Origin of the sequence: Fibrobacter sp. UWB2 (assembly GCF_002210425.1) — a bacterium.
In the GTDB taxonomy this organism is placed as follows: domain Bacteria; phylum Fibrobacterota; class Fibrobacteria; order Fibrobacterales; family Fibrobacteraceae; genus Fibrobacter; species Fibrobacter elongatus.
In genome coordinates this window covers 115344-173014 of sequence record NZ_MWQK01000002.1, presented here as the reverse complement: position 1 = coordinate 173014, position 57671 = coordinate 115344, and the positions used below count along the sequence as shown (strand labels likewise).

General features: G+C 50.7%; 47 protein-coding genes and 2 tRNA genes (2 of these 49 cut by a window edge). 19 read left to right on the top strand and 30 right to left on the bottom strand.

The annotated features are described in order from the left end of the window. The 5 genes from B7982_RS04115 to mqnE form a co-directional block, all read left to right on the top strand. Positions 1-205, top strand: the 3' portion of a protein-coding gene (locus B7982_RS04115) for a tRNA (guanosine(46)-N(7))-methyltransferase TrmB (protein ID WP_015732262.1). It extends 548 nt beyond the left edge of the window; the window shows 205 of its 753 coding nt (coding positions 549-753); its start codon lies off the left edge, out of view; it ends in the stop codon at positions 203-205. A gap of 12 nt (positions 206-217) precedes the next feature. After that, complete coding sequence (gene recN, locus B7982_RS04110; protein ID WP_088659669.1) at positions 218-1867, top strand: DNA repair protein RecN; 1650 nt, start codon at positions 218-220, stop codon at positions 1865-1867. Continuing rightward, positions 1864-3024 (top strand): CDP-diacylglycerol--glycerol-3-phosphate 3-phosphatidyltransferase, encoded by a 1161-nt coding sequence (gene pgsA / locus B7982_RS04105; protein ID WP_088659668.1) that lies wholly within the window; start codon positions 1864-1866, stop codon positions 3022-3024. Before recN ends, pgsA begins: the two co-directional genes overlap by 4 nt. Positions 3025-3139: 115 nt before the next feature. Further along, a tRNA-Met gene (locus B7982_RS04100) sits at positions 3140-3213 on the top strand. Between the two features lie 50 nt (positions 3214-3263). Beyond that, positions 3264-4304, top strand: a complete 1041-nt coding sequence (gene mqnE, locus B7982_RS04095; RefSeq protein WP_088659667.1) for an aminofutalosine synthase MqnE — start codon at positions 3264-3266, stop codon at positions 4302-4304. Positions 4305-4334: 30 nt separating this feature from the next. Here the strand turns inward: mqnE and rfbD are convergent, their stop codons facing one another. Next, positions 4335-5255, bottom strand: a complete 921-nt coding sequence (gene rfbD / locus B7982_RS04090) for a dTDP-4-dehydrorhamnose reductase (RefSeq protein ID WP_088659666.1) — start codon at positions 5253-5255, stop codon at positions 4335-4337. Positions 5256-5313: 58 nt separating this feature from the next. Here rfbD and B7982_RS04085 point away from each other — a divergent pair, with 58 nt between their 5' ends. The 5 genes from B7982_RS04085 to tsaA all read left to right on the top strand — a co-directional run bounded on the left by B7982_RS04085 (position 5314) and on the right by tsaA (position 12086). Then, positions 5314-6102, top strand: a complete 789-nt coding sequence (locus B7982_RS04085; RefSeq protein WP_088659665.1) for a hypothetical protein — start codon at positions 5314-5316, stop codon at positions 6100-6102. Between the two features lie 94 nt (positions 6103-6196). Beyond that, the gene (locus tag B7982_RS04080; RefSeq protein WP_088659664.1) at positions 6197-7240 is read left to right on the top strand and encodes a histidine phosphatase family protein; all 1044 of its coding nucleotides are present in this window, start codon (positions 6197-6199) and stop codon (positions 7238-7240) included. Between the two features lie 188 nt (positions 7241-7428). Further along, positions 7429-8496, top strand: coding sequence for a hypothetical protein (locus B7982_RS04075; RefSeq protein ID WP_088659663.1), 1068 nt, complete (start codon positions 7429-7431; stop codon positions 8494-8496). Between the two features lie 202 nt (positions 8497-8698). After that, positions 8699-11260, top strand: coding sequence for a 1,4-beta-glucanase (locus B7982_RS04070; protein ID WP_088659662.1), 2562 nt, complete (start codon positions 8699-8701; stop codon positions 11258-11260). A 148-nt stretch (positions 11261-11408) separates the two neighbouring features. Continuing rightward, complete coding sequence (gene tsaA / locus B7982_RS04065; protein ID WP_088659661.1) at positions 11409-12086, top strand: tRNA (N6-threonylcarbamoyladenosine(37)-N6)-methyltransferase TrmO; 678 nt, start codon at positions 11409-11411, stop codon at positions 12084-12086. Positions 12087-12130: 44 nt separating this feature from the next. Here the strand turns inward: tsaA and B7982_RS04060 are convergent, their stop codons facing one another. Continuing rightward, positions 12131-13363, bottom strand: a complete 1233-nt coding sequence (locus B7982_RS04060) for a sialate O-acetylesterase (RefSeq protein ID WP_088659660.1) — start codon at positions 13361-13363, stop codon at positions 12131-12133. Between the two features lie 152 nt (positions 13364-13515). Between B7982_RS04060 and B7982_RS04055 the strand changes: the two genes are divergently transcribed. Further along, positions 13516-14073 carry a hypothetical protein gene (locus tag B7982_RS04055; protein ID WP_088659659.1) on the top strand — a complete coding sequence of 186 codons (558 nt, stop codon included), beginning with the start codon at positions 13516-13518 and terminating at the stop codon, positions 14071-14073. Here the strand turns inward: B7982_RS04055 and B7982_RS04050 are convergent. From B7982_RS04050 to B7982_RS03975, 16 genes are all read right to left on the bottom strand, one after another. After that, complete coding sequence (locus tag B7982_RS04050; protein ID WP_088659658.1) at positions 14070-16136, bottom strand: transglutaminase family protein; 2067 nt, start codon at positions 16134-16136, stop codon at positions 14070-14072. The genes B7982_RS04055 and B7982_RS04050 overlap by 4 nt on opposite strands. Next, complete coding sequence (locus tag B7982_RS04045) at positions 16133-17446, bottom strand: DUF58 domain-containing protein (protein ID WP_088659657.1); 1314 nt, start codon at positions 17444-17446, stop codon at positions 16133-16135. Before B7982_RS04045 ends, B7982_RS04050 begins: the two co-directional genes overlap by 4 nt. Then, positions 17446-18384 carry a MoxR family ATPase gene (locus tag B7982_RS04040; RefSeq protein ID WP_158212957.1) on the bottom strand — a complete coding sequence of 313 codons (939 nt, stop codon included), beginning with the start codon at positions 18382-18384 and terminating at the stop codon, positions 17446-17448. Before B7982_RS04040 ends, B7982_RS04045 begins: the two co-directional genes overlap by 1 nt. 19 nt (positions 18385-18403) lie before the next feature. Beyond that, a complete protein-coding gene (locus B7982_RS04035) occupies positions 18404-19936 on the bottom strand; it encodes a hypothetical protein (protein ID WP_233138361.1) in 1533 nt (510 codons plus the stop codon). Between the two features lie 347 nt (positions 19937-20283). Further along, a complete protein-coding gene (gene ftsZ / locus B7982_RS04030; protein ID WP_088659654.1) occupies positions 20284-21951 on the bottom strand; it encodes a cell division protein FtsZ in 1668 nt (555 codons plus the stop codon). 32 nt (positions 21952-21983) lie between these two features. After that, positions 21984-23225 carry a cell division protein FtsA gene (ftsA, locus tag B7982_RS04025; protein ID WP_088659653.1) on the bottom strand — a complete coding sequence of 414 codons (1242 nt, stop codon included), beginning with the start codon at positions 23223-23225 and terminating at the stop codon, positions 21984-21986. Next, a complete protein-coding gene (locus tag B7982_RS04020; protein WP_088660003.1) occupies positions 23218-24039 on the bottom strand; it encodes a cell division protein FtsQ/DivIB in 822 nt (273 codons plus the stop codon). The genes ftsA and B7982_RS04020 overlap by 8 nt, the downstream gene beginning before the upstream one ends. 17 nt (positions 24040-24056) lie before the next feature. Then, positions 24057-25439 (bottom strand): UDP-N-acetylmuramate--L-alanine ligase, encoded by a 1383-nt coding sequence (gene murC / locus B7982_RS04015; RefSeq protein ID WP_088659652.1) that lies wholly within the window; start codon positions 25437-25439, stop codon positions 24057-24059. Next, positions 25439-26509, bottom strand: a complete 1071-nt coding sequence (gene murG / locus B7982_RS04010) for an undecaprenyldiphospho-muramoylpentapeptide beta-N-acetylglucosaminyltransferase (RefSeq protein WP_088659651.1) — start codon at positions 26507-26509, stop codon at positions 25439-25441. Before murG ends, murC begins: the two co-directional genes overlap by 1 nt. After that, entirely contained in the window at positions 26506-27654 is a 1149-nt protein-coding gene (locus B7982_RS04005) for a putative peptidoglycan glycosyltransferase FtsW (RefSeq protein WP_233138360.1), read from the bottom strand. Before B7982_RS04005 ends, murG begins: the two co-directional genes overlap by 4 nt. Positions 27655-27701: 47 nt before the next feature. Beyond that, positions 27702-29087: a UDP-N-acetylmuramoyl-tripeptide--D-alanyl-D-alanine ligase gene (gene murF, locus B7982_RS04000; RefSeq protein WP_088659649.1), complete on the bottom strand. Its 1386-nt coding sequence runs from the start codon at positions 29085-29087 to the stop codon at positions 27702-27704. Beyond that, on the bottom strand, positions 29074-30477 hold the full coding sequence (locus B7982_RS03995) for a UDP-N-acetylmuramoyl-L-alanyl-D-glutamate--2,6-diaminopimelate ligase (protein WP_233138359.1): 1404 nt from the start codon (positions 30475-30477) through the stop codon (positions 29074-29076). Before B7982_RS03995 ends, murF begins: the two co-directional genes overlap by 14 nt. Before the next feature lie 17 nt (positions 30478-30494). After that, the gene (locus B7982_RS03990) at positions 30495-32381 is read right to left on the bottom strand and encodes a penicillin-binding protein (protein ID WP_088659647.1); all 1887 of its coding nucleotides are present in this window, start codon (positions 32379-32381) and stop codon (positions 30495-30497) included. Then, positions 32374-32691, bottom strand: a complete 318-nt coding sequence (locus B7982_RS03985) for a hypothetical protein (protein ID WP_088659646.1) — start codon at positions 32689-32691, stop codon at positions 32374-32376. The genes B7982_RS03990 and B7982_RS03985 overlap by 8 nt, the downstream gene beginning before the upstream one ends. Then, a complete protein-coding gene (rsmH, locus tag B7982_RS03980; RefSeq protein ID WP_088659645.1) occupies positions 32688-33701 on the bottom strand; it encodes a 16S rRNA (cytosine(1402)-N(4))-methyltransferase RsmH in 1014 nt (337 codons plus the stop codon). The genes B7982_RS03985 and rsmH overlap by 4 nt, the downstream gene beginning before the upstream one ends. Continuing rightward, positions 33691-34164, bottom strand: coding sequence for a division/cell wall cluster transcriptional repressor MraZ (locus B7982_RS03975; RefSeq protein WP_088629876.1), 474 nt, complete (start codon positions 34162-34164; stop codon positions 33691-33693). The genes rsmH and B7982_RS03975 overlap by 11 nt, the downstream gene beginning before the upstream one ends. A gap of 234 nt (positions 34165-34398) precedes the next feature. Between B7982_RS03975 and fliB the strand changes: the two genes are divergently transcribed. Next, on the top strand, positions 34399-35436 hold the full coding sequence (gene fliB / locus B7982_RS03970) for a flagellin lysine-N-methylase (protein WP_088659644.1): 1038 nt from the start codon (positions 34399-34401) through the stop codon (positions 35434-35436). A 145-nt stretch (positions 35437-35581) separates the two neighbouring features. Then, positions 35582-36124 carry a TlpA disulfide reductase family protein gene (locus B7982_RS03965; protein ID WP_088660002.1) on the top strand — a complete coding sequence of 181 codons (543 nt, stop codon included), beginning with the start codon at positions 35582-35584 and terminating at the stop codon, positions 36122-36124. 239 nt (positions 36125-36363) lie between these two features. On the opposite strand, the gene B7982_RS03960 is transcribed toward B7982_RS03965, so the two are convergent. Then, positions 36364-36437 (bottom strand) — tRNA-Arg (locus tag B7982_RS03960). A gap of 185 nt (positions 36438-36622) precedes the next feature. Here B7982_RS03960 and metF point away from each other — a divergent pair. Then, positions 36623-37513, top strand: coding sequence for a methylenetetrahydrofolate reductase [NAD(P)H] (gene metF / locus B7982_RS03955; protein ID WP_074209865.1), 891 nt, complete (start codon positions 36623-36625; stop codon positions 37511-37513). Between the two features lie 122 nt (positions 37514-37635). Here the strand turns inward: metF and B7982_RS03950 are convergent, their stop codons facing one another. Beyond that, on the bottom strand, positions 37636-39936 hold the full coding sequence (locus B7982_RS03950) for an OmpA family protein (RefSeq protein ID WP_088659643.1): 2301 nt from the start codon (positions 39934-39936) through the stop codon (positions 37636-37638). A 15-nt stretch (positions 39937-39951) separates the two neighbouring features. Then, positions 39952-43809: a hypothetical protein gene (locus tag B7982_RS03940; protein ID WP_233138358.1), complete on the bottom strand. Its 3858-nt coding sequence runs from the start codon at positions 43807-43809 to the stop codon at positions 39952-39954. Between the two features lie 273 nt (positions 43810-44082). On the opposite strand from B7982_RS03940, the gene B7982_RS03935 reads away from it, so the two are divergent. Then, on the top strand, positions 44083-44607 hold the full coding sequence (locus B7982_RS03935; RefSeq protein ID WP_015731752.1) for a hypothetical protein: 525 nt from the start codon (positions 44083-44085) through the stop codon (positions 44605-44607). A gap of 115 nt (positions 44608-44722) precedes the next feature. Beyond that, positions 44723-45829 (top strand): 3-phosphoserine/phosphohydroxythreonine transaminase, encoded by a 1107-nt coding sequence (gene serC, locus B7982_RS03930; RefSeq protein ID WP_088659641.1) that lies wholly within the window; start codon positions 44723-44725, stop codon positions 45827-45829. An 826-nt stretch (positions 45830-46655) separates the two neighbouring features. Here serC and B7982_RS03920 read toward each other — a convergent pair. The 8 genes from B7982_RS03920 to B7982_RS03885 all read right to left on the bottom strand — a co-directional run bounded on the left by B7982_RS03920 (position 46656) and on the right by B7982_RS03885 (position 53122). Beyond that, on the bottom strand, positions 46656-46991 hold the full coding sequence (locus tag B7982_RS03920; RefSeq protein ID WP_088659639.1) for a GerW family sporulation protein: 336 nt from the start codon (positions 46989-46991) through the stop codon (positions 46656-46658). A gap of 22 nt (positions 46992-47013) precedes the next feature. After that, positions 47014-47868, bottom strand: a complete 855-nt coding sequence (locus B7982_RS03915; protein WP_233138357.1) for a hypothetical protein — start codon at positions 47866-47868, stop codon at positions 47014-47016. 21 nt (positions 47869-47889) lie between these two features. Next, complete coding sequence (locus tag B7982_RS03910; protein ID WP_088659637.1) at positions 47890-48720, bottom strand: hypothetical protein; 831 nt, start codon at positions 48718-48720, stop codon at positions 47890-47892. Continuing rightward, positions 48721-49578, bottom strand: a complete 858-nt coding sequence (gene asd / locus B7982_RS03905; RefSeq protein WP_088659636.1) for an archaetidylserine decarboxylase — start codon at positions 49576-49578, stop codon at positions 48721-48723. Positions 49579-49723: 145 nt separating this feature from the next. Next, complete coding sequence (locus B7982_RS03900; protein WP_088659635.1) at positions 49724-50560, bottom strand: hypothetical protein; 837 nt, start codon at positions 50558-50560, stop codon at positions 49724-49726. Positions 50561-50587: 27 nt separating this feature from the next. Next, complete coding sequence (gene dtd / locus B7982_RS03895; protein WP_088659634.1) at positions 50588-51025, bottom strand: D-aminoacyl-tRNA deacylase; 438 nt, start codon at positions 51023-51025, stop codon at positions 50588-50590. Between the two features lie 4 nt (positions 51026-51029). After that, positions 51030-52112: an asparaginase gene (locus B7982_RS03890; protein ID WP_088659633.1), complete on the bottom strand. Its 1083-nt coding sequence runs from the start codon at positions 52110-52112 to the stop codon at positions 51030-51032. Further along, entirely contained in the window at positions 52109-53122 is a 1014-nt protein-coding gene (locus tag B7982_RS03885) for a hypothetical protein (RefSeq protein WP_088659632.1), read from the bottom strand. Before B7982_RS03885 ends, B7982_RS03890 begins: the two co-directional genes overlap by 4 nt. Before the next feature lie 130 nt (positions 53123-53252). Between B7982_RS03885 and B7982_RS03880 the strand changes: the two genes are divergently transcribed. Next, positions 53253-54083: a DUF4423 domain-containing protein gene (locus B7982_RS03880; RefSeq protein ID WP_015731755.1), complete on the top strand. Its 831-nt coding sequence runs from the start codon at positions 53253-53255 to the stop codon at positions 54081-54083. 1 nt (position 54084) lies between these two features. Then, on the top strand, positions 54085-55620 hold the full coding sequence (locus tag B7982_RS03875; protein WP_088659631.1) for a hypothetical protein: 1536 nt from the start codon (positions 54085-54087) through the stop codon (positions 55618-55620). 323 nt (positions 55621-55943) lie between these two features. On the opposite strand, the gene B7982_RS03870 is transcribed toward B7982_RS03875, so the two are convergent. After that, positions 55944-57293 (bottom strand): MATE family efflux transporter, encoded by a 1350-nt coding sequence (locus tag B7982_RS03870; protein ID WP_088659630.1) that lies wholly within the window; start codon positions 57291-57293, stop codon positions 55944-55946. A 141-nt stretch (positions 57294-57434) separates the two neighbouring features. On the opposite strand from B7982_RS03870, the gene ychF reads away from it, so the two are divergent. Further along, a protein-coding gene (gene ychF, locus B7982_RS03865) for a redox-regulated ATPase YchF (RefSeq protein ID WP_088659629.1) crosses the window boundary here: on the top strand, positions 57435-57671 show its 5' end (the start). It continues 861 nt past the right edge of the window; 237 of the gene's 1098 nt are visible here — the first part of the coding sequence; it begins with the start codon at positions 57435-57437; its stop codon lies off the right edge, out of view.

Sequence of the window (57671 nt, the reverse complement as noted above, 5' to 3'; positions counted from 1 at the left end):
GCCGGGCAAGCGCATTTTCTACTGGGGTACCGACCACAAGGAATACAACGAAATCGCTCTTGAAACATTCGATGCCTACCCGACTTGCAAGGTGCTTGTCCGCAATACGGCTGAACCCACCGAAGGCATCACGACCGGTTTCGAACGCAAGTACCGCAAAGAAGGCAGACCTATTTATAGAAGTATTATTGAATTTGAGAAGTAGTTCTAATTAATCATGTTAAAGCAACTCACAATAAATAGCTTTACACTCATTGCCGAAGCAAGCGTCCCGTTCCATGAAGGTTTTACTGCAATCACGGGTGAAACTGGCGCCGGCAAGTCCGTCTTGATGAAAGCGCTCCGCATGGTCTGCGGAGACAAGTCGCAAGCGTCGATGGTCCGCACAGGCGAAGAAAAAGCGGTCATCGAAGGAACATTCGACATTTCGAATGAACCCGAGGTCAAACAAATTCTTGCAAAGTTGGAACTCGATGACGACGATGAACTCATCATCCGCCGCGAGATTCTTGAGAACGGCAAGGGACGTGCCCGCGTAAACGGCTCCGTCGTTAGCCTCTCGGATTTGCAGGAGCTTGGCGAATCGCTTATCCAGATGCACGGGCAGAGCGAACAGCTGTTATTGCGCGACATCCGCACGCATGCAAAAATGCTCGATGAATACGCGGGCAACAACGAACTGCTGATAAACTATTCAAAAAGCTACAACGCCTGGAACAACGTTTTGGCCGAGATTCAAAAGACCGAAGCACACGCAAAAGATCTTGCGCAGCAAAAGGACTTTTTGAAATTCCAGTACGACGAACTTTCAAAGGCGGCACTCCGCGATGGCGAAGAAGAAGAGCTTGAAGAAAAGGTCAACGTAGCAAGCAAGAGCGAAGCGGAACACAACCTGCTGAATGAAATTCAGGGTTTGATCGGTTGCGACAATGGCATCTTGGAACAGGTCCAGAACCTTCAGTACAAGTTGCGTAGTCTTGCGCAAAAGATTCCGCATTACGAAGAAGACTTGAATGCACTCGTCGAAGTGGCTGACCCGTTCGAAGGAATCTGCAAGGACTTGCAGAGGCTCCGCCCTTCAAAGTCCATGAGCCCCGTCGAAATCGACCGAGCCAATTCTCGAATTGCAACAATTCAAAAACTCAAGCGCAAGTACCGCACCGATGTAGCAGGGCTTATTGCGCTCACCGAACAACGTAAGCAGGAACTCGACAGTCTCGAGAATCTCGATGCTGACCTCGATGAGCTCAAGCGCAAAGCAGATGCCCACAAAGCAGAGACCTACCGCTTGGCGGCAAGTCTCACCGAGAAGCGTAAAGATGCAGCCCAGCGCTTTGACTCGGCCGTGCAAGAAATCTTGCACAGCCTCGGCATGCCGAAAGCCAAATTCTTTACGAGCATCACGGAACAGGACCCGACACCAAACGGCGCCGACCGCATCGAATTCTTGCTCGCCCCGAACCCGGGCGAAGGCGAAAAGTCGTTGCAAAAGGCAGTCTCTGGCGGTGAACTCAGCCGTGTGCTGCTCGCCATCAAGAGCGTCATGGCAGAACTCGACAAGGTTCCGCTCCTGATTTTCGATGAAGTGGATTCCGGAATTTCGGGCGAAACGGGCAATAGCATTGGCGAAGCACTGCGCAATTTAGGCAAGCACCACCAGGTGCTCACCATCACCCACTTGCATCAAGTCGCAAGCCGAGCCCAAAATCAGCTCGCCGTGAGCAAGAAAGAGGTTGACGGAAGGACATTTACGTCCATTATTGACCTCGACAAGAACGGACGTATCGAAGAAATTGCTAGAATGTTAGGCGGGACCTCTGAAACGGTCCGCACCCATGCAAAGCAGCTGTTGGAGAATAATTTATGACAGAACCAGAAAATACTTCTGATGTTCGTTTAAGGTCACGCATTTGGAGCATCATGCGTGCTCTCATCTTTGTCTGTGTCATAATCTTCATCTGGAAAGACTGGACCACGATGGCATGCTCCTTTGTGGGTATTGCGCTTGTCATGGGTTGGGTCAACTTGTTCCAGCTCAAGAGCCAGGAAATTGAAAAGCCTTATTACCGACTTTGGCTCAACACTATCGATGGGTTCTTGCAGTTCATCGTGATGACAAGCATTTTCTTCCGCGACTTAATCCAGAACGAAAGCGCTGAAAAAATTCTCGGCGTCGGTTGCGCCGTCTTGCTTGGACGACTGATTGCCCACACGCTATTCTCTCTCGGAGTGCTTCGCGAAGGGAAGCAACTCCCCCGCAAGCGCCGCTGGAGCAAACTTGCAAATCTTTCTGTCACAATTACGATGGGCGTGTACTTATTAAACTTGGAAAATTACCAACAAATTATGATGGTCATTTCCATTTTGCTCATTGCCGCCTCCACCGCCGCATACGCTTACTGGTACTACCGCGACCCCGCACACCGTAAGCCGCTTTCGATTGCAAGCCAGCTCACCATGAGCCGCATTGTACTCACGCCGTTTTTCCTTTGGGTGTTCTTCTACGATAACGATTTGGATTACAGCAACAACAACATCGTCTTTAAAGTGCTTTCGCTCGTGATGGTGCTCGGCTTTATGCTCACGGACTTTCTGGACGGCAAGCTCGCCCGCGCGATGGGCGAAGTCAGCACGCTCGGCAAGTACCTCGACCCATTCAGCGACAAGATTTCGAACATGACGATTTTCATGTGCTTTATCGCTACAGGCTATGCGCCCGTGTGGATGGTCGCTCTGATTTACTTCCGCGAATCTAGTGTGGAAACGCTCAGAACGCTCGCCGCAAGCGAAGGCCTCGTGATGCCCGCACGTCGCAGCGGCAAGTGGAAAACGGCTTTGCAGGGCATCGGCATTGTCGCGATTCTCCTTGGCGCTATCGATCCGGTTCGCGCATTGATTCCAGGATTTGAAAGCATCTGGCACCAATTCCCGATTGTCGTGATGGGCATTATCACTACGATTACAATCATCAGCGGAATTGATTATTTCTACGCGAGCAAGCACATTTTGAAAAAATTCGTCTAGTGCGAATTCGCTCAAAAACCGCGATAAAAGCATAAAAAAAGCTTACTCCGGCAAATACTCTGCTTTTCACTCTTGCCAAATCCATTATAATTTTCTATATATGGGACAACCTCGACGCGGGGTGGAGCAGTTGGTAGCTCGTCGGGCTCATAACCCGAAGGTCGCAGCGTTCAAGTCCTGCCCCCGCTACTAAAAAGACTTAGATTCACTCTAGGTCTTTTCTTTTTTATATTTGTAGCATGTCTCGCATTTCAGAACAAGAAGCTCTCGATTTATTTTTGAACGCACCGCTCGATGAACTTTGCGCACGCGCCAACGCCGAAAAAGAAGCGCGCCACGGCAAGTCCGTTTACTGGGTGAACAACCGCCAAATCAACTACACGAACGTGTGCGTGCTGCACTGCAAATTCTGCGCCTTCAGCCGCATCAAAAAAGATAGCCCGACCGCTTACGACTGGAATTACGAAACCATCCGCGACAAGGCAGCCGAAGCGATCAGCAAAGGCGCCCGCGAATTGCACATTGTCGGAGGTCTCCATCCCGACCATCCGTTCGATTACTACATCGAGATGTTGCGCAAGCTCCGCAAGGAATTTCCGTCCGCCAACTTGAAGGCTTTTACCGCCGTTGAAATTTGCCACTTCGCAAAAATTTCTGGCCAGACGCCCGAACAGATTATGGCAACGCTCAAGGACGCAGGCCTTGATGCCCTCCCCGGTGGCGGTGCCGAGATTTTAGTACAAAGTGTACGCGACAAGATTTGCCCAGGCAAGGAAACTGGCGAAGAATGGCTCGACGTCCATCGCGCCGCCCACAAGCTCGGCATTCCGACAAACGCCACAATGCTCTTTGGGCACATCGAAAAGATTGAAGACCGCATCGCGCACATGAAGATGCTCCGCGACTTGCAAGACGAGGCGCCGGGATTCTTCGCGTTCATCCCGCTCGTGTACCACCCGGAACACAACGCGCTCCACCAGATTGTCCCGAACATCACAAGCGAAGAAGACATCCTCCGCACGGTCGCTGTTTCTCGTTTGTTCTTGGACAACTTCCCGCACATCAAGGCTTACTGGATCCAGATGGGCATCGAGACCGCCATGAAGGCTCTCCACGCCGGTGCATCGGATTTGGACGGTACGATTATCGAAGAGAAGATCACACATGCCGCAGGCGCCACGGTTCCCGAGGGCATGAGCCCGGAACGCATGCAAGACCTCATCAAAAAAGAAGGTCTCGTTCCGGTGGAACGAGACGCCTTGTACGAAAGATTTTCTTAAGAGAGTGCGCACTCAATAAGTGCGCCGTTCTTAAGCGATTACGCCGATTTCCTTGAGGTAACGGCCGAGAGCATCCTGCCATGTGGGGAGCGGCTTAAACCCAGCTTCCACGAGCTTGCTCTTGTCCAAGCGGCTGTTGAACGGACGTGCGGCCTTGGAAAGTCCGTATTCCGCCGTCGTCACCGGCAACACCTTAGTCGGGAGCCCCGCCTGCTTGTAGATTTCCTTCGTGAATTCGTACCAGCTGATGAATCCGCCTTCGTTTGTGGCGTGATAGTAGCCGTACTTGTCCGTTTCAATCATATCGACGAGGAGACGGCTCAAATCGAGCGTGTAAGTCGGCGTACCAATCTGGTCGTAAACGACGCGGACCGTATCGTGAGTTTCGCCCACCTTGAGCATCGTCTTGATAAAGTTCTTGCCATTGAGGCCGAACACCCAGGCGATACGCACAATGAAATACTTTTCAAGAGTTCCGCTCACGGCAAGTTCGCCCTTAAGCTTGGATTCGCCATAGACGTTGAGCGGCTTGTAATCCTTGCAGTCCGGCTTCCACGGTGACGTACCCTGGCCATCAAACACGTAGTCCGTGCTGATGTAGACCATCTTTGCATCAATTTCTTTAGCAACGCGAGCGATGTTTTCCGTACCTTCGGCGTTAATAGCAAAGACCTTTGCCTTCTTGTCTTCGTCTTCAGCAAGGTCCACTGCCGTCCAGGCGGCGCAATGCACAATCACGTCCGGTTTCACACTCTTGATCGTTTCTGCAACTGCAGATGCATTCGTAATATCCATCGGAACATAAGGCATCGTGGTCACAGCACTTCCATCGGCCACACCGGAATAAACCGGAGCGATATCGCTACCGACACCTTCGTAGCCGCGCTTTGCAAGTTCATTCATCACATCGTGACCCAGCTGGCCACCGACACCAGTTACCAAAACTTTCATAATAAAACCTCTGTGTGTGAATATAGCAATTAGCCACTATTTTCTATCTTTGGGCTCGATGTTTGAAGCGTTAAATTTCCATTTTTCGGCATACGACTGGCTGCTCGTCTTTATGGTTACCGCCCTCGGCACCCTGAGCGCCTACCTCAAGGACCCGCAACTCAAGGCAGTCACGGCGACCATTCCCATCCCCTGCGGTTTTGCCTACATTGCCGTCGGACTCCCGATGGGCACCGAAAATGCAGTCTCTGGCTTCATGTGTATGTTGTACGTACACATCGTACGCATTCTCCACTACAAAGTAAAAGTTCCTATTGTACCGTCAATTATCGCCGGGCTTGCCTTCTTTGTCGCGCTCGGAACATTTTTGCACGCCCGCATCCCCGAAGGCGAGGCGTACTTTATCGGCGCCTGCGTTTTTGACTTTGTCATCGGCGTAATTTTCTTCCAGAAGCAAAAGTACAAGTCCGGAGTGCGCTACAAAACCCCGCTCCCGGTTTACATCAAGGCGCCCGCCATCGCAGGCGTCGTTTCCGGCCTCATGTTCATCAAGCGCCTGATGGGCGGTTTTTGCACCAGCTTCCCGATGATGAATTCCATCGTAAGCTACGAGAGCCGTTACTCGCTAGGCGATCAATGCAGGCAGCTTCCGCTCTTTCTCATCGCAGGTCCGTTCATGTTCATCACCATGCGCTATGTGGAAATCGGTTTCGGGCTCAACCACTGGATTGTACTCCTCATTGGATACATCATTTTTGCGCTCATTTACTGGCCTCTCAACAAAGAACTCAAGCGCCGTAACGAAATCAACTATAATTCCGACAAGCCCGTCGAAGTAAAAGCGTAAAAAGCGCATAATTCACGGGTTTTGGAAAAATTTACTTGAAGAAATCCCTCAACATAAATAGATTTAGAGGGATAAAAACAAGGAATTTCACGCAATGCATAAAATTTCCCGTATTTCTTTAGCTTTTACCGGCGCAATCCTCTCCGCCTCGCTTTTGGCAGCCTGTGGCGAGGACGTTTCACCGACTTTCAGCAACTTCGCAAGCCAAAGTTCTAGCGACCAGGCTCAACCATCAACGATTTCTAGTTCCTCGACCGAGCAGCTCCCGGCAAGCTCTGCCGATGTAAACTCCAGTTCCGCCACAGCTCCGGTCATTGAATCCAGCTCTTCCGTAGAAGTTCCGCCGACATTGTCAAGCTCTTCCGGAACTGCAGCCGAAACTGACCCTACTTGCGTCGAAACGCCTGTTGCCACAATCGCCCTCGACTCCATTGGCCTTGCCGACATCGCCGACGTATTCAAGAGCGTCCGTTGCAACGAAAAGGCAGTGTTCATCATCCGCCACGGCGAACGCGATGACGCCCAGACCGGCCGCGAAACACCCCTCACCTACTGGGAAAACGAACCGGATACCGTCAATGGAGAACCCGCTGACGGCGTAAGGCAGGCACGCGCCGTGGGTCAAAAGCTCATCAGCACCGAAGAATTCGTGTACTCGCACACGAACTACGTCCGTACCGAACAGACCTGCTTCAACATCAACTTCGGCCGCGGCCAAGCCACGTTCCCGCACGACACGACGACCCTTTATTCCATCAGCTGGTACAAGAAGGACAAGGAACGTTACGACTTCTATGATGACTCCACCAAGAACGTCCGTCTCGTGATTGCAGGTTGGGCATACGACAATCTCTATGCCGACGCTTTCTACGACCTCAAGGAAAAATCCGAAGAAATCGTCAAGAAGGACATCGCCCCGGGCTACGCCGCCATGAACAAGTACCGCGTCATCTGCACCCACGATGACTTCGTGCTCCCATTCAGCGTATTCGCCTCCAACGGCACCGTGAACTACAGATTCCACGACCCAGCTTCCAGACACTGGCCGTACTTCTTGACCGGCGTCGCTGTCATCATCGACAACAAGGACCAGATCAGATACGTTCCGTTCAGAGGTCTTGGCATCGGCGCAGAATAAAGATCCTGGATTTCTCGCGTCGCTCGGAATGACGCATCGCATTCAATTTCACCCTCGACTTGGTCGAGGGCTTTTTTTTGATATAAAACACAGAAAAACAGTTTAGAATAGTCGAAATTAAAAAATACTGATATTTTTTATAAAAATACATTACATTAGATAAAAGACATCATCCAGGAGGTCCCCTTATGAAGACGTCTTTTAAAATCTACACAGTCTTATGCGCAGCTGTAGCCTGTACAATTTCGCTCACCTCTTGCGGTAGCGATAGCGGCAGCAACGCCACTGACAACACCACAATCAGTAGCAGCAACAGCAACAAAGCAAGCAACAATGAAAGCCGTCAAAAAATCACTTACGACACCCTTGCTTTGAGCATCGATAAAGAAGCAAAGGTCCTTAACGTTTCTAACGACGGAGCCGAAGAAGAGTACTGCGTCGCCGAGGGCGATAACTTTAAATGGAAAACCATCAAGAAAAAGACTAATTCCGGCAAGATAAAATACGAATTCACCGGAGATACGCTAATCCTCTACGAATGGCTACAGGAGTCAAAAGCCTACCAGCAACACGGTGCAATGCTCGTCGGAGGCAAGGGCGGAAACATCTACGGTACATGGACCATAATACCATGCACGTACGACAGCGAAGAAGAAGAGACTTATTGCGACGAGGACGAAGAAGAAGGCTTGATACAATCGAGCTTTACAATTTCAGAGGATAAATTCGCCCGTAAATTAGCAGGCATTTATCTCAATAAATCATTAAATTACCCAACCTCGAATTTCAGACGACTTTTCAACCATTACCTTTCCAAAGGTCCCGGCGGCGACCTTCCTACAGCAAATGAGCTGTTCCACGAATCAGTTTATGACGATGAGAACTCCACATTTGACGGTATCACCATAAAAGAACTTTCCGCTAGCGGCGAAACATTTATTTCAGGCGGAAAGACCATTATCGTAAACGTCTTGAATTTCGAAGATAACTTCCAGAACTGGAAAGCCTCGGTGACAATTTCCGTAGACGGCAAGACCTGCCAAAACGATTACGAAAGCTATTACGACATGACAGAAAGTCTCTGCGACGCCAAGTATTCGGAAAACTACAGCCTAGGCACGAAAACCGACAAGGACGGAAACGAGTTCAAATACGTGAGTCAGTTTAGGAAAAACAACCATAAAGAATTCTTAGAATGCCTCGAACCCCTTACCGACCCGATTATCGAGTCCATAGGCAAAGACAAGTCCTATTAACTTTTCAACACACACAAATCCCCCAAAATAAAAAAAATCGGGGGATTTTTTTTATTTAGCGCATTTTTCACCTGCGCTCGAAAATGTTCTCAAAAATTTTCTCAAATTAAGGTTTATGTAAGAACCTCTTTTTCAAATATTTATATATATTAACTATAGTTGTAAGGGTTTTAATTGTTCTCAAAATTTCAACGGAGACGATATGTTTGGTAAAATTTCAATGATCGGCATCGCCGCACTCGCCCTCGCCACAAGCGCAAGCGCCGAAAAGTACGAATGGGGCAACGTCCGCTTCGATGGTGGCGGATTCGTTTCTGCCGTGATGTTCCACCCCAAGGCCGAGAATTTGCTTTACGCCCGCACTGACGTGGGCGGTATCTATCGCTTCGATTTTCAAAATAAGACTTGGATTCCGCTGATGGACTTCATCTCGGAAAACGACAAGGGCCTTTACGGTACCGAAGCCTTTGCTCTCGACCCCAACGATCCCAAGCGCATTTACGTGCTCGCAGGTACCGGCTATTTCAGCAAGGGCCGCACGGCCGTGCTCCGCAGTGAAGACTTCGGCGCCACCTGGGACACTAGCTATGTGGAAATGCTCGCCCACGGTAACGGCATGGGCCGCCAGACCGGCGAAAAGCTCGCCGTGGACCCCAACAAGGGAAACATCATCTTCTGCGGTAGCCGCACCAAGGGACTTTACAAGAGTACCGACTACGGCAAGACCTGGACAAGCGCCTACAAGGTCGCCCTTTCTACCGCCACAGAATCCAGCCTGAACGGCGTGAACGGCATCAGCTTTGTGATGTTCGACGAATCGCAGGGCAAGAACGCCGACGGCTCCACCAAGACCATCTACATCGGCATTTCCGAAACCAAGGATAATTTGCAAGTCAGCCACGACGGCGGCGCTACCTGGGAAGCCATCAAGGGCGTCCCCACTGGACTCATGCCGCACCGTGCAAAGATTGTCGACGGCGACATGTACGTGACATTTGCTGACGGCCCCGGTCCGTATAACATCGCAAGTGGTGGTTTTTACAAGTACAATATCGCTGGAGGCACGTGGACCGACCTTACCCCGAGCGATTCCGTGGAACACGAAGGCAGCACCACCAAGAGCTACGAAAAGGACAAGAGCTCTTACGGCGGCGTCGCCATTGACCCCAAAGACAAGAACCACATTGTGATTTCGACGCTGGGCAAGTACACCGGCCGCCATGTGACCAAAGACGAAAAGGAAAACTACGGCGACCGCATCTATGCCACCACTGACGGCGGCAAGACCTGGAATCACGGACAGCATTACAACGACATTCCGAACATTGACGCCAACGGCACCGACTGGATCCCGGGCAATGCCATCCACTGGGCAGGTTCCCTCGAAATCAACCCGTTCAACAACAAGCAGGCCTGGGTCACTAGCGGTAACGGCATCTTCATGACCGAAGACGTCTCCGCAAAGGTTCCCCTTTGGAAGTTCATGTCCAAGGGTATCGAAGAAACTGTGCCCCTCGACATCGTGAGCATTCCGGGAGGCCCGCTGGTCACCGCTATTGGCGACTACGACGGCGCCGTTTATACAGACATCAAGCAGAGCGCACAGCGCCACAAGCCAACCATCGGCACCACCGAAAGCATGGGTTACGCCCCGCTCACCGGAAGCTTGGTTCGCACAGGTGTGATTACCGTTTACGGCAAGTACGATTCTCAGAATTTCAACGTGATGTACCGCAGCGATGACATGGGCAAGACATGGGACAGCGTAAAAACAACCCTCAAAGGCCCGAAGGGCTTGGTGGTACTTTCCGCTGACGGCAAAATCATGCTGCACCGCCCAGACCAGGGCGCAACAGTTTACCGCTCCGATGACAATGGCGCCTCTTGGACTGCTGTTGAAACCGGCACCCAGACAAACTATTCCCGCATTGTTGCTGACCCGGTGGACCCCAAAACGTTCTACGTCATGGGCGGCATGGGATCGCTTTACAGATCTACTGACGGCGGCAAGACTTTTGCAGAAACTGAAGCCCGTTTGCAGAACGAACAGGCTGGCGAATACTACAACGGTGGCGGCCTTATCCGCACCGTTCCCAAGAGAGAAGGACATCTGTGGGTTCCGATGGACCAGTCACAAGTTTGGCAACCGAAGGGCTTCACGGAATACGGCCTTGCTTACACAGAAGACGGAGGCAAGAGCTGGAACCGCTGCGAAGGCGCTTCTACCGCAATCGCCGTGGGCATCGGCAAGGCCAAAGAAGGCAGCGACTACGAAACGATTTTCATCTGGGGTGCTGCAAAGTCCGGCGACCCGATCGGAATCTACCGCAGTACAGACAAATGCAAGACCTTTGAACGCGTGAACGACGACATGCACCAGTTCGGCGGTCCGGGTAACGGAAACTTCGTGCAGGGCGACATGAACAACTTCGGCGTCGTCTACATGAGCACCGTGGGCCGTGGCACCATCGTGGGCGCTCCGGAAGGCACTGAATTTGTCGAAGTGACCCCGACCGGACTCAACACAGCTAAGATCAGCTTAGGCAAGGTAACGCTCACGCAGCAGAACAGAACCTTGCAGGTGAACGTCCCGAGCGAAAGCAAGCTCGAAGTTATCGCACTGAACGGCAAGACGCTCCTCACCGCAGACGTGAACGGCAACAGAAGCGTAAGCCTCAAGAAGCTCCCGACCGGCAAGTACATCGCAAAGGTTGTCGGTACTAACGGTAAGTTGCTCCTGAAAAAGGCTATTGCGATTAAATAAGTTTCAATAATCATCAATCCCACACTTAAAAAGGCTAGAGTCCAAAGCGAACGCTTGCAAACTCTGGCCTTTCTTTTTTGCTATGTTATAAAGGAGATGCCCGCTCAGTGGCGGGCATGACAAAGTATTTAAAGCTTGGCAATTTCCGATGCAAGAACTGACGTTTAAAATCATTGCGCGTATCAAGAGCGATTTTCGCGAGAAGTTTGGCATTCCGCGACAGAGCGGGCTTGTACAGAACTTGCGTTCGACCATACGCTTTGAGCCGGAATTTCGCAATGCGGATGCACTCCGCGGTCTTGAGGGTTTTAGCCACTTGTGGATTATGTGGATTTTCTCGGAGAATATTCGCAGCACGTGGAGCCCGACCGTGCGACCGCCAAGACTCGGCGGGAATAAGCGTCTCGGCGTTTTTGCCACGCGTTCAAGTTTCCGCCCGAACCCGGTCGCGCTCTCTTGCGTGAAGATTGAAACCATCAACCTCGACGGTACTGAAGGCCCGGAAATTGTCGTAAGCGGCGCAGACCTCATGGATGGCACCCCGATTGTAGACATCAAGCCTTACCTCCCTTACACGGATGCGCACCCCGAAGCGATTGGCGGTTTTGCAGACGCCGTGAAGCAGAACAAAGTACACGTCAAAAATCCTGAAGTACTAACAAAGCTGAGTGCAGACAAACGCACCGCACTTATCGAAGTCTTGGAACAGGACCCGCGCCCTGCTTACCAGAACGATCCCGAGCGCGTTTACGGATTCAATTTCGCCGAATTCGAAGTCAAGTTCAAAGTCGCAGGCGACGAGTTGGAAGTTGTGAGCATAAAGTAAAAGAGCCCCGTGCGAACACGGAGCCCTTTGCGTGAGGAGAGTTTTTATTTAGATAAATCTATTCGTTTTGTGATATAGGACGACGCCGTCACGACACTCATCATATAAATTCCCGCCGGGACCTTCTTACGAGAAATCAAGACGTTACTCGTTCCTGCAGACAACATACGATTCACATTCGCCACTTCCGTCCCTAGCACAGAATAAAGGCGGATGCTCACGATACCCGAGTGGGCCATCGATACAGGCATCTGCAAAAAGTCTCCCTCAAAATGCACCTTGCCCACACTGACCGCGTAAATCGCATTCGGTATAACGATTCCACCCGTCGTAGAGCTAGAGGATTCAACACTCGACGAACTTTCCTCAACAGACGAGCTTGATTCTACAGAAGAACTCGATGGCGTTTCGCTACTGCTCGATTCGGCGACAGGCTTGATCTTATCACCAAGAACCTCAATCATCTTTTCGGCATAGCGCTTGCCAAAATCGCGGTATTCCTGCGAGGTAAAGTGGACATTCTGTCCATCGCCAAGAGCCTGATTAAATCCTTCGGATGAAACTACATAAAAGTTTTTTGACTGTTGCGGGAGTTTAGCGATATTGTTGTTCGCGCCCTTGCTAGAGCCGCTACGCAACACTTCGCCCGCAAGGAACGGCACATCATTGCCAAGACCCAAATCCTTAATAATGTTATCGTAAACCTTTTTGACCTTGGAGGGCCATTGACCGTCACCAGCATCCGTTTCACCCTGGTGGAAGATGATCCCCTTGATGACACCATCTTCTTGAGCCTTCTTAGCCATTTCAATCAAGCGACCGTAAGGATTTCCACCATATTCATTAATGCGCTGCGTCATCCAGCTCTGCTGGGACCTAGCATAATTGGCATAGCCATCCTTGTCGAACAGTTGGATACTGCACCCGGCAACAGCCACGACGATAACACCCACCTTAATTTTAGAATCCGTCTTTTCGACCATCGTGCGGCCAAAATAGTCCGTAGGTCCAAGTTTTGCGCCCTGACAATGCGCCAACGGAGGCACTGCCGTAGCCCATTTTCCCTTGGTTTTCCCTGAACAAGAACCATTATTTGCCGCCCAGAGCACCTGGAAACGTTCGTCAACGGTCTTATCCTGACTACCGACGTCCCCCTGGCCCTCCATATTGGACTGGCCAAAAGCAAGATAAATGTGGAAATTTGGGTCTGGGGCAGCATGAGCCGACACGGCAAGCCCCAAACCGAAAAACAAGCCCACGAAACGCGAGACTTTCATCTAACACTCCTTGGGGCACTGAAAATGCCCCCCAACAACTATCCTTAATATATTTCCAATCAAATAGCTTATGTTAAATCTTTGGAAAATCGCGTTGTAGTGTTCTGCAACATCAATTTTTTTATTTATATTCCAACTAAAAGAGGATTTTTATGACAATCAAAATTTTAGCTCCCCTTGCTATTGCGGCATCCTTGTTCACAGCCTGTAGCGAAACCACCACTCCCCCGCCGACCAAGGCCGATCAGTGCGCCGCAGGGCTTTCTACCGACTGTCTCATTGGCACGTGGAGCATCAATGGCCCGACCGTAGCAAAGACTGTCGGCAACGACGTTGTCTATGTCATCGATCAAAGTCACGACTTGAGCGCCAGCCCGGCAACACTCAAGTTCTACATCGATCCCCAAAAGAAGACCAACATGTTCGAATTCACAAATTCGTCGTTGAGCAGGGCCGACTGCATAACGCCAACCGGCAAGACCTATGGAACTTGGGATATTCTCGGAACGTCCATTCACCTTTACGCCAAGATTGGTAATGAATGCATGGAAAAGAGCGATGTAACGCTCCCGGCAGTAGTCGCAGTCGAAGCCGGCAAGGTCTCCATGACGCTTCAGGGACTCTTCTTTATGGAACCGGAAATGAAGCAAGCCGACCTCGTCGACAAGCAGAACACGACCGAAGTATACACCTTCGTTTCGGCTGACTAACTTGCCTTCCAGCGGTTGCGTTCGTATTCACGCAACTGCTTTAAAGCGATAGACAAATTTTGTTCAAAGTGCGAGTCCTTGGGGCTCGCCTTTTTTGTTGTTTGCTCAGTCGTTCGCATAGTATTTAAAGCCTGTTCCACTCGTTTGGCAAAAGCGGATACCGTCTCGCCGAGAGCACGAACAAAGCCTAAGCGGGCAAGTCGTTTTTCCGCATCATCAAGGAGCGCAATCCATTGGGCGGCATTTTTTGAGACCTTTTGTTGGCCAATTTGGCGACGGCGCCCACGGAACTTCAGTAACGCAAAAACAAGGAGCAAAGCGGCAAGTACGATATAGAGCACAGGGCTAGAAACGATGCGCTCCGAAGCGGTTTGCCAGCTATCGACAACACGACGCCACTGACCATCCTTGAGCAAATGCATCACGTAAGAGAAGCGGCCCTTCACACCTTCAAGCTTTATCGAAAGCCAAGAGGATTTTGCAAAAGTCATTTCGGTCAAAGGCGGAGTCGGGTCAAAAATGTACCATTTATGGTCAATGTAGACTTCGACCCAGGCATGGCTATGACGGCGACGGAAAGTTACATACGGGCGACCAGGAACGTACTCGGGGTGAGCAAAGCCGGTCACATAGCGAGCTGGGATTCCCTGATGACGCAAGATGAGTGTTGCAAGCGTGGCGTAGTACTCGCAGTAACCTTCCTTTGTTTTCCAGAAAAGAGCAATGGGGTCGGTTTTAGAATTTGGAGTTCGACCGGGAACGATATACGAATATTTGAAATTACGGATAAAATAGGATTCTATAGTCTTTAGATTTTGAACCGCAAATTGCGAGGGGTCAAGAGTTCTGTTTGCGAGATTCGTCGAATCTGAATCGAGATGCACGGACGGGAGCGACATCGCAGTGGCAATTGTATCTAGAAGCGATTTTTCTTTGCTCGGGATTTGCAAAAAAGAGCTATCAGATGCCATCGAAAATGCCGCCGATGACGTGTCCGCCGATGAATGCGCCGCAATCGCAAGAGTCTCCGCAGAATCAGGCACGTAATAATACCAATCGCTACGAGTTCCGTTCGCTCCCGCAAAAATGTTCGTCGAATAGTAATCCAGGGAGTCCGCATTTTTGCTCGCCACGCCCACAACATTCGCAGGCGCAAACATAAAGCCGAAATTGTTCAGTGTCGCTTGCACCCAAACATCTTTGACGTTTGGCGCTGCCGCCGCGGAATCTTCGGATTCAAAAACGGCATAATCTACGCGATAACGCGCTGGATAAAGTTTCTTTTCGGCCTTCGTAGGGAGTTTCCAAATGCCAGCCACATACTTTTCATAGGCGGCAGCACGCAGATACGTGGGTGCAAGCGTATCCCAAACACGGAGGACAATTTCGCTATTATACTTGGAATTGTAATTACTGGAGAAGGAGCCCAAAGCAGCCACGGGATCAAATCCCATCACGCGATTTTTCACGTAATACTCTTCGGCCCAACGGCCACTGTAATAGCGATTGCTCTTCCAATATTTAAATCCGAGATACGACGAGCCGCACAGACTCGCATAAAGTAAAACGAAAAGCAGCCGCTTGTAAAGAGCAACGTGCGGACGGCCAAACGCATATACAGCAAGCAATAGCGCCACAACGGCACTGATGACGCTTGCGCGAGGCGCTTGGAACAGCCCCATGAAAAGTGCGGCAACGCCATTGAACACAACAAAGACTTCGTAACCGCCATTTCCGAGACTCCGTTTTTGAAGCCACGCCAAATAAAGTAAGTACCAAGCCGGAATAAAGACCAAGTACGGCGAGACGCCCATTTCAACGCTCGGCGTGAGCACCCACCACAACGCACAAGGAACAATCGCACCGTATGCGAAAACTTTTCTGTAACGCGGGATTTTTCTTTGGCCCATCGCGGACTTCGAAAGCAAATATTGCTTAACGTGAATCGCAACAAACAGGGCCGCAAAAACAAATCCAAGAATTTCAAGACCGCTTGAAACGCCCAAATTAATAGAAACGATGCAGAAGAAAAACGTCTTGCAAATTTCACGGAAGTTCATCATAGACTAACCTCCGCTTCACGAGAATTTCCAAGTGGACGCTCGGAAATCGTTCGTTCACGATGCAAACGTTCGTTAAAAACGTATTCGAGACGCGCCGCGTTCACCGACAAAACATCGTCGGAAATTGCGGTCTTCGATTCGTCACTCGCTTTTAAATGCGCATCCAAAATCACTTGCTTATGCACAAGCGGGTCTTCAGTCGCAAAAAGCCCCATACGGAGCACAGGGCCAAGCGGGCGTGCCGCAGGCGACCAAAGTTTCTGCGCACTAGCCACATTCCGAGAATTGTGCGGACCTTTCGAAATGCGCGCCTCTAGCCAAGACGCTGCCGGGATTCGCGCAAGCGCTTCCAAGAAGCTCACGCCGCTATCCCCCTGCACAAGCGCAATTTCATCATCGCCAATGAAGAATCGCCCAAGTGCCTTGCGTTCCAAAAGCCACAAGCCAACGCCAGCCGCCAAGCGAATCAGCATTTCAACAGATGATCTTTCGCGCAAGCTACGTGCCGTCACATCCAGCACGAGAATAGCACCCGCGCCACGTTCCGTCTCAAATTCTTTCGTGAATGGTTTGCCGTAACGTGCAAAAGCCTTGTGATGCAAATCGCGCAAGGAATCGCCCTCGCGGTATTCACGCACACCCACAAAATCCATCCCGCGCGTAAGACTCGGCATCAATAGTGGCGCAAACACAGCACCGCTTGCGCCCGATGTCAAAAACGGGAATGAACCCACGCGCACCGGACGCGGGAACACGAGCAATTCCGCTTTCCCTGCATTTGCCGCATAACGTAAAGCGCCATTAATTTCCGGGATGATTACAGAAACTTTGGGGATTTCGAATGTGCCGCGTTTTTTCGTCTGGATTTTGCAAGTGAGTTTTGCCATCTCGCCAGCAGCAATCGCCACAAGCGTAGACTCTTCGCATTTGAGCGATGGATCCATACGGAAGCATCCAAGCGACACCGCATTTAGCTTGTCTTCGGCAGTAACGTGCAAGTCAATGGTCGACGTTTCGCCCTCATAAACATTCCGGACAGAAATGTCACCCGCCTTGAACTTGCTCTTGCGAGCGGTCATAAAAAGGCATGGTACAAGAGCAAGGAAATACATGAAATCCAAACCGCAAAACACCCACGCCGCCCAGAATCCAGGCACCGCCCCCGCAAACATTGAGAACAACATCAGCGCTGCCGCTGCATGCCCCACCTGCGTAAAGCCTTCTTGCCAAACGTAGTACAAACGCATCAAGAGTCCCTTGCGCTTGGGACTTCTTGGAATAGCGTTTATAAAGAAATGGAAGAGAGACATTACTTCGGCACTCGCACCTGTTTCAAGATGCCTTCGAGAATTTGTCTGGAGGCGCCGGGCGTGTTCGAATCTTTTGCAAACACACGATGTTCCATCACCGGGAAGAACACGTGCTGGATGTCATCGGGATTCACGAAATCGCGGCCCGCCACATACGCACAAGCTTGCGCCATCTTGATGAGGTTGATACCTGCACGCGGGCTTGCCGCCAAGCGCACCGCCGGATTCGTACGCGTTGCCTGCACCAGCGAAACCACGTACATTTCAAGCGACTCGTCAATGTGAATCTTGCGGACGTCGTTTCGCACCGCAATAATTTCATCGGGAGTCGTTACCGCCTTAAGCGTATCAAGCGGCCTCCCATCGCGATGCGCACGCAAAATGCCAAGTTCTGTTTCCGCCGTCGGATAACCAAGTGAAAGACGCACCAAGAATCGGTCCATTTGCGCTTCCGGGAGCGGGAACACGCCATGGAATTCCACAGGATTCTCGGTCGCAAGCACCATGAACAATTTCGGGAGCGCATGGCGTTCACCTTCCAGCGAGACCTGGCGCTCTTCCATCGCTTCCAAAAGCGAGCTCTGCGTTCGCGGAGATGCTCGGTTGATTTCGTCAGCTAGGAGCACCTGCGTAAAGACAGGTCCCTTGCGAATTTCAAACTCACCCGTATTCGCCTTGAACACGGCACCACCCGTCACATCGGCGGGGAGCAAATCCGGCGTAAACTGGATACGCGCAAAGTCTGCCCCAATTGCGGCGGCAAGCGCCTTTGCAATCGTCGTCTTGCCCGTCCCCGGCACATCCTCAATCAGCACATGACCATCAGCGAGGAGCGCCATCACAAGCATTTCCACTTGTTCCTGCTTTCCAAGCAGGACACTATTCAAAGATTCAATAAGCTTTTTGACCATACCTATAATATATATAGATACAATCATGAATTGATATTTTTTCCGCCTAGAACTTCAAATTCACCGGGTTGAAGTTGAATTTCACGCCCGAGCGGATCCACGCATCGGAACCATCTTCGTGCTTATCATGCGAAAGGTTGCGGTAAACGCGAAAGCCTCCGCCCGCATAAAACTGGAACCAGTCGCGCACTTTTCTTTCGTAAAGAACGTCAACGAGGAACTGTTTTTCAACAACGCCCGAAAGAGCATCTTCGGACTTCAAAGCAACATCGTAGTCCGTATAAAGTTCCTTATCGCCCTGGCGGAGCCAAGCAAGCGTAAGCGTTGCAGAATGCACGCTCCATTTCCAGTTCATGTCAAACCACAAGTCAAGCGCATCGCCACCCCTGCGGTATCCAATGGGATAATCGACAAAGTAAGCATCGGCGTAGTCGCTATCGCCCTGTTCACGATAATTGCTGCGGTAATTGCGACGACCCGTGTATTTCAAAAGCGGGAGCCTGCTGTTATTTGCTGCCGGGTCCGTTTTTACAACATCCAAGCGCCAGGAGAATTTTCCGTAATTGCGGGTTTCAAGTTCGTGATAGTAGCCGACCATGTAATTAATGATAGAGCGGTTCGTGCCCATCTTTTTATCTTCGCCGACCGGGCTTGCAATATCTTCCATATTAATTTGGCTGTAGAACTTTGCACCGTTCGAAGTCTTGTAACCAAATTCCACAGACGTTGCCGCAGAGGTGTACCCCGTGGCATAGTTATCGTGCCAGTACATAAACGGATTGAATGAGCGGAATTCCAAGGACTTTCCGCCAATGACACTCTGTTCAACAAGGTAAATCCAGAATTTTTTCGTATCGACGCCGAGCCTGTGGAACACCATATTTTTCACGTTCTCGGTATAAGTGCGATTGCGTTGGTTGCTCACCTGCTTCCCACGTTCCGTACATTTCTGGGAATAAGCCTCGCTACCTTTTGGCGGGCACCCCGTCTCGTTATCAATCACATCGTCAAAAAGCCAAGCGTTCAACGAACTCAGCAAAAAGTCATAGCGGAAAATACCGATATTCAACTTCCAGTGAATTCCATCATGGTACGGCAAACCGCCCAAGAAGATATCGTTCTTGGAAATCTTCAAGTCTTCGGGATTAAAACGGCCGAACTGCACAAAGCCAACGGAATTATCCCACTTGGCGTAGGCATTAATCGGCACATTGATGTCGAGCTCGCTCGGCTTATAAGTAAGATTTGTCTTGAGTTCACTATTGTACCAGGCTTCCAAATCCTTGCGCAAAGGCGCTTCCATCAAGAAGTGGAAATCCTTGTAGCCTGCACGGAAGCTAAGCGTAAAGAAGGGGTTGATACGTTCCTCGTAATTGCGAGCCGTCTCTAGCGGGATTCTAAGGCCGCGCCAGTTGCCGCCATAATACTCGGCAGTATCCACAGCAAACATCGGGTCGGTCGGACCGCCATTAAAGCCGAAATTGAAATCAGTCCCAATCTGGAAATAGCCCACCTTTTCAGCGGACGCAAACGATGCCACCGCCATCAAACAAGCAAACAATAAAACACGAGATAACATAACTTAAATGTATTAAAATGTCTTTTGATCATGGAGATGCCCGCTCAAGGCGGGCATGACAAATTAGACTTGAAGCAAAGCGGACACGCCGTGAGCCATAAGCGGCACGGCGTAAGCGTGCCGTGTTGGCGAGAGTGAGGCGAAGTCGGAGTCTTGTATTGCACAAGAGCCGAACGGACACGATAAGGACCACCCAGGCAGGGAGACCCGGGTGATCCCTTGTGTTGTGGTGGGTGCGCACTCACGCACCCGTGTGTGTGTGTTCTTTCTCGAGGGCGTGTTCGAAAACTTCGAACGCACCTGGTCGAATTTCGTTACTGCAATGTAGGGCTAATCGTTATTCACGATTAGAACAAGTCATTCATACGCATGAAGGCCGGCAAGTCGTAATCGACATTGCTTTCCTTGAGAGCGTCTTCAGAACCCTTCTGGCTACGCATGTAAGCCGGAGTAGCATAATCAACAGTGTTCACCTGTTCGGTCTGAGCCGGGTGAGATTCCTGCTTGTAAGAGCTTGCATAGTTGCCGTTAGAAAGCGGATCTGCTTCAGCAGCACCCGGCATTTCTTCCGTTTCACGAATGCTCTTTGTCGTAGCAACAGTTTCTTCAGTGTAGCTTGCCTTGGCATCGAAGCTCGGGGAAGCGAAAGAAGAAGCCGGAGCGAACATTGCAGCAGCCGCATTCACCGGAGCAGCCTGGCGAACCGTGTTCGTGTAGGAGTTCTGCGGAGCCGTGTAAGACGGAGCTGCCGGAGCGGTAGCCGGGACAACGCGCTGCGTGACAGCCGGAGTAGCAACCGTCGGAGTTGCAGGCATAGAGGCGGTCGGCATTGCGGCAGTCGGCATGGCAGCCGTGTTACGGCCAGCAAGAGCGAGGAAGTTCGTGGTCGGGCGCGGAGTAGCAGCCTGCACCGGAGCAGCCGGGGCCTGATACTGAGCCTGGGCCTGGTTCATCTGGTAAGCAGCGGTACCGATACCAGCGTAGTTCACGGCAGCGGCATTGTTAGAGCCACCGCAACCCGTTGCGATGATGGTGATGCAAACCTTGTCGCCAAGTTCCGGAAGAGTGATATCACCGACGATGATGTTCGGGTTGCCTTCTTCGCCCACAGCGTCGTAAATGTGTTCCATTGCTTCGTTGTGTTCGAGCAAGGAGTAGTTTTCGCCGTGAGAAACGTTGATGAGCACGCCAGAAGCACCCTGGATGTCGATATCTTCGAGAAGCGGAGAAGAGAGGGCTGCATCGGCAGCGGCAACACCGCGGCCTTCGCCTTCTGCAGTACCCGTACCCATAAGAGCGGAACCACCCTTGAGCATAACCTTGCGGATATCAGCAAAGTCAACGTGCACGAGGCCGTGACGGAACATGATGCTGCAGATGCTCTGCACTGCGTTACCGAGGATTTCGTCAGCCATCTTGAAGGCTTCGTCAACAGTAGCACTCTTGTTCGTGTTCTGGATGAGGTTCAAGAGCTTCTTGTTTTCGATAACGATGATCGTATCGGCGGCTTCGCGGAGAGCGCGGACGCCATTCTGAGCCAAGGAATTACGGACGTTACCTTCAAAGCGGAACGGCTTTGTGACAACGGCGACCGTAAGGATTCCGAGTTCACGTGCAACAGTAGCAACAATCGGAGCTGCACCCGTACCGGTACCACCGCCCATACCTGCGGTAACGAACACAAGGTCCGCACCCATCATGGCCTTCTTCAAGTCGTCGATGTTTTCTTCGACAGCCTTGCGACCCATTTCCGGATCCATGCCAGCACCGAGATTTCTCGTGCTCTTTTCACCGATAAGGATCTTGTGGTCGGCGAGACTCTGGTCCAGAGCCATAGCGTCAGTATTGATGGCGTAGTATTCTACACCTTCAATATTCATCTGCTTCATGCGGTTCACAGTATTGCCGCCGGCACCGCCGACGCCAAAGACCTTCACCTTGGCATTTCTGGTTGGAGTGTCATCACCCGTGATACGAGACATAGCCTCGAAATTGATATTTGCAAAGTCACTCATAGTTTATCTCCCTGATTTGAGTGGTTTAACGGTTAAAAGTAAGTCTTGATGAAGTCGCGAATGCGCTGGACGCCCTTCTTCACAGTGACAAGCAACTGGGTATCCGTGTCACGCTGTTTTCTTTCGCGATGTTTCTTGTTCGCGTAGTACAAGAGGCCAATGCCTGTTGCATAAGACGGATTCTGGAAAGCTTCCTGAATGCCGCTCGTGCCTCTCGGCTTACCGATATGGACAGGCTTCTTGAATACTTTAGCTGCAATATCTTCGATGCCGGCAAGGTTGCAGCAGCCACCCGTGAGGACAATGCCGCCATCAATGACGGTGTCGAGGTGGTGCTTTTCCAAATCCTTGGCCAAGAGCTTGAAGATTTCTGCAACGCGAGCAGTAATAATTTGTGCCAAAAGCTTACGAGAACAAAGAACTTCTCCGCGGTCACCCACACCTGGGACCGGGAATGTTTCATCTTCAATCAAATTGTTGAGCGAGCAGGTGCCATACTTTTTCTTGATTTCTTCGGCCTTCGTCAGAGAAACCGGAACCTTGAGGCACTTGCTGATGTCACTTGTAATAACATTGCCTGCAATGTCGAGCGACGCCGTATAGCGCACGGAATCCTTGACAAATACAGCCACGTCCGCAGAACCTGCGCCAATGTCAATCAATGCGACGCCGAGTTCGCGTTCATCATCGGACAGCACGGCAGATGCGGCAGCGAGCGGTTCGAGAACAAAGCCCGCCAAGTTGAGGCCAGCGCGGTTCACGCATTTTGCGATATCCTGGAGAGCGTTCGGGCGTGAGGTAACCACCTGAACTTCAACTCCGAGGCGACGGCCAGAATAGCCTTTAGGATTGCGGATGCCCGTTCTGTCATCAAGCGTATATTCACCCGGGAAAATATGGATGATTTCGCCAGCCTTGTCCGGCAGCGTACTTGCCTGACGCTGGACATTGATGATATCTTCATCGCGGACTTCGTTTGTCGGAAGCGTAACGAGACCCTTATAGCTGAAGGAAGACACATGCTTCCCTGCAATGCCTACGTAGACATCGCGCACATCGACACCTGCCGATGATTCAAGCATATGGACAGACTTCTGCAAAGTTTCGACGACAGAATCGTATTCGTCAGACGATTCCAGCGGAAAGTCACCGCATTCCACGACTCGGACGGTTTCGCCTTCCGAGATGCCAACGAACAAGTTCACTTTCGAGGCACCGATATCGAGCCCGAAAATGTAGTCCTCTTTTTTGACTAATTGCTTATTGTCATCCATTGATACACCTCTTATCAAAGTTTTTTAAATACGCAAATCCATGAAATCTCATATCGACCTCGCCAGCGCAAAGGAGATCTTTTCTAAAGCCCTTTCCGACAGCATCGTACAAAGTAAACAAATCCTTATCCCAATTCGATTCCGGAAACATCACGCGGAATCCGGCATCCTTGAAGAACACTTCGAATGCCCTGTCCTTCTCGGACCAGCCCACTTGCGACACGCGGTCATAAAGGGGCTTGTCTTCCTTACGCATTGCAAACAGGAACTGTGCCACCTGTTTTACCTTCCCCACCGATTCACTTTCAAGAATCGGCAAGCGGAGCGCAGTCATCATCGACATCGGGAGCGAAAGGCCTCTTTCGGAGTAGACCGTACCCTTGCCATCTTCGAGTACGGACAAAATCGGGGACGCTTCCTGAAGCTTGATGTAGAGCGAAGACGGGAACTTGCTCTCGACTTCGGCGGAGTGGATCAGCGGAATCTGCAAGAGGGATTTCTTCACAGAGTCGGCATCCAGTTCCGACATGAGCATACCCGTTTCCACCTGAGCGCTCTGCACGACATCTTCCCAAGAAAGCATGCGATTGCCTTCGATTTCGATGTACTGCAAATGCCTAAGTTCAAGCGGGTTGATCTGGTGCAGATAGAAACGACTTTGCCACAGTGCGACGGCAGCAATGACAAGGAGCAGAGTCAAGACCCAGCCCTTGCGCTTGAACCAACGAACAGCATTGGCAATGCGCATCCGTCTCATACGGGCACGCTTACGCTTGCGCTTGCGTTCGTTGTATCCGATCCGTCGACCGAACATTGTTGTTTCTTCTGACGTCAAATGCTCTTCTCCAAAATCGTCTGTCCAAGTTTCCAGATGTTGCCGGCGCCCATCAGAACAATCACGTCATTCGGCTTGAGCAAATCCTTGCAAACCGGAATCAAGTTGTTCACATCACCGATAAAGCGGGCATCGCGGTGGCCACGATCAGCGGCACTGTTTGCCACCATCGCACCGGTCACGCCTTCAATCGGCTTTTCGCGGGACGGATAAATGTCAGTCACCAAAAGCACATCGCAGTTCGAGAATGCGCTACCAAAAGCTTCGTGCTGGTCGCGGGTACGAGTAAACAAGTGCGGCTGGAAAGCGACAATGATGCGCTTGTCCGGGAACGCTTCGCGGAATCCGAGGAGTGTAGCGGTTGCTTCGGTCGGGTGGTGAGCATAGTCATCAAAGACCATGACGCCATTCTTTTCGCCAATGAATTCAAAGCGACGCTTCACACCTTCGAATGCAGCCACGGCCTTGCGGGCAACTTCAATCGAAATACCTTCTTCGACAGCAAGGGCTACAGCAGCCGTTGCGTTCAAAACGTTGTGGCGACCCGGAATCTGGAGCTTGAACTGTCCGAGGCTCTTGCCGTCGCAGAGAATTTCAAACTGCGGATAACCCTTCACGAACGTGAGATTTTCAACGCGGTACTTGGCCTGGCGAGTAAAGCCGTACGTAATTACCGGCTTCTTGAGGTGCGACAGAATCTGCTGCACGTTCGGATCGTCGAGGCATACAATCACCTGGCCGTAGAACGGAATCTTGTTTGCAAACTGCGTGAAAGCATCCTTGATGGCATCGATATTCTCGTAAGTATCGAGATGGTCGGCATCGATGTTCGTGATGATCGCCGAAGACGGCATCATCGAAAGGAAGCTGCGGTCAAATTCGTCACTTTCGGCAATGAGGTAGTCGCCGTGGCCCACCTTGGCACCACTGCACTTGCCCTTCACAATGCCACCCACGATAATCGTCGGGTCAAGGCCTGCTTCTTCCCAAATGGCACCAACGATAGACGTCGTCGTGGTCTTGCCATGTGTACCGGCAATAGAGAGCGTGTACTTGAGGCGCATCAGTTCACCGAGCATTTCAGCGCGGCGAATCACCGGAATGCGGCGGGCACGAGCCTCAACAAGTTCCGGATTGTCAAACGGAATGGCAGAGGAATAAACGACCAAGTCCGCATCTACGACATTCTTTGCTTCGTGCTTCGGGTCAATACGGATGCCAAGACCTTTCAGGTAATCAATGACAGCGCCTTCGCCCATATCGGAACCCGTCACCACAAAGCCATTTTCGTGGAGCACTTCGGCAATACCGGACATACCGGCGCCACCGATGCCCACAAAATGAAGGCGACGAACACGTTTACAATCATTAATCTGCATTACGTTCTCTCCATATCCAGGATAATTTTTGCAATCTGGTCAGCGGCATCGGGCATGCCAAGCGTCTTGGCGGCTTCGCCCATCTTCTCCAGACGTTCTGGGTCGTACAGGAGAGATTCAACCTTGTTCCAAAGATCATTCGGTTCATCATCAAGTTCCACGAGGGCTGCACCAGCACGTTCAACAACACGTGCATTGTGTTCCTGATGGTTTGCTGTCGCATGCGGGTACGGGAGCAAAATAGACGGCTTGCCAAAAGCAAGGATTTCTGCAAGTCCCGATGCACCAGCGCGGCTAATAATCAAGTCAGCGTGCTTCATGTAAGCATAGATGTTGTCCAAGAAGCCACGAACAGCGACGTTCGGCAAAATACCGAGGCGCTTGTTGATGTCATCGACATTCTTGGCACCCACCTGCCAAACCACACTAATATCTTCGTGGGCGGCAATGCGGCCGATACTTTCTTCAATCTTGTTGTTGATGCCTACAGCACCCTGAGAACCGCCAACAATAAACACAGCCTTGCGGCCTTCGCGGAATTCCACCGGACGAGCCAGGGAATCGGCAGCAGGCAAGTCACGGATCGGGTTGCCAAGAATACGGGTCTTTTCAATCGGGAAACCCTTCATGGCCTCTTCAGAGGTAACAAAAACAGTCTTTGCATAGCGGGCGCCAACCTTGTTAGCAATACCGGCAACAGCGTTCTGTTCCTGCAAATAGACCGGGATACCCATAGAACCTGCAGCAAGCACAATCGGGAGCGAGACATAGCCACCCGTTGCAATCACAACATCCGGAGCCACCTTCTTTACAACGCTCTTGGCACGGATCAAGGACTTGGTCAAGTTGAACGGCAAAGCCAAATTCTTGAGGAACGGTCCACGGTGCAGCGGAACTGCCGAAATGTATTCGTACGGCCAATTTTTTGCCACAAGGCGTTCTTCCATAGAATCCTTACGGCCAGCAAACGTAATCTGAGTAACACCCATCTTCTTCAAGCTCTCGGCAATAGCTACTGCCGGGAAAATGTGGCCACCCGTGCCACCGCAAACAAAGAGGAACTTTTTCATATAGAACTCCTTCTTGTCCTAAAATTCATAAACCGACCCGTTTCAAATGTCATCGGGCTGCTCATATAAGGTTCGCGAATGCTCTTGCCGCTTGTCGGGCGAGAAATATTCAGCAAAACTCCAATAAACGCGGCTGTCATCAACAAGTTCGTTCCGCCAAAGCTGATGAACGGAAGCGGCTGACCCGTCGGCGGGATAAGCCTTACGCACACGCAAATGTGGATGACAAAATTCATAAAAATCGAAGTCGTAAGCGCCACAGCCAAATACCTGCCAAAACGAGTCGTCGCCCCCCTTGCAATGTTGTAGCCCTGCGAAAAGAGGATCGCAAAGGCGACAAGCACAAGGAAAGTCCCGATAAAACCAAATTCTTCACCAATCACAGCGTACACCACATCCTTATAGGCTTCGGGCAAGTAGCCAAGTTTCTGTTCACCCAAGCCAACACCCGTTCCAAAAATACCGCCATTCCCAAGAGCTTCAAGGGCATGGTCCACCTGATACATCGCATCGCTCTTAGTCCCGTCACCCGAGAGGAATCCCGTGATACGTCTGCTTGTATGCGCCTTCTTCAAGAGCACGAGAATTCCCACCGGGATACATGCCAAAAGGGAAATTCCAACGTACTTGTAGTTTGCGCCTGCAATAACAAGCATCACAAGCAAGAGGGAACCGAACATGATAAGCATCGAAAAGTTCGGTTGCAGAGCAAGCAAAATCGCCGAGATCAACATCGGTACACCCGGCTGGATAACAGTACACTTGATTGACTTGATTTCGTCACCGGCGTTCGAAAGTTTCGAGCAAACCCAGATGATAAAGCCAAACTTCAAGATTTCGGACGGTTGGATACCGAAAATCCAGCGTGACGCACCCTTCACCGCACCGCCCGAGACAATAGCCGCCAACGTCAAAATGGCACCGACGCCAAAGACAAGGCGAGCAGAAACCTTCCACAGCGCATAATCAATCTTGTAGAACACGCCGATAATCACGGCTGCCGCCAAGACCTTGACAAGATGCGCCTTGAGATAATATTCCGCAGGCAAATTCTTCGAAAGTGCCACAGGCGCAGATGCAGAATAGACAGCAACACAGCCAAAGCACATTAATGCTAATGTGACAAATAGCAGGAGCTTGTTCATACCTATTGTCTGCGACGTTGATGACATCTTAACTACTAGACCTTACCTTAAACCTTGAATACCGGCACCATGTGGAGGAGTGCATCGACCACCTGTTCCATGTGCATACCGCGGCTGCCCTTCACCAAAAGGACATCCCCTTCGGCGACAGTTTCGCTCAACTGGCTAATGACTTCCGGGACAGATTCGAAATACTGCACGTTCTTCATGCCACGGGACTTCGCGCCTTCCACATACTTCTTTGCTTCCTTGCCGACAGCAAGGAGCATGTCAAAATTCATTTCGGGCACCAAGGCGCCAATCTGCTTGTGCAAATTGCCACTTTCCTTGCCGAGTTCGAGCATATCGCCAAGCACAGCAATGCGCTTGCCTTCGACACGCATGTTGCCGAGCGTCTGGAGCGCCATCTTCGTCGAAGACGGGTTGGCGTTGTAGCAGTCCGAAATCACCTTGAAGCCGTTTGCGGCCTTGATTTCCATGCGCATGCTCGTAGAGGTAAAGCTTGCCAAAGCCTTTGCAATATCACCCTTCGGGATGCGGAGAGCTTCGCCCACGGCAATTGCGGCGAGAGCGTCATAAAGGTTATGGTCACCCGGAACATTCAACACAAAGTGCGTACGGCCGATGTAGAAATCAGCGCAGAGGTTTTCGGTCCACTTGAGCTTTTCGGGCTTGAGGATACCGCGGCGGACACCGAACGTGACGACCTTGTAATTCTTGGTGGCCTTCACCTTGCAGAGGCGTTCATCATCAGCGTTCACAATCAACGTGCCGCCCTTCTTGAGGCCAGCCGTAATGTTGATTTTTTCGTTGAACACGCCGTCCAAATCGCCGAGGCGTTCCAAGTGGCTTGCGCCAATGTTCGTAATCACGGCAATATCCGGTTCCGTAGCCAGCGAAAGCGGGCGAATTTCGTCCGGACCACTCGTACCCATTTCGACAACAGCGGCTTCGTGGCTGTGCTTCAGCTGGAACAACGTCATCGGGACACCGATATGGTTGTTGAAGTTACCCTTAGTTGCATGGGTGTTGTACTTCATCGAAAGTACAGCCTTCGTCATTTCCTTTGTAGTGGTCTTGCCGTTACTACCTGTAATGGCGACCTTCTTCAACTTGAAAAGTCTTTGATAGCCCTTGGCCAGTTTCAAGAGAGCCTTCGTCGTATCTTCGACCGGAGCGTACATCTTGAAATTCGGATCGATAGCAGTTTGGTTTACAACGCTCATCAGAGCTCCATCCTTTTCCATTTGAGATACAAACTGGTGGGCGTCAAAGCGAGCACCCTTAATCGGCCAAAAGACGACGCCCTTGGCACTTTCACGAGAATCCATGCAGAGATTCACCTTGCGTTTCAAGGTGCGAGCCGGAACGCCGACAGCTTCGGTTTCCAGAATCTCGAGCATTTCTCCAATAGTCAAATCAAGCTTCAGCATCAGTCATCGCCTTCACCGCGATTTCGCGATCGTCAAAATGATGTTTGGTCTTACCAATGATTTGGTAATCCTCATGGCCCTTGCCCGCAATCACAAGCCAATCGCCGCTCTTGAGTTCTGCACAAGCGCGATTGATAGCTTCTTCGCGGTTTTCGACCACTTCAAACTTGTCCGTCGTCATGCCGGCGCGAACGTCAGCAATGATGTCTGCAGGTTTTTCGGTACGCGGATTGTCCGACGTGAGCCAAGCCTTGTCTGCAATGCGTTCGGCAATGCCGCCCATAATCGGGCGCTTCGTCTTGTCGCGGTCACCACCGCAGCCAAACACGGTAGAAAGCTTGCCGCGGCAGAGGCTGCGGGCCACATTCAGCACGCGTTCAAGAGCATCCGGCGTGTGGGCATAGTCCACAATCACATGCTTGCCGTTCTTGCTCCAAACCTTTTCAAAGCGGCCCGGAACGCGCACGGTCGCAATCGCCTTGCGCATGGCATCTTCAGGAACGCAAAGAGCGTGGGCCCATGCAAGCACCAAGAGCAAGTTGTCCACGTTAAAGTCGCCGCAGAGCGGAGTTTCAAACTTTTCTGTGGCAATCATCGGGAGCGTGAATTCAAGACCGTCTTCGGTGCTCTTGATTTCGCCAAACGGCTTCACGTCCGCTTTAGCCTTGCCGAGTCTGGAAACAGCCACCTTGCGGCAATCGAGAGAATTAAAGAGCTGTTCGCCGTGAGCGTCGTCAATGTTGATGACGGCCACGCCATTATCAGCCAAATACTTCGTAAAGAGCAACTTCTTGGCTTCGAAGTAGGCATCCATCGTCTTGTGGTAATCGAGATGGTCCTGCGTCAAGTTGCTAAAGAGACCGCTTCTGAACTTGATACCAGCAACACGGCCCTGGTGGAGCGAATGCGAAGACGCTTCCATTACGAGGTCGGTGCAGCCTTCAGCTACAGCGCGAGATGCAAATTCATAAAGGTCCAAAAGACCCGGAGTCGTAAGCGAAGCCGGCACGGACTTGTCGCCAATCTTATTCTTGATGGTGCCGAGCAGAGCCGTCTTGCGGCCTTCAGCTTCGAGCATCGCATTCATGAGGAACGCACTAGTCGTCTTGCCGTTCGTACCCGTAATGGCATGGCAAATAAGCTTGCTAAACGGATCCTTGTAGAAAATCCTGGCGGCTTCCAGGCGGGCAGCCTTCACGTCCGGCACCTGGATCCACTTCGACGTGAGTCCCTCGGGAGCCATCGTCTCGCCCACAACCGCAACGGCACCAGCCGCAATAGCGCTACGGGCAAAGGCTTCATAACCTTCCGTCGGAACGGAGAAGAATAAATTCCCCGGTTTCACACGGCGGGAATCATCGCAAAGCCCCGTCACGGACAACTTTTCCATAAGTCCTTCCGAAATCATCAGCTTTTCTCCTTTAAGGTCAGCTTGCAGGTCATGCCCTTCTGCAAGGCCTCTTCGGCCTTGGGCTCCTGAGCCACAACACGTCCCTTTCCTGTATATTCAACATTCATGCGGATATTTCCCATCACCTCGAGGGCATCCCTAAGCGAGAGTCCCTGCAAGTTGGGCATCCTGCTTGCTACGGCATCGCCGAGCAAAAGCGTTTTTCCATTGACAAGGCCCGCATCCACGCGTTCCGAAATCACGCGGAGTCCCTTGCCTTCAAAGCGGACCGGGCACTTGTGCTTTTTCGCGTAATCCTTGGCGGCAGTCACCGGCATACCGGCAAAATCCTTATCGCACGGAGAACCAAGTTTCACCTGCTTCAAGTTATGAGCAAGCGGCGAAAGCGACGGATGGAAATAAATCCCTTCCATGATGCGGCGGAAAATCGGGCCTGCGGTAAGGCCACCCACATGCTTCCCTTGCGGGTCGTCCACAAGCACGAGGCACACATAGCGGGTATCCTCGGACGGAGCAAGTCCAATAAACGAAGCCACCTGAGAATTGCGGTCATAAGAACGGGTGATGTGATTGTACTTTTCAGCCGTACCCGTCTTGCCACCGAACAAGACATCGGGCAACTTCTGCGAAGCGACGCGCTTTGCCGTACCGCTATTCACCACACGGTTGAGCATCTTGCGAATCGAAGCAGCGGTCTTTTCCGAAATCACGCGGCGGAGTTCCATCGGTTCAACCTTCTTGACGACATCGCCACTGGAATTGCGCCATTCCTTCACAATCTGCGGACGCATCAGCTTACCGCCATTAGCAACTGCCGCATAAGCCATCACCATCTGGATCGGCGTCACAGAAACAGCATGGCCAAAGCCCATCGTCTTTAAAGTTCTATCGTCGCGAGTGAGTTCTGCAGGAGTCAAAAGTCTGCCGCTTTCTTCACCGGCGTAATTGTCAAAAGCCCTTTCGCCAATGCCAAAGGCACGGGCCATCTTATGCATACGGACAGCGCCCACTTCAGAGGCAATCTTTGCAAACACGATGTTCGAAGACTGCACCATGGCTTCGCTCATGTCCATATCGCCATAGATGTGCGTATCGCAAATTTTTTCGGAGCGCGGATTCCACTGCCAGCACTTGCCTTCGTTTGCAAAGACCTTCAGCGGGCTCACTACGTTATTTTCAAGAGCGGCGGCAGCGGTAATGACCTTGAACGTAGAACCCGGTTCATACGACAACGAAACAATTTCATTCTTTGCGGCGCGATCGACACCCTGATTCTTGGAATTCGGGTCAAACGTCGGGTAGCTCGCCATCGCAAGGATTTCACCTGTAACAGGGTCCACAACAACAGCACTTGCACTCTTTGCATTGAATTCAGCAACGCCATCCTTCAAAGCCTTCTCGACAATTTCCTGCATGTTGCGGTCAATCGTCAAAACGAGATTCAGGCCAGACCTTGCTTCGACAACGTTTTTGGAACGTGAATAAACTTCATGCTTTTTCACGTCCTGGATGCTCAGGCGGATGCCTTCGTCACCGCGAAGATTATCGTTGTAAATCTTTTCCATGCCCATGTTGCCAATGCCGTCAAAGCCGACCTTGCCAACAATCTGCGAAGCAAGCGAGCCCTGCAAGAACAGGCGGCTATAGCCCAGGTTGTCGCTCGTATCACGGATGCTTTCGGCGAACACGACGCCGTTTCTATCCATAATCGAGCCGCGTTCAGCATACAAGTTCTTTGTATGCGTCACCATGGACTTGGATTTTACCTGATAGACGTTGCGATTTAAAACCTGGATATCAAACGTCTGCAAAATGAGCACACCAATCGTGCAAAGCACAAGGCTCTTCAAGATAAACAGAGGATCTGCACCGAACTTATTCACGCGTCTCCCCCATTATCATGACTTTCACCGGCACAGAATTCAAGCCAAGGCCTGTCTGTTCCGCAAACTTTGCAAGATGGTTCATCGAGGTAAGCTTGTTGATTTCGTAATCCCTCAAAAGGATTTCGCGGTTCAACAGGTTCGCCTTTTCCCTTAAACCATAGTAGTTACCGTAAAGACGATTGATGCTGTTCTGCATGTACACCGGGAACATGCTTGCAACTGTAATCATGAGGACAAACAGGAACACGATACTCATGACACCGCCCTTTCTAGACTTTTCGGATACATTCTGCTCGTTATTAGTCATACTCTTTCATAGACCCTAAGCTTGGCAGAACGCGCCCGACTGTTCCTGTTGATTTCTTCGGCCGAGGGCAAAATCGGCTTACGGTTCACTTTCTTTAAACGCTGGTGGTTGCCACCGCACATGCAAACCGGCAAGTTTTCCGGGCAAATGCATGCTTTTTCAAATTCAGCCGCCGTTTCCTTGACGCAGCGGTCTTCGACAGAGTGGTAGCTCATCACCACGAGGCGGCCGCCCACCTTGAGGCAATCGACAGCGGCGCGGAGGCTATCTTCAATCTGCTTGAGTTCACCGTTCACTTCCATGCGGACAGCCTGGAACACGCGGGCAAGCAAACTATTGGCGTCACGGCGCTTATCCGGGAACACGGCCTCGACAACGGTCTTGATATCGCTCGGGAGCACATCGCGGCCTTCGGTGGTAATTTCTCCCACTTTTTCCTTGATGCGGGTCGCAAGCTTGAACGCACGGTCCATATCGGCATTCTTGCGGAGTGCCGCTGCAAAATCGTCTTCGCTAACGTTGCGGAGCCATTCCTGGGCAGAGACGCTTTCGCGACGGTCCATGCGGAGGTCGAGCGGATTGTCGCCTACAAACGTAAAACCACGGCTAGAGTCATCTACCTGATGGCTGCTGATGCCGAGATCGTAAAGGATTCCGTCGAGTGTATTCGGTTCGATTTCGTTTCCGAGTTCGCTAAACGGAACCGGATGGACAATAAACTTGGGAGCAACATTAGCAAGGCGCTTCGTTGCAAACTGGACCGCTTCATCGTCGCGGTCAAAAGCGTGGAGAGTCCCTTCGGAATTCAGTTCTTGGGCAATAGCGTAAGAATGGCCGCCACCGCCAAGCGTGCAGTCCGAATAGGTGCCGTTCGGCTTGATGTTCAAGCCTTCAAGGCATTCCTTGAGCATCACCGGATCGTGATAGAATTCTCTCCCTTGAACTCCTGCGACCGCGGCTTCCGAAATTTCATTTACATGTACTGACTTGCGGAGATTGTTATCTGCCATTATCCCCCTCCGTCAAGCCTTCACCATAGAACGCGGCATCGAAAGCGTCGATAGCTTCATTTGTCTGTAAGCCATACTTTTCGTTGTAACGTTCAGGATTCCATAATTCGAGAGTTTTACCGCTGGCCTGGACGTAAAGAACTTCGTCTTTAAGACCGGCATACTCCAGCAATATTTTGGGGAGTAAAATGCGATTCTGGCCATCCATCTCCACGACTGTGGGGCAGAGGCCTCTCCGAACTAAGTCGGCTTGACGGCGGTCGGACCGGCTGTCCAAGTCCGCCATGAATTTCTCAAACTCAGGAAGGACAAACAACCGGAGGGTGCGGTCCGGGCCACGGGTGACCACGAACTCATTCCCTTCGGACGCCGAAAGCTGACGACGGAATTCCCTAGGGAAGGAGGTCCTTCCCTTTCCATCGATCGCCGTTTGGGCTTGTCCTATGAAAGAAGTGAAATTCATATTTGACACATTTTACCACAACACTTATCACACACGACAAATATACCCACTTTCTACCACCGTGGCAATAGAAAACAGAGGTCGAACTTAAAAAAAGCATACTTTTCTTACTTTTTGTGAATTTTTTACATAAAATTTTGCTCATTTGAGCAATTTTAAAAGCAAAGAAGATAACATTTACGTAAGTTTTTTGTTAGAAAGCAATAACGGGACGTCATTTCTAAATTTTATAGCATGATTCTCCGAACACCTGATTTTTACGATTCGTTCCGTTGCATCGCCGGAAAATGCACCGACACCTGCTGCATCGGCTGGGAAATCGACATCGACGAAACTAGCGCCAAACGTTACGCCAAAGTCAAAGGCGATTTTGGAGAAAAACTTCGTCAAAACATCGAAGACGGCCATTTCAAATTGTTCCCCGGCGACCGTTGCCCCTTCTTAAGGAACGACGGGCTCTGCGACATGATTTGCCATCTCGGGGAATCCAGCTTGTGCGATATTTGCCGCGAGCACCCGCGATTCGTCGAAGTCTACGGAGACATCATGGAAAAGGGAATCGGGCTCTGCTGCGAAGAAGGCGTACGCTTACTGCTCGAGAGCAAAGGGGGCGCCACCTCACCCATTGCGTTTGTCGAGCGCGAAATTGACGACGTTCCGGACGATATTCCCGAAGACGCCATTGAAGCCCGCGATGCCATTTTCGAAGAACGTAATCATTTGTTCAAAATTCTAGCAGACCACAGCAAACCGCTGAACGTCCGACTCATCGAGTTATTGGATTACGCCATCGAGACAAGTGGTCTAGAACTGTCCGAACCCGACGATTCCGAAGTTCGCACAAACTATAAAATTTCGAACAACATCCACCACCAGTGGTTCGAAATTCTTGGCAAAGGCGAAAGCTACGGCCCCGCCTGGGACACCGCCTACAAAGAGCTCAAGGAACGTGGCTGGCAAACCGACACGATTTTCACGGACAGCGATGGTGAAAAAATCATCGCCTACTTGCTATTCCGTTACTACGAGAAAAGCCTCTTCGATGGCAACAGCCTCACCAAGGTCGAGTTCGCGATTTACTTCTGGATAATACTTCAAAAGCTCGGACAAGTTTTCGCAAGCGAAGCAAATCCGCAAGCAAAGATTGACGCCATAAAATTACTGAGCAAACAGACTGAATATTCCGAAGAAATCATGGAGATTTTCGAGCAGGAATTCATGGAAAATCCGGCGTTTTCACCCGCCATTTTCAAAAGAATTCTAGCGGAATAACGCCATCGAGCGAGAATCGCTATTTTTTACATTATTTTTGCCTTTTTTTGACGAAAATCACAATTCAATCCGCTATTTTTTGGTATTTTACAACTGTTTAAAAAAGATTCCCAGGGATTAACCCAAAGTCTTTAGGAGTATGAGCATGTTTAAACGTCTTTTTAGTCTGATTGTCTTTGCAGCAGCAATGGGTTTTGCCCAGTTTGCACCGGAACCGCAGGTTGCCGATATTAAACTAATGATGGATCCCAAGACCGAGCAGCCCATGAAGATGGACTTTTCGACACACCTCTCGGGCATCAGCGATCCGGGCATTATCTTCGCCCATTTCAGCAACCGTCCGCTGCTCATCTACTATTTCAGCCCGAAGTGCCCGCACTGCCAAAAGCACTTCCCCGAAATCCAGAACCTCATCAAGGAATATGAATCCAAGGGTCTTACGGGTATTGCCATCGGCTTGAACGGCGGCATCAAGAAGAACGACATCCGTCTGTTCATCGACCAATACCACGCAGTCATTCCGGTGTTCCAGGACACGGATAGTAAGTTTGGGCCAACTTATGGCACGGGTTACATCCCGGTGGTCTACCTCGTGCAGAAGGACGGCACGTTCTACCGCTACGAAACACTCAACGAAGCGAACATGAACCATTTGCGCGCTACGCTGAACAAGATTTTGAAGAAGTAATAAGACTTGTCTTTTACGTTTTTTGACTGTTACCCCGGACTTGTTCCGGGGTTTGTTGTTTTGTCGGCGGGAGGTGACAACGCTTCGCGTTGTCACTCCGGCTTCGGCTCGGATATGCCGACAAGCGAGCTTGTCGGCGCTGCACTCGCCTTACGCAGAGGTCGAACCCACATGGTCTCGTCGTGGGTTCCGTTGAAAAATATAAAAGGTCCGCGCGCCAATGGCGCACGAACCTTTTATACCGTCGGCGGGAGTCGAACCCACGACCCGTTGCTTAGAAGGCAACTGCTCTATCCAACTGAGCTACGACGGCGTTTGTGAGCACACAATATAGTAAATAATTTGATTTTTCGTCAATTTTCGCACGATTCATAAGCCATCTCTCCAAAAATTTTACGCATTCCCCATTGCCACAATCGGGAATTTTATCTACATTTATGCATAGATTTGAATATTTGCATAATTCAAGAGCGCGATACAGAATCGCACGGAGATACAATGAAGATTATCGACATCCTGAAGCAAGACAAGATGAGCCTCTCCTTCGAGGTGTTCCCGCCGAAGAAAGAAACGAGTTTTGAAAACGTTAAAGCAGCCACCGAAGCAATTGCAAAGCTTAACCCCGCATTCATGAGCGTCACATACGGCGCAGGCGGCGGCGTGAGCCAGTACACGCTCGAAATTGCGAAGAATCTCAAGTACAATTTCAACATTCCGATGCTCGCCCACCTCACCTGCATTTCGAGCACCAAGGAAACCATCCACCAGCGCATCGAAGACATGAAGGCCGCCGGCATCAAGAACGTGATGGCCCTCCGTGGCGACCTCACGCCGGAACTCATTGCAAACGGTCGCGGTGATTGCGACTACCACCATGCTGTGGAACTCATCCGCGAACTCAAAGCCGCTGACGCTGATTTTTGCATTGGCGCCGCCTGCTACCCCGAAAAGCACCCGGAAAGTCCAAACCAAGCCGAAGATATCAAGCACCTCAAGGAAAAGGTCGATGCAGGCGCAGACTTCCTCACAACGCAGATGGTCTTCGACAACAACCTTTTCTTCAGCTTCCTTTACAAGCTCCGCGACGCAGGCGTGAACTGCCCGGTGCTCCCCGGCATCATGCCCATCACGAACGCAAACCAGGTCGAACGCGCCATCAAGCTTTCGGGTTCATTCATGCCGCAACGTTTCAAGTCGCTTGTGGACAAGTTCGGTAGCGATCCGGACGCCATGAAGCAGGCTGGCATCATCTACGCCACCGACCAGATCATCGACCTCTATGCCAACGGCATCACAAACGTCCACGTTTATTCCATGAACAAGCCGGACGTCGCCGAAGGCATCCTCAAGAACGTCTCTGCCATCCTCGGCAAGAACTTCGCAGGATAATTAAGAGAGAAGCCCGCTTCCGCGGACTCGGCAAAAGTAACGAAAAAGACCTGGCGATATGCCAGGTCTTTTCACATTTTCAAGAGGGTGATGCCCGCTCGGTGGCGGGCATGACAACCGCTCTACTGCGCAGGCTTTTCCGCAGGAGCAGGCGCACTCGCCTTTGCCGGAGCAGTCTCGGCCGGTTTCGGCGTTTCAACCGGCTTCGGCGTTTCAGCTGGCTTTGCAGCGGCAGCAGCTTCCGACTTCATTTCGACAACAGCCTTTTCAGCTCTGTCGCGCATGTTCTTCAAGCGCTTCAGGCCAGCCTTAGAAGCAGACCTCACCTTCTTTTCGGCATTGGCCTTGAGCTTCACCTTCACTTCGGGCTTGGATTCCGGCTTCACCTCGGACTTTGTCGGAGGCGGCACAGCCGTGCTGTCGTTCAGCAGAGAGTCAGACGGAGCAGCCACAGTGCCATCGCCTTCGGTGTAATAGCCGAACGGGATGAGTTCCACGCGGCGGTTCTTGGCACGGCCTTCGTCCGTTACGTTATCAGCAAGCGGCATGCGAGTGCCAAAGCCAATAGCGCGTAAGCGGTCGGCGGCGATTCCCTTCGATTCCATGTAATCCGTCACGGAGTGGGCACGGTCTTCAGAAAGCTTCTGGTTGTAGTCTTCGGTACCCACGATATCCGTATGGCCCTGGACTTCAAGCTTCACTTCCGGAATCTTTTCCAAGAGAGCGATGATGTCATCCAAAGTCGGGTAACTGGACTTCAAGAGCTTTGCCGAGTCGAATTCGAACTGGATGCCCTTCTTGAGGTAGTCCAGGTCTTCCTTGCGGCGCAGCGGGCAGCCACGCTTGTTCACCTGAATTCCCGGGAGCGTATTCGGGCACTTGTCGCGGTAATCCGGCACGCCATCCTTATCGGTATCGAGCGGGCAACCGTCAGCATCCACGGCAACACCTTCCGGCGTATCCGGGCACTTGTCCGGCCCATCAAAGACGCCGTCCTTGTCGCTGTCGAGCGGGCAACCGACGCTATCGACCTTGACGCCCTTCGGCGTTTCAGGGCACTGGTCCTTGTAATCTGGGACCGTATCTTCATCGGTATCCAACGGGCAGCCGACAGAATCTACCTTGACGCCTTTCGGCGTTTCGGGGCACAAATCCTTGTAATCCGGGACCGTATCTTCGTCCGTATCCAGCGGGCAACCGACAGAATCCACGGCGACACCCTTCGGCGTATCCGGGCACTTGTCAAGACCGTCAAAGACCTTGTCTTCGTCCGTATCGATGCCGCAGCCGTCTTCGTCCACGACTATCGGCGGGAACGTTTCCGGACACTTGTCCTTGCGGTTCTTTACACCATCGTTATCGTCGTCACCATCAAAGCCAAACGTCCACGTGAGCTTTGCGATACCGGCAATAAGCGGCTGGGCAACATAGCAGTAGCTAGCTCTGTAACCCGTTTCGCCCTTGAACTTGATCTGGAAATCCTTGCAGTTGTCCATGGCATCTTTGCGATCGTAGCCATCAACAAGATTACCAATACCAATATCGATACCCGCAGCAAAGTCAATGTTGAAGAACGGAATCTTCACATTGATACCCGGCGTGAGCACCATCGGGTCGGTAATCGGACTGAACGGATACGCATCGTTGCCAAAGCGCATTTCGCCACTGAATTCGAGGAACGGCTGGATGTAATCGTTGATTTCCAGGTTCACGCCCGTGCTATACACAAGCGTATTCGAGGCATCGCCAAAGCCGATCATGAGTCCAAGAGAAGAATTCCAGACAAGCGGAACACCCTTCTTGTTGTAATCGACAGAGACAACCCCCGTAAGGCCGAGCATTACGCTGTTTGCCGTGTAGGCATACGTCGGGCCACCCTCGTTATCGAGGAACCAGGCGTGACGCGGGCGGATACCCACGCCCCTCCAGCCAGTCGGGACCGTCAAATCAACAACAGCGGCCGTCTTCATGTAATCCGGGCCAAAAAAGTGCGGCGTGCGGTACTTGGCATAGAACTGCAAGTCGCCGAGGCCTCCCTTGCCCATGTGAGCGCGAATCGCTTCGCCAGAGTAATCCTTTGCGTGGTCGTAGTAAATCGGGAGGCTCACGCCGATATCCAAGTCATCACGGAGGCCAAACGCAAAGTTGAAGTTACCGGCCAAAGCGCCGTCAATGCGGCCCTTTTCCATACGGGCATCCCACACATCGAGTTCCTGGGTACGACCATACTGGTCCGTAAACAAGGCGCCACGGGTGTAGCCCCAGTTATCGGTCGCAATTGTACCGCCCGTCCCTAAACGGAAGTGAAAAAATCCAAGCGTATTCGCATCTTGCTGGTGGAGGCCAGTTTTACCCCCCAGGAGGCCGGTCTGAGCAAAGACAGCCGCCTGCGCAAGTGCGAGTATAAGGGTAAGTTTTTTCATATTCTAGTGCAATTTCTATTCGCGGCTGCTTTCCCACTGATACATGGATGATTCATCCTTGTACGCACAGACATAGGTTACGCTTTCTTTGGTAACAGTTGCATCTTCGTTATCTCTGTTGCAAATCTGGTCGAGAGCAATGTCTGTGGAGGCGTCAACCCACTTACCATAGTCATTTACGACGTCTTTAGCAATAGAGCACTTGAAACTGTGGCTTTCACCATCCTTGAGGGTTTCGCTCTTAATGTCTGCAATGTTTTTAGTATCACCTCTATCGGTATCGCAATAACCAAACTTGGCGTTAAGGTACTCATTTTCATCAATTACTCGCCAATCTGTGGAGGAAGAACTTGCGGGGATTCCTTCTGCGTTACCATTACTAAGACATTCATAGTATGCGTCACCGACTATAGCGGCATCTTTTTTTCGATTTCTTGTGCAAATTCCAAGCGTTGCATTTTCATCCAAATCGCTTGCTTTAATCCAAGAGTAGTATCCGCTGGAAGGACCTCCAGAAATGTAGTTACACTTGTATTTTTCCCCTCCGTAAACAGCTACTTTGGTTTGATTTTTCATCTTATCTTCGTCGCATTTGCCATAGATATCCTCAAAGGTAGGTTCGTGCCAATCATTTCTCTTGGCACTAGCGACAAACGTCTTCGGAGTTTCGTCACTCTTTAACGTTACATTGACTTCAAAGGCGATGCCGTCGGCGTAGCCACTAGCACGCTTGTAATCGCCATAGTTGCAAAGGACATTAATCCATTTCTGTTTTTCGACTTCTGGCATATTCGAGGCAATTGCACCCTGCACGACTTCTACAGAAACAGAATCACAGTCCCAACTGTTACAAGTGTAAATTACATTATCCTTATAACCATTCAAGAACAAGAAAACGCTGTATCTTGTGCTTTCGTTGATAAAATTACCGTAGTACACCCATTTCTTGGCCCCGCTAGCAGTATTGTTTCTCGCATAGGTAGAACCGTGGTAGCTACACTTTTCGTTGAAGGTCGATTCGCCGAGGTCTTCGTCTTCAAGCTTCTGCACTGTAGCCTTGACGCGGTCACCCACGCAATATTCATCAGCAGTCGTTTCACGCCATTCATGGGTATGGTTACCGTTGTTGTCTAAATCCTCTACTGTTTCACAAACATATTCATAACCGGATTCAGTAACCACTTTTTCATTGACATAGCCATAATGGCAAGCTTTATCTAAATCCCAGTCACGCCAATCAGTAGCGATCCATTCGTATTTTTCCTGTTTATCAAGGTAATCGCATTTGTACCAAGCGGAACCATTTCCTGCCTTGACTTCGCCCTTTTCCATCGTAGTTTTTGAACATATTCCATATTCCTCGTCATGATAATCTTTCTGTCTCCATTTGGAGCCATCGCATACAAAGGTTGTTTTGCTCGTTGCCGTGGCAAGTTCCGCATTCTTGGTGTCGAACAGCTTTTCTTTGCCTTCGTTTACTGTAGCGCTGCATTCACCGAGGTAAAGCTTAGAAGACGGATCATTTGCAAGTTCTTCTGGAGTCTTGCCACTTGCAGCGCTAGAAGAGGATGCAACAGAGCTCGAAGAGTTCGGAATACCAGGCACAAGAGCATCGCAAGTAGAAGAAGCTGATAGATCACATTCGCACTCATACTCTTGAATTTCCCCGTCTAAGAACGCCGATCCCTTATCTCCTTTATTACGGCCCAAGCATACATTTTCAGTATCTTGCCAGTAGCATTTTCCATTGTCGCATACACAAACGGCATTTTCATCAAGACCTTCAAAGCTATAGAAGAAGGTCGAATAAACTGCGTCAGCATCGCAAACTTGTTCCACCGTTGCAACACCTACAGCCCAAAGTGTTATAGGATACCAAACTTGTTCGTTTTCGATATATTCAAAGTAACGGAAATATCCCCCTTCGACATCAGACTTATACACCTTGCTGCTATAGCCAGACGGATCATTGAAAACCTTTGCGTCTTCGACTTTAAGCTTATAGGCTTCCACAAATCCATTCTGCAAAATCTTGTAATAGACGGCATCCGTACCACTCCAGACATTCGTTTCAGCAGTATAGTCGCCATGCTGCATTTGGTTCCACTTGAAGAAGTTCGCGTCGATAAGCAAAGCGAGGTAATCAACAAAGAACATGCTGTGTTCCTTGCCTGCGTAAGTCGTATTGACGGCGGTGTTAAAGTTGCCGTTTTCGGCAAAGACATTGCGGAAAGCGTTATAGACCGAGTTAAAACCCGGAGTCTTGTCCTTTTGGTCAATGAGGGCCATCACCCACACGATGCTGTTGAAGTTTTCGGCCAGGCCAATCTGATCGGGGGCATAATGTTCGAAAGACGGATATTCTTCGCTGTTTTCCAAATAAAGGGCGTGGGCAAGGTCCTTGTTTGCCTGCTCGTTTGCAACACCAAAACCGTTACCATCGTCAACCAACTTCTTTACGCGGGCGGCCTTGTAGTCGGTCAAGAAGTCGATGACAACCGTGTCGGACGCATCGGACAAGTCTGCATAGGCGTTGTAAATGACATCCGTTGCGTTCGAGCCAAATCCGCCAAAGGCGCCGAAAGCGTTGTTACTCAAGTTCAGCTTGACACGGAGCTTCACAACCGGGGTCGTAAGGTTCGTGATGTCAAGATCCCCTTCGAGGCGTGCAACCTTGTATTCCACCGCCTTTTCGTTAGTTTCTTCGATTGTCACAAAGGATTTATTGGCAGAGGCGAACAAGTCCTGCATAAACACCTTGCCGCTCGGGGCGAACTTTTCGTCAAGGTCCGTCACGGTAAGTTCTGCATTGTCGCCACCCTTGAGGTTCTTCCAGATTTCTTCGTAGATGTCATTGGTTTTTGTTTCCTTGTTGGCCTGCACCGGGAAACGCACGACAACATGCTTCTTGTACACCTTGGCGAGGTTCTCGTTCACGACTGTGAACGGGATTTCCATCTTGGTCTCGGCGTCGCCGCACTTGATGGTCACGGTGATGATAGCCTTTTCGTTGTCACGAACCGTATCGATGATGGCGCAAGACTTGTCTTCTAGTTCTGCATTCCAGCTGCTGTAAGCATCGTTGAACTTGCTGTCGATATCTTCGCCGAACTTGTCCGTTGCAGAACTCAAGTTCTTGAGGGCGTCATCGACATCCTTCTGGTTCTTGGCAGAGGCAGAGCTCAAATTCTTGAGAGCTTCGTCAATTTCGCTCTGGTTCTTGGCAGAGGCGCTGCTGAACTTGCTATCAATATCCTTGTTGATGGCGTCCATATCGGCATCTTTACCGTTGGTGCCGTTGGTGCCGTTCTTGCCGTCAGCTCCCTTCAGGGATTCAAGCCATTCCTTTTCGGTGCCCGTGAAACCGTTATCCTTTGCGATTTCGTAAGCAGACTTACCATTCGTTCCGCTAGATCCGTTCGTTCCGCTGGTTCCATTCGTTCCATCGGCACCATCTTTACCATTCGTGCCATTGGTGCCGTTCGTACCGTTTTTGCCGTCGGCACCATCCTTACCGTTCGTACCGTTTGTACCATCTTTACCATTGTAGACAACACCGATTGTATCGTTGCCATCGCAAATAATGGCGATGCCGGACTTGTCCTTCAGTTCCTTGGATTCGCAACGGTACTGGATAGCTTCGTGGTCGTTCATGGCGACCCATTCGCCTTCAGAGCAAACGTACATCGTAGCCTTGGACTTCACAAAGGCCATGGAGCCTTCGGTCTTTTCACTACAGTCATCGTCATTCAAGGAAGAAACCGTAGTAAACTGATTGACATCCTGAGAATACAGCAGGTCGTCGCCGCAACCGGCGAAATAGAGAGCCATTGCAGAAACTGCAAGCCCGAACTTGATGGTTTTCTTGTTCATTTTTGTTCCCAATTATTTACATTTTGGTAAAACTTGGGCAAATTTAGCTTATTTTAAGTAATTCGTAAAGAGTTTATGGCATAGCCCATTTGGGCTATAGACATCCAAAAACGGCGTAAAAAAGCGAAAAACCGACTATTTTAAGGTCTTTTTGCGCAAAAGAGGTGCTTTTTCGACCCATTTGCAAAAAAGGGACGCTTTTTTGACCAAGCTTTATGTATATTCAAGGCATGGGCATCAACGATGCTCGAAGTTTTTAAAAAAAGGTTAATAATGCTTTCTTATCAAGACGCCTACAAAATTGCAGAATCCGTTCACCAAGGCCAGCAAGACAAGGCCGGTGGCCCATACATCGATTTCCTCCAGAATGTCGCCGACTATCTCAAGAACAAAGGCGAATCCGAAGATGTCCAGGTTCTCGCTATTTTGCAGGATTCCATTACTTCTGCCACTAAAAAGACTCCGGACGACATGATCAAGATGGGTGTTCCGGCCGATATGGTGGACCTCATCCAGAAGATGACCTACCACAAGAACCAGGCATGGATTGACGAATACAGCTGCCACCTCATGGAAAAGGGCGTGCCGGCCGAAGACGCCACCTACGACGCCCGTGAAAAGGACTTTGTACGCTTTGTCGAAACGCTCAAGGACAACCCGACAGCCGCCAAGGCCAAGAGCGCCATCTTGAACGTGCTCATGGACGACAAGTACATCCACCGTCAGGAACGCCGCGAACTCAAGACGAAGTTCCGTCTCAAGAAGTACAAGGCAGCCATCCAGGCACTTGGAGTTTAAAAAAATGCCCGCCGCGAGCGGGCTTTTTTTATTGCCACGTCAACGCCTATTTACTAATTTTACACCGTAATTTTTTAGCCCTAACGGGCACCAACCCCTAATAAGGAACACAACAATGGCAAATAAAGTCTATAACTTTAGCGCAGGACCGTCGGTCTTGCCGGAACAGGCACTCAAGGAAGCATCTGCTGCATGCATCGACTTCGAAAACAGCGGCATCAGTATCCTCTCCATGAGTCACCGTTCAAAGCCGATTGAAAACATGTTCGCCCAGACGGAACAGTACCTCCGTGAATTGATGGGCATCCCGGAAGATTACGACATCGTGTTCCTCGGTGGTGGTTGCTCACTTTTGTTCTGCATGCTCCCGATGAACTTCCTCGATCAGAACGCTACGGCCGACTACGCTTTGACCGGCGTCTGGGCAAACAAGGCTTACAAGGAAGCTAAGCAGTTCGGTAACGCTCTCGCCGCTTGCGACACCAAGTCTGAAACTTACAGCCGCATCGACAAGAACTTGAAGCTCAGCGACAACGCTACTTACCTCCACGTGACCGCAAACAACACGATTTACGGTACGGAATGGCACAACTTCCCGAAGCCGAAGTCTGGCTTCCTCATGGCTGACGTGAGCTCCGACTTCCTCGCCCGTAAGATTAACGTGTCTGACTTCGGTGTCGTCTATGGCGGCGCTCAGAAGAACATCAGCTGCGCTGGCGTGACTGTCACGATCATCAAGAAGGGCCTCCTCGGCAAGGTGAACCGCACCATCCCGACCATGCTCAACTTCCAGACCCACATCGACGCTGCCAACATGTTCAACACTCCTCCGGTCTTTGCCGTGTACGTGATGAACCGCACCCTCAAGTGGCTCAAGGAATTCGGTGGCGTGGACGCTATCGAAAAGGTGAACCGCTCCAAGGCTGCTCTCCTTTACAGCGCTCTCGACAACTCCAAGGTGTTCGTCGGTACGGCTGCTAAGGAAGACCGTTCCATCATGAACGTTCCGTTCGTGTTCAACAAGGACGTCGTTGCAGCTGACAAGGCTGACGATCTCGCCAAGGAATTCCTCGAATTCGCTAAGGCTCGTGGCCTCCAGCAGCTCAAGGGTCACCGTTCTGTCGGCGGCTTCCGCGCTTCTATCTACAACGCCATGCCGGTCGAAGGCGTTCAGGCCCTCGTCGACTGCCTCGGCGACTTCGAAAAGAAGGTTCTCGGTTAATCGACGAGAATGCCGCGCGCTGCGCGGTGTAACGCATTTGAGAAAGCCTCGGCCTAGCGCCGGGGCTTTTTCGTTTAAAGAAAAAGCCCGACAGCAAACGTAGTTACAAGAAATAATGGATCCCCTACGCTTCGCTTCGAGGATGACTGGTCATGACAAAAGAAGAACCTCCTCATGGAGTATGAGGAGGTCCTATTTTTTGTGTTAGGAGTACGCCATTACGGCGCCTTGGAGGAGGATTTCGTGGCACGTATGTCCCCGTGCCGGGTATTTCACAAGGTCCAACAACCAAAACACGACCTTGTAAAACTACCGAGAGAAGTTTACGACCTTCTTTTTGTTCTCAAAATTACTAACCCATATACACCCAAAGGCTTTCACTTTCTCGTTTTTACATGGATAAAGATACTCTTTTAAATTGCGAATGTCAATAGAAAACACCATTTTTTAACATAATTTTGCAAAATATCACACTACATACTGCCTCCAAAATGTTCTCAAAAATTTTTCAAGTTCTCAAAAGAACAAAAATAGAGAAAAAGACCAATAAAATTCTGTTTTTGACTAGAAAAGGAGATTCCCGCTCAAGGCGGGAATGACACGCAAGGCGAGTGCAGCAAGAATGAGTATACTCATTCTTATTGCCGAGCCGCAGCTGTCAAGCCCCGTTAGGGGAATGACAAGGAGCCGAGCGATGCAGAAACATGCTTGCACGTTTCTATATCCGAGGCGAACAAGTCAAGCCACGAAGTGGAATGACAAATCAAAAAAAAGTCCGCACAAAGGCGGACATTACAAACACAGAAGAATGCCGAGCGACAACTTCTTAATTGTCAGCGGGCTTCTTAGCAAATTTATTCGTAATATCAGGGACGATGTCCATGATTTTCGACACGAGCGAGCTATCCTTGGTAATCGGCATGATGCGCACGTCATCGCCCTTGATGACGAGGAACGCGACCGGGTCGACCGAAGCGCCACCGCCAGATGCAGACGTATCGCCCTTGTTCTGGTGGCCACCAAAGCCAAAGCCAACGGACACGCGGCTCACAGGCACGACGGTCGTTTCGCCCGCCTGGATAGGTTCACCAATGACAGTTTCCGCCTTCGTGATGTAGCGGAGCTTTTCCAAAAGAGTTTCTGCAAGTTTTTCAATAGCCATATTTTGAATATAGTAATAAAAATTAATACCTAGCGCTGTAGATGCGGTCGCTGGCGGTAAAGAACTTGCGTTCCAGATCCGACCAGTCGAGGTAGCCCCACACGGCCACGACGCGCCCACCCGGGAGTCTCGTTGCCATGCCGTTCACGCCCTCGCCCGCATTAAAGTAAAGCGTCGAGGTTTCGCGGTAAATGCCCTTGGGTTGCACAATGTTCAGCTGGCGGCCCCAGGCGATAAAGTCGTTCTCTTCGACAAGGTCCCAACTGCGGGCAACGTTCCACTGCAAGTCGGAGTCCCTGTAGCTCTGGGCTAACACCGGGAAATAGGCCTTGACGCCAATGAAATACTTCGTCTGGATTGAGGTCCGCCCCGGTTCGCGGTGTTCAAACGGGAGGCTCAGGAATTCCTGCGGGAACCCGCCGTGCCTTGCGTTCGGGAACTGGCGGACGTAATTTTCAAGGTCGCTACGTTCATAGCGACGGAAGCTATCGTGCTTGAAGATGAAGATTCGAGCCGCCGAGCGGATGCTCTGTTCTAGGAACGCACCTCGCAAAATCGGAACGATTCCCTGGAACTTTCCGCTGTTCATGTAATAGTCAAGCGCATAGACGTCGCTCTTGAATTCGAGAATCGTCACGTCGAGCGTATCGCCAAGCATTATCGGATAACGTAAATCGATTCGCTTTACCAAAGCTTTGATATCGTCGTTCGGATTTTCGTCGATACGAATTTCGTCCATGGGCCACACATCATTGTAGCATACAAGCGTGTAATCGACAATCTCTTCGACCTTCTGTTCGCAAGCGCAAAGCATGAGTGCAACGAGACAGGCTCCAGCACAAACAAACTTAGGCAACACCGAAAAGAAACGATTCATACTCATAAAATTTAGCATACATCAGTCTTTTTTGCGGACTTCGGCGTAATTACAGTACTCATAAAGTGGACACTTGGAACAATGCGACGTGAGTTCACGGCAAATGAAGCCTTCGGACCCATTCTCCAGAAAGAACTGGAGCGAATGCGCCGCAAAATACGGGTTCTCCGGGGCAAGCGCCATAAAATACTCATTCGCAAGTTTTTGCTTTTGGGCAGGTTCCAGTTCTGCAAAGCTAGACTCCTTTGCAGGCCCGAGCATCGCAAGGAAACGGCGAGCCCCCATCGTCAGCGGCAAGGACGGCATTTTGGAACCGTCTCGGCAGGTAAGCCCAAGGCCTAGCGGCTTTGGAGCAAGCAATCGGTAAATGGCGGCACAAGCCTTAGGGCGCGGATTTGCACGGCCCATGAAATAGATTTCGCCCAAGTCGCGCCACATCTCTTCGGGAGTAGAGCCTTGCACCCAAGATGCAAGGTCCGGATGACGGCGGACAAATAGCCCCACGCTCCAGAAAATCCCGGAGACGTGTTCAAAAACAGTCCAGTTGCGGCTATTAAACGTTTGCTCAACGACCTCTTCGATTTCACCGCCTTTCGGCACAGGGAGCGACCAAAGCTTATCACCCGGGAAACGCTCGTGCAACTTCACGAGGAGGCGCAAGATATCGGGGTAAGAACGATCCTGAAACAAGACCGTCCCAAGCAATGTCCACGCAATTTGTTCATTCGCCGTGGGCATTTTTTGAGCAACATAAACTATGGGGTCAGCGCACTTGAAAAGAAGCGCTACAAAGGCTTTCGAAGCCTTGAATAGCGCCGGTTCGTCGTGAATGAAACGCTTTACCGAGACCAACTAGAGAGCCTCGCCCACCTTCACCGCCTGTCCAAGACGGGACTTGAACAAGTCCGGATGGCGTTCGCGAATTTTCTTGTCGACCACGAGAATCACGGTGCTGCCCATTTCAAAGCGGCCAAGTTCATCGCCACGGTCAAAAGAGAACTGCTGATTCGGAATCCAGTCCAAGCGCTTTTTGTCGCGCGGGAGCTTGCCGGCATTCGTCAAGATGGAATCGTTATACACGACGCCAATGCGGCCAACGTTTGTCGCACCGACCTTGACCACGAGCACTTCGGAACCGTCCGCCAAGCGGAGTTCACTCGTCAAGCGTTCATTGATGCTGAAAAGACCTTCAACACGTTCGACACTGCCTGCGTTGACCGGCCAAAGCGTACCCGGGCAATAGCTCGAAAGCACGAGGTCGCCCTTGACGGGGCTATGGATGCGGTGGTAGTTGAACGGAGCCAAGTAAATCGTAGCAAAGGCGCCGCCCTTGAAACGTTCTGCAAGTTCTTCGCTACGCAAAAGGCTCTGGAGCGTGTAAGTCTTGCCCTTCGCCTGGATCAAATTCTGGTCATCGCCATCGAACGTTCCCGTCTGCGAAAGCACGCCATCGACCGGGCTTACGATTTCGGCACCGTCGGCAACAGGGCGCATACCCGGCTTGAGCTTGCGGATAAAAAGTTCACCGATGTTCTTGTAATGGCTGAGCGGGTATTCCGATTCAGACATGTCGAGCTTGTAATAGCTAGCAAAGGCGTTGCGAGCGATTTTGCTCAGGAACGGGATGCGCAAACGCGTAAAGGCACCGAAAATGCGACTTGCGGCATTCTTCGGCAAAAGCTTCATAAAAACGTAGAAAGGAGTGTTCATGATTGCAATAATAGATTTTTAGACGAAAGACGAAAGACGAGAGACGAGAGAAAATGCAATAAGAACAGTTCATTTTTTTCGCGTAGCACCTTAAAAATCTTTAGTCTCTCGTCTGTAGGTTCGAAGAGCCGTTCTCTCGTCTAAATTAGTGGTTTTCGAAATGCGCGACGTCAGTGTTGAGCAGTTTCCAGAGTCTAGAGGCAAACGGCGTAGCCCATTCCTTTTCAGGCGCCACGCGGGTCGTCGTTGCGGCGGTAAATTTGGAGTAAGTGAGGGCGACAAGTTCACCGTAGCGGGCATCCCACATGCTCCACACGATTTGCCATGTAAAGCCTCCCTTCTTGCCTAAATCCGGATCCATTTCCACATTCAGCACCAGCGGGATTGTCAAATAGCGAAGTTCATAGCGACTCGCTATTCCGTTCAGCAATTCTTTAAGTTTAAACGGCAACTGGCGTGCAATTGTCTGTTCCACGCCATCGCGCTCTTCCCACGGAGTCACGTCATCCAAGCGTTTGCCTTCCACGAATTTTTCGGCAAGGAGCTTTACAGACAAAGAATCAACGTAAGCGGAATCCGCATCGGGGACGCGCATGCCGACAATCATTAAGTCTCGTTGCATTTTCGGGAACGCTTTTGCAAACAAAGAATCTTCAACGCGCGCCAAGTCAAAATCGAGAGCATCGGCACTGAAGCTGTGGCACATTTTGCAATCTTCGGGGCGTGTCGCCGTCACCTTGAGCGCAGGGAAAACGCCGACAACAGCATTGGAATCGATACGGCTAAATGCGACTTGGTTCCATTCGCGGTAGAACTTTTCGTCCGTGATTTTCAGCACGATATCGCCTTGCGTGCCACATTCCGTGCACGGAGCGTCTGCCATGTCGCCACCTTCGGGAGCGCTATCGCGCGAACCCGCACAAGAGACGAATAGCATTGACGCGAACAATAAAGCGATGAACGATGAACGATTTTTTTTCATAAACAACTCCGCGGGGACGCCCCGCCATCACTCTAGCATTATAGTAAATGGGCCGTCGTTGACGAGGCTCACTTGCATATCGGCACCGAATTTTCCGGTTTCGACAATGGCAACTTCTTTTTTGCACTGTTCAATGATGTACTCGTAGAGTTCATTGGCAAGCGTCGGGTTGCCAGCACCATTGAATGTCGGGCGATTGCCCTTATTGCAATTGGCATACAACGTAAATTGAGAAACGAGCAAAAGCGAGCCGCCAACATCTTTGATGGAAAGGTTCGTCTTTCCGTTTTCGTCGGCAAAGATGCGGAGCGCAAGCATTTTCTTGATGAAGCGGTCGGCAATTTCGCGAGTATCGCCCTCGCCTACGCCAATCAGCACAAGGAATCCCTTGTTATCAATTTTACCGACTGTTAGACCATCAATATCGACTTGAGCCTTAGTGACTCGCTGGATGAGGAATTTCATTTTTTTAGCTCTCTAGAAAAATCTTTTGAATGGCCGCAGGGTCATTCGTGGTAGTTAAAGCGAGGCGCAAGAGGACGGCGGCTTTGGCTGGAGGCAAATCGTAAGCGGCAATCGTTCCTGGCACAAGAAGCTGTTCCGGGACAATGCGACCGCGATTGATTCGCGTCGATATCACGACGGGGATTTTATTTTTAGAAACGACATCCGTCAATGCGTCCGCCCATGCGCGAGAAAATTCTCCGGCGCCAGCACCAGCAATGACAAGCCCTGCCGAGCGCTCCGCCGCAAAGCGCACCAATTCTGCATCGGCATCAGCGTTAAAGTAAAGAACGGAGACACGGGGCAATTCGCGCATATTCGAGATGTCGAATGTATTTACGAGAGGGAGATGCCCGCTCGGTGGCGGGCATGACAATTCATGAGGCGGGCATGACAATTCAGCAAACGCATCCAAATCATTCGCGTGAATCTTTTGCACCGAGCGAGCGTTCATTAATTTGCCTGCAAAGGCGACATATACCGCACTGGATCCTATCGCCTTCGGCTCCAGGATGACAGATTCTTGGGTTGCGGCATTGTCCGCATAACGAGATGGCGACCCCGGAATAAATCCGGGGTGACATGAAGACGGTGATGACAAAGCTACAGCGCTTTTCACGGCAAAGAGGAGGTTTGCAGGGCCGTCAGGTTCTGCAGCAGTTGCAGGGCGCATCGAGCCTGTCATAATCACGGGTTTCGCATCATTCCCGGCGGCACTTGGAGCAGAACCACCCAGCGTCAAACTCAAGAAGAAAGCGGTTTCTTCCATCGTATCAGTCCCGTGCATAATCACGATACCGTCCACATCCTCGCGCTGCAAAAGTTCCTGAATCCGCTTCGCCAAAGCAATCCAAATTTCAGAAGTAACATCGTCCGAATTGATATTGCAAACTTGCTCCACGCAAATATTCGCCACATTCTTCAATTCCGGAATCGCATCAATCAGCGCTTGCGCCTTGATTGAGCCCGACTTGTACCCTATATCCTTACCTTGCTCGCCCGCGCCTGCAATAGTACCGCCCGTCGCAAGAATCACAATATTTTTCATTTTACAGACTCCAACAAATCCTGAGCCGTCATTCCATAATGCTTTTTCAGGGAGCCATCCATTCCAAGTTCACGAAGGTCCTGCAAGCACTTGGCAAATTTGCGGAAGGCTTCCGGGCCGCCGCCATCACGCCACAAAAGTTCTTCGACCATACGCTTCGAGAACCAATAAAGTTTTTTCACCGTTGCCGCATCCGTCTCTTTCACAAAAGATTTTCTTAACGATTCAATGCTTGGCTTTGCTCCCGCCGGGTGTTCTTCGTTGTTATGCGAGCCATCAATCACCTGCGCAATTCCCTCGTTCATCCAGCACGGCACTTTGGCACGAGTCATTGCACGAACAAATGCATGTGTCAGTTCATGGAACAGCACCGGGCGATAAACTTCACGATATGCCATCATGTTCACAGGCACGCGCAATTTTCCGTCAAACACGGCGCCAACCCAATCCGGGCGCGGTCCCGTTCCCTGATATTCCTTATCCTCATACAGCACAAGGCTCATCTTGTTTTCGGGCAAAAAATCGAACAAATTACTAATTGAATCGTAGGCGACTTCCAAAACGGCAAGAGCTTCCATCACATCTTTCTTGGAAGGACCGCCATCAAATTCCAAGCGGAAATGCATAGACTTTTCGACGCCGAGATTTTTCAATTCCTGTTCCAAGGCGTTCGACTTTTCAACAAGGTAATCTAAGTCCTTGTGTTTGAAATTTAGCGATTCAATATAGCTGATACATTCCTGATAACGTTCCTGTTCAAAGAGAATCCCAGCCATGTGCATTTGCAAATTCGTATCGTCCGGTTCAGACTTCAAAAGCTCCCGAACATTTTTTTCGGCACATTTCCAGTCCCCAACTCGGATGCACTCGTTCGTTACATGAATCATCATTTCGAATTGTTCGCGTTCTACGACTTTTTTTTCGTAATACTGGTACCCTACGAACATCAAAACATACATCAGCAAAAGGCCAACAACGCGTCTTTTCCAGTTACTTTTTTTCTGAGCCATATTCATTCCACAAAAGAGTCCTTTACAATTCTAGTAATTTTCGCCCTTTTATCGCCCAAATACCTACTTACTAATTACTCACATGAAGCCCTACCACAATTTTTAAAGTATATTTAGTATAGGTTTGGTTATGGCAGAAATCTTTGATTACGATGACTACCGGGATATGATCAAGGATTATTACTTGGAGCATAAGAAACACAACTCCTTGTATTCCTTCAGCACTCTCGGCAAAACGCTTGGCTTGGATTCAAGTCATGCGTACTATATAGTTCAGAAAAAGCGCAATCTCCCCGTCCACGCAGTTCCCGCCGCAAAGAAAATGCTCGGACTGGACGGTCGCGGGGCCGCATACTTTGACTTGTTGATTGTCGCATCGCGCACAAAATCCGAAAAGACAAAAGCTGAAATTTTGCAAAAGGCATTCCAGCTCCGCGATGTGAAGCGCCATTTGCTCAAGGACAACGAGCTCAAGTATTTAAGCGCCTGGTGGACTATCGTCGTAAGAGCGCTCATCGAAGTGAAACACGGCAACGTGGACATCCCGGAAATCGCAAGCAGCGTGATTCCGCCCATCACCGAAGAACAGGCGCAAGAAAGCATCGAGATTTTAAAGTCGCTCGGCTTTATCCAGCCGATCAACAACAACAGCAAAGTCCGCCTCGCCGACCCGCACATCACGGTCCAAGGCGCCGAAAAGGCCGAAGCCATCCGCAGTTTCCATTCGAAGGTTATGCAGTTTGGCATCCGCTCGCTCAATGAAATTCCGCCAGAGAACCGCGACATTTCGACAATCACCATGGCAGTCGATTCCAAGGGATTCGAAGACCTGAAAAAGATGCTCAAGGAATTCCGCAAAGAAATCCAGATTCGCGTCGACAAGTGCATTGTCCCCGATCGCGTTATGCAGTTGAACCTCGCTTTATTCCCCGTCGCACTCAATAAGAAGAAGGAAAAATAAAATGAAAAATTTTAACAAGCTTCTTTATTTGGTACCCTTTGGACTCCTCGTTGCCTGCACAGCAAACAACGACACGGCAGGGAATACGACGGAAATCGAAAACGCCATCGCCATCCGACTTTTTGAAGACGGCACTCCGGCCGCCAACGTGCGCTACCAGGTGCTCCCGTCTTGGTATGTAGCCGACACCACCGAAACCGGCATCGTGAACTACACCTACGAAGGCAAGACCGACACGAATGGTTGGGTGCATATCGACGGCCACCAGAATGGTTCCTACACCATCAACTTTACCAAGGGCGATTCTTCTATCGTCTTGCAGTACACGCTCAACAACCTGAACCACGAATACACGCTCGACAGCGCTTCGCTCGAAGCGGTCGGCACGGTCAAGGGTCTTGTGGACTTGCCGGACTCCGCCAACTACGCCTGGGTTGCCGTCCAGGGAGTGAACACGATTGTCAAGACCGATTCGCTCGGACAGTTCGTCATCCAGAAGGCTCCGTGCGGAAACGTCACCGTGAGTGCCTGGAATTCCGATGAACTCAGCGCCATCGGCGAGACCTCTGCAAGCGTGACCTCGAACGACACGATTGATCTTGGCCTCATCGAGAACCCAAACAAGGTCATCCCCGAGAACGCCATCCGCTTTATGCCCTCTGACTTGATTTCGGACTGGATGCGCCCGCTCAGCTTCCCGACCGTACTCGTCCTGCGCCTGACTGAAGAGAACTTCGACTTCTCGAAGGCCGAAAAGGACGGAAGTGACATTCGCCTCTACGACGGAAGCAACAACCTCATTCCGTTTGAAATCGACGGCTGGGATACGACCATCAATAGCGCTACGCTCAACATCCGCGTCGAAAGCGCCGCCGATACAGTCAGGCCGTGGATGCTCATGTGGGGCGACAAGAAGGCCAAGAAGATTGAAGATGTCAAAGTTTGGGAAGGTCTCAGCGATTCGCTTATCAGCGCTCTCAACAGCGTCGAGGTTTTGAATTTCGAAGCAGGCACCGACTTAAACGCACTGCCCGCGCCACTTAACTACAACTGGTACGTACAACCGCACGATAGTGCAACGGTCAAGAACAACCTTGACCAGAAGCCGACCAACGGCATCGAAAAGGCTGACAGCACCATCTTCGGCAAGAACATGCTGCATGTGCAGTACCAGGCGAACAAGCTCGGACGCTACGTTGTCATCGGGACGCGCATAGCCGCGCACCAGCACGACTTGAGCAGACTCGACTCCGTGGAAGTTTGGCTCAAGGGCAGCGGGGATTTCGAAGTATTCCTCGAGACGATTGTAGAATCCGATACAAACTACAAGACCTCGTATAAAGGAAGTGTCAACGAAGAATGGACTCGTGTCGCCATCAAGCCATCCGATTTCACAAATCCGGACAAAAAAAGCTACCACGGCTGGGACGTGACACGCAACAAGATTACGCGCTTTACCATCTTTGTGTACAACGGCACGGAGATCTGGATTGATAACGTCAGAATGTACGGCATCAACCTCGACGACTTGCTGTAAATAGCATTCACCAAGGCAATTAAAAAGCCCCCTCAAAGGGGGCAAAAAAAGGCCGTTTGGGATTGAAAACTCTGTTCGGTCAAGGTCACTAAGTTATGTATCATGAAGAATAGTGATCCGAGTCTCCATCCGATACAGAAGCACCAATTCTCCAACACTAATTGATGCCTTTGAATCCAATCCCAAATCGGCAGTTTTAGGATACCCGTAAATTATCTTTATTTAAGGCCTTTATCTCAAAAGGCCTTTTTTCATCCGTTGACAAAATGTCAAATAATTGGCAATAGCGCCCGTATGGGCGAATCAGATAATAAACATTTACATTAAAAACGGGTATGTTTTACCCGATAAATGTATATCCCAGCCAAGACCATGATGGTGACAATCCAGCTCACCGGGTACACCACCATCAGCGAAGCGAAAGAACGGTACTGCGGGAATACAAAAATAACCCAGAGGATTCGTATACCGCAGACACCCACCACGCAAGTCAGCGCCGGAGCCAAAGACTGCCCCATGCCACGTAGCGCACCAGAGAAAACGTCCAAAAAGACGTTGATAAACAGCACGCCAACCACGACGTACATGCGGATTGAACCAGTCGCAATAATTTCGGGATCGGACGTGTACAGCGAAAGCAACGGCTTTGCAAAGTAGCAGCAAAGCATGCTCAACGCAAACGTAGATGTAGTCGCTAGCAAAATGGTCCAACGGACCGCACGGCGGCAGCGTTCCAAATTTTTCGCGCCATAGTTTTGCCCCACAAAAGTCACGCACGCATGCGAGAATGAATTGAGCCAGTAATAGACAATGAACTCGTAAGTGAGTGCCGCGGCAGATGCCGCTACAGTTGCAGAACCAAGGCTGTTGATGGCCGACTGGAGGCAGACATTGCTAAACGAGAACACAACGCCCTGAAGCCCCGCCGGGAGCCCCACACGCATAATGCGCCCGAGAAACACAGGCGTAATTCTCAACTTCCAGAATTCGAGCTTGAACGGTCCGACTTCGTGGAGCAAGAAGTAGAACAATGTCCCCGCACTCAGCGCATTTGCAATCACGGTCGCAAGCGCAACCCCCGTAACGCTCATGCCAAAGCCTGCAACAAAGAGGACGTTCAACAACACGTTGATAGCGCCCGTCGCAAGGAGCACGTAAAGCGGGCGCTTTGTATCGCCTTTGCCACGCAGGATTGCCGCCACAAAGTTATACAGCATGACAAACGGAATACCCGCAAAATAGACTTGCAGATAGCGCACCGCCAAATCCAAAACATCTGTAGGGGTCGAAATTGCCGAAAGGATCGGCCGCGCAAAAAAGACTCCGATAAACGAGAGCAAAATCCCACTAAAGAACGAGACGATTACAGACGTGTGGACACTGCGCGTAATGGCACGATAGCTCTGCGCACCAATCGAATTCGCGACGACGACATTCACGCCGACAGAGATGCCTACGAACAAGTTTATCAGCATGTTGATGACGAACGTATTCGCCCCAACAGCCGCAAGTGCCTTGTCGCCAGCAAACTGCCCGACCACGGCAATGTCAGCCGCATTGAACAGCTGTTGCAAAATGCTTGTCGCCGCAAGCGGAACGGCAAACCTCAGAATCTTACGACCGAGGGGTCCGTTCAACATATCCATATTCGTCTTTAACGCATCCGTTGCCATACAGCACCTTAAAACCGCGGCAAATTTAGATTTTTACGCTTTAAGCTTAAAGGGCAATTTTCTACCTTTACATCGCAAAAACAGGTGACTAGAATCGCTATAGGATAAAGCGATTACAAGCGCCACAAATCGGAGATTATCATGGGTTTTAAATGCGGCATCGTAGGCCTCCCGAACGTAGGCAAGAGCACAATCTTCAACGCAATCACTAACGCAGGCGCAGAATCCGCCAACTATCCGTTCTGCACCATCGACCCGAACGTCGGCATGGTCAGCGTCCCGGATGCCCGCCTCGATGAACTTGTGAAGGTCTACAACCCGAAATCCATCGTCCCGGCTGTTACAGAATTCGTAGATATTGCAGGTCTTGTAAAAGGC

Excerpts from the sequence above, each read along its gene's own strand:
- recN (WP_088659669.1), top strand. The coding sequence starts at position 218 with ATGTTAAAGCAACTCACAATAAATAGCTTTACACTCATTGCCGAAGCA.
- pgsA (WP_088659668.1), top strand. The coding sequence starts at position 1,864 with ATGACAGAACCAGAAAATACTTCTGATGTTCGTTTAAGGTCACGCATT.
- mqnE (WP_088659667.1), top strand. The coding sequence starts at position 3,264 with ATGTCTCGCATTTCAGAACAAGAAGCTCTCGATTTATTTTTGAACGCA.
- rfbD (WP_088659666.1), bottom strand. The coding sequence starts at position 5,255 with ATGAAAGTTTTGGTAACTGGTGTCGGTGGCCAGCTGGGTCACGATGTG.
- B7982_RS04085 (WP_088659665.1), top strand. The coding sequence starts at position 5,314 with ATGTTTGAAGCGTTAAATTTCCATTTTTCGGCATACGACTGGCTGCTC.
- B7982_RS04080 (WP_088659664.1), top strand. The coding sequence starts at position 6,197 with ATGCATAAAATTTCCCGTATTTCTTTAGCTTTTACCGGCGCAATCCTC.
- B7982_RS04075 (WP_088659663.1), top strand. The coding sequence starts at position 7,429 with ATGAAGACGTCTTTTAAAATCTACACAGTCTTATGCGCAGCTGTAGCC.
- B7982_RS04070 (WP_088659662.1), top strand. The coding sequence starts at position 8,699 with ATGTTTGGTAAAATTTCAATGATCGGCATCGCCGCACTCGCCCTCGCC.
- tsaA (WP_088659661.1), top strand. The coding sequence starts at position 11,409 with ATGCAAGAACTGACGTTTAAAATCATTGCGCGTATCAAGAGCGATTTT.
- B7982_RS04060 (WP_088659660.1), bottom strand. The coding sequence starts at position 13,363 with ATGAAAGTCTCGCGTTTCGTGGGCTTGTTTTTCGGTTTGGGGCTTGCC.
- B7982_RS04055 (WP_088659659.1), top strand. The coding sequence starts at position 13,516 with ATGACAATCAAAATTTTAGCTCCCCTTGCTATTGCGGCATCCTTGTTC.
- B7982_RS04050 (WP_088659658.1), bottom strand. The coding sequence starts at position 16,136 with ATGATGAACTTCCGTGAAATTTGCAAGACGTTTTTCTTCTGCATCGTT.
- B7982_RS04045 (WP_088659657.1), bottom strand. The coding sequence starts at position 17,446 with ATGTCTCTCTTCCATTTCTTTATAAACGCTATTCCAAGAAGTCCCAAG.
- B7982_RS04040 (WP_158212957.1), bottom strand. The coding sequence starts at position 18,384 with ATGATTGTATCTATATATATTATAGGTATGGTCAAAAAGCTTATTGAA.
- B7982_RS04035 (WP_233138361.1), bottom strand. The coding sequence starts at position 19,936 with ATGTTATCTCGTGTTTTATTGTTTGCTTGTTTGATGGCGGTGGCATCG.
- ftsZ (WP_088659654.1), bottom strand. The coding sequence starts at position 21,951 with ATGAGTGACTTTGCAAATATCAATTTCGAGGCTATGTCTCGTATCACG.
- ftsA (WP_088659653.1), bottom strand. The coding sequence starts at position 23,225 with ATGGATGACAATAAGCAATTAGTCAAAAAAGAGGACTACATTTTCGGG.
- B7982_RS04020 (WP_088660003.1), bottom strand. The coding sequence starts at position 24,039 with ATGTTCGGTCGACGGATCGGATACAACGAACGCAAGCGCAAGCGTAAG.
- murC (WP_088659652.1), bottom strand. The coding sequence starts at position 25,439 with ATGCAGATTAATGATTGTAAACGTGTTCGTCGCCTTCATTTTGTGGGC.
- murG (WP_088659651.1), bottom strand. The coding sequence starts at position 26,509 with ATGAAAAAGTTCCTCTTTGTTTGCGGTGGCACGGGTGGCCACATTTTC.
- B7982_RS04005 (WP_233138360.1), bottom strand. The coding sequence starts at position 27,654 with ATGAACAAGCTCCTGCTATTTGTCACATTAGCATTAATGTGCTTTGGC.
- murF (WP_088659649.1), bottom strand. The coding sequence starts at position 29,087 with ATGCTGAAGCTTGATTTGACTATTGGAGAAATGCTCGAGATTCTGGAA.
- B7982_RS03995 (WP_233138359.1), bottom strand. The coding sequence starts at position 30,477 with ATGGAAAAGTTGTCCGTGACGGGGCTTTGCGATGATTCCCGCCGTGTG.
- B7982_RS03985 (WP_088659646.1), bottom strand. The coding sequence starts at position 32,691 with ATGACTAATAACGAGCAGAATGTATCCGAAAAGTCTAGAAAGGGCGGT.
- rsmH (WP_088659645.1), bottom strand. The coding sequence starts at position 33,701 with ATGGCAGATAACAATCTCCGCAAGTCAGTACATGTAAATGAAATTTCG.
- B7982_RS03975 (WP_088629876.1), bottom strand. The coding sequence starts at position 34,164 with ATGAATTTCACTTCTTTCATAGGACAAGCCCAAACGGCGATCGATGGA.
- fliB (WP_088659644.1), top strand. The coding sequence starts at position 34,399 with ATGATTCTCCGAACACCTGATTTTTACGATTCGTTCCGTTGCATCGCC.
- B7982_RS03965 (WP_088660002.1), top strand. The coding sequence starts at position 35,582 with ATGTTTAAACGTCTTTTTAGTCTGATTGTCTTTGCAGCAGCAATGGGT.
- metF (WP_074209865.1), top strand. The coding sequence starts at position 36,623 with ATGAAGATTATCGACATCCTGAAGCAAGACAAGATGAGCCTCTCCTTC.
- B7982_RS03950 (WP_088659643.1), bottom strand. The coding sequence starts at position 39,936 with ATGAAAAAACTTACCCTTATACTCGCACTTGCGCAGGCGGCTGTCTTT.
- B7982_RS03940 (WP_233138358.1), bottom strand. The coding sequence starts at position 43,809 with ATGAACAAGAAAACCATCAAGTTCGGGCTTGCAGTTTCTGCAATGGCT.
- B7982_RS03935 (WP_015731752.1), top strand. The coding sequence starts at position 44,083 with ATGCTTTCTTATCAAGACGCCTACAAAATTGCAGAATCCGTTCACCAA.
- serC (WP_088659641.1), top strand. The coding sequence starts at position 44,723 with ATGGCAAATAAAGTCTATAACTTTAGCGCAGGACCGTCGGTCTTGCCG.
- B7982_RS03920 (WP_088659639.1), bottom strand. The coding sequence starts at position 46,991 with ATGGCTATTGAAAAACTTGCAGAAACTCTTTTGGAAAAGCTCCGCTAC.
- B7982_RS03915 (WP_233138357.1), bottom strand. The coding sequence starts at position 47,868 with ATGAATCGTTTCTTTTCGGTGTTGCCTAAGTTTGTTTGTGCTGGAGCC.
- asd (WP_088659636.1), bottom strand. The coding sequence starts at position 49,578 with ATGAACACTCCTTTCTACGTTTTTATGAAGCTTTTGCCGAAGAATGCC.
- B7982_RS03900 (WP_088659635.1), bottom strand. The coding sequence starts at position 50,560 with ATGAAAAAAAATCGTTCATCGTTCATCGCTTTATTGTTCGCGTCAATG.
- dtd (WP_088659634.1), bottom strand. The coding sequence starts at position 51,025 with ATGAAATTCCTCATCCAGCGAGTCACTAAGGCTCAAGTCGATATTGAT.
- B7982_RS03890 (WP_088659633.1), bottom strand. The coding sequence starts at position 52,112 with ATGAAAAATATTGTGATTCTTGCGACGGGCGGTACTATTGCAGGCGCG.
- B7982_RS03885 (WP_088659632.1), bottom strand. The coding sequence starts at position 53,122 with ATGGCTCAGAAAAAAAGTAACTGGAAAAGACGCGTTGTTGGCCTTTTG.
- B7982_RS03880 (WP_015731755.1), top strand. The coding sequence starts at position 53,253 with ATGGCAGAAATCTTTGATTACGATGACTACCGGGATATGATCAAGGAT.
- B7982_RS03875 (WP_088659631.1), top strand. The coding sequence starts at position 54,085 with ATGAAAAATTTTAACAAGCTTCTTTATTTGGTACCCTTTGGACTCCTC.
- B7982_RS03870 (WP_088659630.1), bottom strand. The coding sequence starts at position 57,293 with ATGGCAACGGATGCGTTAAAGACGAATATGGATATGTTGAACGGACCC.